The 42515-nt window shown below is 70.3% G+C and carries 32 protein-coding genes and 5 pseudogenes; 19 read left to right on the top strand and 18 right to left on the bottom strand.

Annotated elements, in window-relative coordinates; translation table 11 throughout:
• Positions 1-54: 54 nt before the first annotated feature.
• On the bottom strand, positions 55-657 hold the full coding sequence (locus IEZ17_RS36410; RefSeq protein WP_189307847.1) for an ABC transporter ATP-binding protein: 603 nt from the start codon (positions 655-657) through the stop codon (positions 55-57).
• A gap of 11 nt (positions 658-668) precedes the next feature.
• Positions 669-1694: a hypothetical protein gene (locus tag IEZ17_RS36405; protein WP_189307845.1), complete on the bottom strand. Its 1026-nt coding sequence runs from the start codon at positions 1692-1694 to the stop codon at positions 669-671.
• A gap of 81 nt (positions 1695-1775) precedes the next feature.
• Between IEZ17_RS36405 and IEZ17_RS36400 the strand changes: the two genes are divergently transcribed.
• From IEZ17_RS36400 to IEZ17_RS36370, 7 genes and pseudogenes are all read left to right on the top strand, one after another.
• The gene (locus IEZ17_RS36400; protein WP_189307843.1) at positions 1776-2087 is read left to right on the top strand and encodes a PadR family transcriptional regulator; all 312 of its coding nucleotides are present in this window, start codon (positions 1776-1778) and stop codon (positions 2085-2087) included.
• Positions 2084-2848, top strand: a complete 765-nt coding sequence (locus IEZ17_RS36395; protein WP_189307841.1) for a hypothetical protein — start codon at positions 2084-2086, stop codon at positions 2846-2848. The genes IEZ17_RS36400 and IEZ17_RS36395 overlap by 4 nt, the downstream gene beginning before the upstream one ends.
• Positions 2849-2938: 90 nt before the next feature.
• Positions 2939-3292, top strand: coding sequence for a glycosyltransferase (locus IEZ17_RS36390; protein ID WP_189307839.1), 354 nt, complete (start codon positions 2939-2941; stop codon positions 3290-3292).
• 116 nt (positions 3293-3408) lie between these two features.
• Positions 3409-3849 (top strand): hypothetical protein, encoded by a 441-nt coding sequence (locus tag IEZ17_RS36385; RefSeq protein WP_189307837.1) that lies wholly within the window; start codon positions 3409-3411, stop codon positions 3847-3849.
• 219 nt (positions 3850-4068) lie between these two features.
• Positions 4069-4920: pseudogene (locus IEZ17_RS45070) on the top strand (transposase family protein); the annotation flags it as partial.
• 609 nt (positions 4921-5529) lie between these two features.
• Positions 5530-6057 carry a GNAT family N-acetyltransferase gene (locus IEZ17_RS36375; RefSeq protein ID WP_189307851.1) on the top strand — a complete coding sequence of 176 codons (528 nt, stop codon included), beginning with the start codon at positions 5530-5532 and terminating at the stop codon, positions 6055-6057.
• Positions 6058-6632: 575 nt separating this feature from the next.
• Positions 6633-7451, top strand: a complete 819-nt coding sequence (locus IEZ17_RS36370) for a methyltransferase domain-containing protein (protein WP_189307835.1) — start codon at positions 6633-6635, stop codon at positions 7449-7451.
• A gap of 504 nt (positions 7452-7955) precedes the next feature.
• Here the strand turns inward: IEZ17_RS36370 and IEZ17_RS36365 are convergent.
• Positions 7956-9521 (bottom strand): hypothetical protein, encoded by a 1566-nt coding sequence (locus tag IEZ17_RS36365; protein ID WP_189307833.1) that lies wholly within the window; start codon positions 9519-9521, stop codon positions 7956-7958.
• Between the two features lie 233 nt (positions 9522-9754).
• Between IEZ17_RS36365 and IEZ17_RS36360 the strand changes: the two are divergent.
• Together IEZ17_RS36360 and IEZ17_RS36355 are read left to right on the top strand one after the other, a co-directional pair.
• Positions 9755-9853: pseudogene (locus tag IEZ17_RS36360) on the top strand (IS5/IS1182 family transposase); the annotation flags it as partial.
• 1298 nt (positions 9854-11151) lie between these two features.
• Positions 11152-11790, top strand: a complete 639-nt coding sequence (locus IEZ17_RS36355; RefSeq protein ID WP_189307831.1) for a GNAT family N-acetyltransferase — start codon at positions 11152-11154, stop codon at positions 11788-11790.
• A 384-nt stretch (positions 11791-12174) separates the two neighbouring features.
• Here IEZ17_RS36355 and IEZ17_RS36350 read toward each other — a convergent pair whose 3' ends face one another.
• Entirely contained in the window at positions 12175-12705 is a 531-nt protein-coding gene (locus IEZ17_RS36350) for a DinB family protein (protein ID WP_189307829.1), read from the bottom strand.
• A 576-nt stretch (positions 12706-13281) separates the two neighbouring features.
• Here IEZ17_RS36350 and add point away from each other — a divergent pair.
• The 3 genes from add to IEZ17_RS36335 all read left to right on the top strand — a co-directional run bounded on the left by add (position 13282) and on the right by IEZ17_RS36335 (position 15668).
• Positions 13282-14292 carry an adenosine deaminase gene (gene add, locus IEZ17_RS36345; protein WP_189307827.1) on the top strand — a complete coding sequence of 337 codons (1011 nt, stop codon included), beginning with the start codon at positions 13282-13284 and terminating at the stop codon, positions 14290-14292.
• Positions 14293-14490: 198 nt separating this feature from the next.
• The gene (locus tag IEZ17_RS36340; RefSeq protein ID WP_189307825.1) at positions 14491-15243 is read left to right on the top strand and encodes a GntR family transcriptional regulator; all 753 of its coding nucleotides are present in this window, start codon (positions 14491-14493) and stop codon (positions 15241-15243) included.
• A 194-nt stretch (positions 15244-15437) separates the two neighbouring features.
• Positions 15438-15668, top strand: a complete 231-nt coding sequence (locus IEZ17_RS36335) for a hypothetical protein (RefSeq protein ID WP_189307823.1) — start codon at positions 15438-15440, stop codon at positions 15666-15668.
• A gap of 18 nt (positions 15669-15686) precedes the next feature.
• On the opposite strand, the pseudogene IEZ17_RS43375 reads toward IEZ17_RS36335, so the two are convergent.
• A pseudogene (locus IEZ17_RS43375) lies at positions 15687-15923 on the bottom strand (IS5/IS1182 family transposase); the annotation flags it as partial.
• Positions 15924-16473: 550 nt separating this feature from the next.
• Here IEZ17_RS43375 and IEZ17_RS36325 point away from each other — a divergent pair.
• The gene (locus tag IEZ17_RS36325; RefSeq protein ID WP_229852986.1) at positions 16474-17073 is read left to right on the top strand and encodes a hypothetical protein; all 600 of its coding nucleotides are present in this window, start codon (positions 16474-16476) and stop codon (positions 17071-17073) included.
• A gap of 366 nt (positions 17074-17439) precedes the next feature.
• Positions 17440-20244: an AfsR/SARP family transcriptional regulator gene (locus IEZ17_RS36320; protein WP_189307819.1), complete on the top strand. Its 2805-nt coding sequence runs from the start codon at positions 17440-17442 to the stop codon at positions 20242-20244.
• 598 nt (positions 20245-20842) lie between these two features.
• Here IEZ17_RS36320 and IEZ17_RS36315 read toward each other — a convergent pair.
• From IEZ17_RS36315 to IEZ17_RS36265, 11 genes are all read right to left on the bottom strand, one after another.
• Entirely contained in the window at positions 20843-22219 is a 1377-nt protein-coding gene (locus IEZ17_RS36315) for an ATP-grasp domain-containing protein (RefSeq protein WP_189307818.1), read from the bottom strand.
• A gap of 44 nt (positions 22220-22263) precedes the next feature.
• Positions 22264-24099 (bottom strand): non-ribosomal peptide synthetase, encoded by a 1836-nt coding sequence (locus IEZ17_RS36310; protein ID WP_189307816.1) that lies wholly within the window; start codon positions 24097-24099, stop codon positions 22264-22266.
• Positions 24100-24138: 39 nt separating this feature from the next.
• Positions 24139-25488: a condensation domain-containing protein gene (locus IEZ17_RS36305; protein ID WP_189307814.1), complete on the bottom strand. Its 1350-nt coding sequence runs from the start codon at positions 25486-25488 to the stop codon at positions 24139-24141.
• A gap of 72 nt (positions 25489-25560) precedes the next feature.
• Positions 25561-27306, bottom strand: coding sequence for an acyl-CoA dehydrogenase family protein (locus tag IEZ17_RS36300; protein ID WP_189307812.1), 1746 nt, complete (start codon positions 27304-27306; stop codon positions 25561-25563).
• Between the two features lie 8 nt (positions 27307-27314).
• The gene (locus IEZ17_RS36295) at positions 27315-28109 is read right to left on the bottom strand and encodes a thioesterase II family protein (RefSeq protein ID WP_189307810.1); all 795 of its coding nucleotides are present in this window, start codon (positions 28107-28109) and stop codon (positions 27315-27317) included.
• On the bottom strand, positions 28102-29394 hold the full coding sequence (locus IEZ17_RS36290) for an MFS transporter (protein ID WP_189307808.1): 1293 nt from the start codon (positions 29392-29394) through the stop codon (positions 28102-28104). Before IEZ17_RS36290 ends, IEZ17_RS36295 begins: the two co-directional genes overlap by 8 nt.
• Positions 29391-29594 carry an MbtH family protein gene (locus tag IEZ17_RS36285; RefSeq protein WP_189307806.1) on the bottom strand — a complete coding sequence of 68 codons (204 nt, stop codon included), beginning with the start codon at positions 29592-29594 and terminating at the stop codon, positions 29391-29393. The genes IEZ17_RS36290 and IEZ17_RS36285 overlap by 4 nt, the downstream gene beginning before the upstream one ends.
• Positions 29595-29630: 36 nt before the next feature.
• The gene (locus IEZ17_RS36280; protein ID WP_189307804.1) at positions 29631-32558 is read right to left on the bottom strand and encodes a type I polyketide synthase; all 2928 of its coding nucleotides are present in this window, start codon (positions 32556-32558) and stop codon (positions 29631-29633) included.
• Positions 32555-34450, bottom strand: coding sequence for a non-ribosomal peptide synthetase (locus IEZ17_RS36275; protein ID WP_189307802.1), 1896 nt, complete (start codon positions 34448-34450; stop codon positions 32555-32557). Before IEZ17_RS36275 ends, IEZ17_RS36280 begins: the two co-directional genes overlap by 4 nt.
• A gap of 720 nt (positions 34451-35170) precedes the next feature.
• Positions 35171-35824: a maleylpyruvate isomerase N-terminal domain-containing protein gene (locus IEZ17_RS36270; RefSeq protein WP_189307800.1), complete on the bottom strand. Its 654-nt coding sequence runs from the start codon at positions 35822-35824 to the stop codon at positions 35171-35173.
• A 95-nt stretch (positions 35825-35919) separates the two neighbouring features.
• Positions 35920-36144, bottom strand: coding sequence for a nuclear transport factor 2 family protein (locus IEZ17_RS36265; protein ID WP_189307798.1), 225 nt, complete (start codon positions 36142-36144; stop codon positions 35920-35922).
• Between the two features lie 771 nt (positions 36145-36915).
• Here IEZ17_RS36265 and IEZ17_RS36260 point away from each other — a divergent pair.
• The 4 genes from IEZ17_RS36260 to IEZ17_RS36245 all read left to right on the top strand — a co-directional run bounded on the left by IEZ17_RS36260 (position 36916) and on the right by IEZ17_RS36245 (position 41669).
• The gene (locus tag IEZ17_RS36260; RefSeq protein ID WP_189307797.1) at positions 36916-37452 is read left to right on the top strand and encodes a DUF4232 domain-containing protein; all 537 of its coding nucleotides are present in this window, start codon (positions 36916-36918) and stop codon (positions 37450-37452) included.
• A gap of 507 nt (positions 37453-37959) precedes the next feature.
• Positions 37960-39159: a polysaccharide deacetylase family protein gene (locus IEZ17_RS36255; RefSeq protein ID WP_189307795.1), complete on the top strand. Its 1200-nt coding sequence runs from the start codon at positions 37960-37962 to the stop codon at positions 39157-39159.
• A 344-nt stretch (positions 39160-39503) separates the two neighbouring features.
• On the top strand, positions 39504-41093 hold the full coding sequence (locus IEZ17_RS36250; RefSeq protein WP_189307793.1) for a serine/threonine-protein kinase: 1590 nt from the start codon (positions 39504-39506) through the stop codon (positions 41091-41093).
• Positions 41094-41318: 225 nt separating this feature from the next.
• Positions 41319-41669 (top strand): hypothetical protein, encoded by a 351-nt coding sequence (locus tag IEZ17_RS36245; protein WP_189307791.1) that lies wholly within the window; start codon positions 41319-41321, stop codon positions 41667-41669.
• 15 nt (positions 41670-41684) lie between these two features.
• Here the strand turns inward: IEZ17_RS36245 and IEZ17_RS36240 are convergent.
• Positions 41685-41812 (bottom strand): annotated as a pseudogene (locus IEZ17_RS36240) (IS5/IS1182 family transposase); the annotation flags it as partial.
• Positions 41813-41847: 35 nt separating this feature from the next.
• On the opposite strand from IEZ17_RS36240, the gene IEZ17_RS36235 reads away from it, so the two are divergent.
• A complete protein-coding gene (locus IEZ17_RS36235; protein WP_229852985.1) occupies positions 41848-42171 on the top strand; it encodes a hypothetical protein in 324 nt (107 codons plus the stop codon).
• An 11-nt stretch (positions 42172-42182) separates the two neighbouring features.
• Here IEZ17_RS36235 and IEZ17_RS36230 read toward each other — a convergent pair.
• Positions 42183-42464, bottom strand: a pseudogene (locus tag IEZ17_RS36230) (transposase); the annotation flags it as partial.
• Positions 42465-42515: the final 51 nt, after the last annotated feature.

Genomic DNA, 42515 nt, shown 5'->3' with positions numbered 1-42515 from the left:
CCTGCCCCACCTGCCACCGCGACATACCCACACCCGCACCAACCTGACCAAGCACTACTGGTGGCTGGAGACGAGCACAGCGGCCCCTCGTCGGGCCAGCTCCCCCAGGTACTCGCGCAGGGCCCGGACCTCGCCGGGGTCCAGTCCGTTGGCCGGCTCGTCCAGGATCAGCACGTCCGGCTTGCGCATCAGGGCCTGGGCCAGCATCAGCCGCTGCTTCATCCCCATCGAATAGCCCTTGACCTTGCGGTCGAGCGCCTCGCCGAGCCCAGCGAGGTCCAGGGCGTTGCCCAAGGCGGGAGGCGGCCATGCCTGTCGTGTCGCCGACCACAGGAGCCGCAGGTTGGCCCGGCCGGTGAGGTGCGGCACGAACGCCGGGCCGTCGATGAGCACGCCAACTCCGCGCAGTACGTCCGCGCCCAGGCCGACCGGCTCGCCCAGGATGCTCGCGCCGCCGGTGTCCGGGGACGACAGGCCGACCAGCATCCGCATCGTGGAGGTCTTGCCCGCCCCGTTCGGGCCGAGCAGCGCGCAGATCTGGCCGGCTTCCACGGCGAAGCTGAGCCCGCTGACGGACTGCCTGCGTCCGTACCGTTTGGACAGCTCGCGGGCGCAGATCGCAGGTGTTGCCTGTTCCTGCGGTGTGAACAGGTGCATTGTCACGCCTTTCACCGGTGCTTGTCCGGTCGTCGAAGGTGAGTGGCGGCCGCGCCGAAGCGGCGGCGCAAGCCAAAGGAGTCGTACGGGAAGCAGGCGAGCAGGAGCGCGGCTGTGACCAGAGAGGTGGCCAGACCCGCGCCGAGTGTGAGGGCGACCAAAGCCGGCACGGACGTCAGCGATCCCGTCCCGAACATCGGCCACAGTGCGTCGCGGAACGCCGTCGCCACACTGATCGCGACGCATCCGGCGACGACCGATACCTCGGCGATACGGCGGGGCCGGGTACGCGCCGACCGGGCGATGAATCCCGCGACCGCGTTGCTGATCACGCAGAACGCGAGGTTGGAGGTCGCTGCGACGACCAGAAACCAGGCGATGAGCAGCGGATCCGTCCAGCGTTCGCCGATGGCCTGCGCACTGGTGATGGCCGCCCCGGCCAGCGTGCTCAGCGCGACGAACACCGTCATCGCGCGACGGCGCACCCAGACCGCTGCGTCCGGACCGACCCAGCGCCGCAGTACGGGAATCCGTCGGCAGAGGAAGACGGCGTCGCCGAGCCAGTCATGCCGCCATGGGTCGGCCGAGCCGTGCCCTCGGCGGCCTCGCACGAGCAACACCGCCACCGCCACGGTGAGTACGGAATTGACGACCAGCCCGCCGATCAGCACCGTTGGCCATGTCCCCGAGGATGAGGCAAGCGTCCTGGCGATGACCGCGGCCCACTCGGACACCACGGTGAGCCCGACCAGCGTGACCATCGCCCCCGCCGCACGCACCGTCTGCCGCGCCCGGTCCGCGCCGCCCGGCGTCCGCCACACGAGCAGCCGTAACGCGATCACCAGCGCGAGCATCGGCACCGCAAACTGAGCCAGGGACACCACCACGTCGTACGGGTCGTCCTGCCACGGGCTGGCAGCCCTGACCGTCTTGTCCTGGTTCTCCAGCACCGTCAACGCCTCGAACACACCGGCCGCGCCGATGCTCGCCCACACCACGGCCGAGGAAGCCCGGCCGTTCTCCATCACGTGTTCCATGGCCCGTCATAGTACGCATCTCGTACTACGTGACAAGTAGTATCGCGGCTCGTAGTATGTGGATCGGAGGGAAGGAGGCTCATGCACAGCAACGACGCCCAGATGCTCGTGCTCACCGTCCTCGCGGACAGGCCGCTGCACGGATACGCCATCAACACCGCGATCGAAGAGCTCACCGGCCGCAGACTCGGCCCCGGCAGTCTCTACGGCGCGCTGTCCCGACTGGAGGGGCGCCGGCTGATCCAGCCTGCGGACGAGGCGGCCGACCCCCAGGAACGCCACCGCACCATGCAGATCACCGACGCCGGCCGCGACCAACTGCGCGCCGAACTTCAGCAGATGGCCCGGATCTCCGCCGCCGGCCTGCGCGCGCTCGGGGTCAACCCGGCATGAACGCGGCCACGCTCCTGACCCGGCTCTACCCACCGGCCGTGCGCGAGCGATGGGGCGAGGACATCCGTCACGAGGTGTCCGCCTCCGGAATCCGGTCCTGGCCCGACACCCTCGCGGGGGCCGCGCGCCTCTGGCTGCACCCCGGCGACTGGCCCGAGACGTGCACCGGGCAGACCCGCCGTGTGGTGACCGTCGCCCTCTTCGCGCTCACCGCGGCCACCGGACTGCTGCTGCGCTCGGCCGAACCCTCCACCACCCTCACGGCCGACATCCACCACCCCGCCACCAGCCTCTGGCTCGCCCCGCTCCTGCTCGGCATCGGTCTCGCCGCACCACTTCCCCCGCTGAGCGGCGCAGCGCTCCGCAGCATGACCGCCGCGGCGGTCCGCACCCTGGCCGCTCCGACCGCCGCGGTCGTCGCCCTGTGCCTGACGGCATGGAGCGGCATGGCCGAACACCTCACCGGCTTCGCCGACACAGCCGCGGTCACCTCCTACTGGCTCACGCTCGGATTCGTCGCACTCCGCCTATGCGTCCTCGTCGCCCGCATCGCCCGAACCGCCGCCCTGCCGACCACACGCCGGCTGTCCACGGCCCTGCTGCACATCGGGACCGGACTGACCCTCGCCGCGAGCCAGAACCTCCTCGCCATGGTCCGGACCGCTCCTCATCCAGGGTCCCTGGCCGAGAGCACGGCACTGGGCCTCCTGGCCGCCACGGCCATCAGCACCGGCCACGACCTACGGCAGAAGAGGGCGTAGGCCCCAGCCATCGGAGTGCGATCAGCACTCCGCGACCGCCGAGCGCCGGTACCGCTGAACCGTTCCCGACCCCTGACCCAGGAGTTGCCGATGACCGCCGTGTTCCCGAAGGTCGTTGTCGTCGTGCCGACCTACAACGAGCGGGACAACCTGCCCGTCCTGGCCGGCCTGCTCGCGGACCTGCCGGTGCCGAACCTTCATCTGCTCGTGGTCGACGACAGCTCACCCGACGGCACCGGCGAGGTCGCCGACAATCTCGCCGCCGAGTCACCGGACGCCGTCGGCGTGCTGCACCGCACCGCCAAAGACGGACTCGGCCGCGCCTACCTCGCCGGGATGACCCGTGCACTGAGCGGTGTGCATCGTGAAGTCGCAGGTCACGGGTCTGGTGTGAATGACGAGTTGGGTACTCGCGCCGGTCGGCGGCCGATGACCATGGCGTAGATCATCGGGCAGGCCCGGCTCCGGCGGGATGCCGGGTTCGGCTGCGCCCACCACCGACCCCCGTCTACGATCCGTCAGCAGGTCGGCAGGCCAGGAGAACGCGGGAGGGTGCGGGGATGCGGGAGCGGCAGTGGATCACCGCCCGCCGGAGCGAACTGGACACCCTTGCTGGGCAGTTGACCAAGCAGCTTCAGGAGGTCCAGGCCGAGCGGGACGAACTGGTGATCGCGGAGCGGGTGCTGAACCGCCTGGCCGAGCAGGCCGACGCCGAGGCTGTCGCTCCGGTATCGGTGAAGGTAGCCGGGCGGGCGGTCCTGCTCATTCCGCACCGTGGTGACGTGGGGGACGAGGGCGCGCTGCCCGGTGATTACCGCGAGATCCTGGCGATCGTGCGGGAGGCCGACGGCCCGGTGCAGGTCAGGATGGTCGGTGAGCGGCTGGGCCTGGACGCCTCGGTGCGCGGCAAGCTGGAGCCTTTGCGGGCGAAGATGACCAAGCTCGCCGACCGCGGCTGGCTGCACAAGCGAGGCGACGGGCGGTTCACCGCACGTCCATGACCGTGCGGGGTGGGGCGTAACTGGCGGGCCCCCGGCGGCAGTTGAGTTTGGTGTGAAGAAAAACAACCATCTCGTCGAGGGCCCTGACGGCCTTGTCCAACCGCCCGCCTGCCGCTGTCGAGCGCGACCCTGAACTACCTCGCCGGCCTGATACGCGCTCACCTGAAGAAGACCGGCTCGCGGTGGCGGGCCCTGCCCGCCGGGAAGATCGCCGGCATCGTGCTGGCGGTGCTGCGCTGTGACCGGCGGCCCGGCGATCTGGCCGGCGGGAACGGGGTGCACCGCACCACCGTGAGCCGGTGGGTGCGCGAGGCCGTCGGCCTGCTGGCTGCCCGCGCCCCGCGCCTGGACCGCGCGTTGAAGAAGATCGCCCGAAAGGGCGGCGGGATCGTCCTGCTGGACGGTTCCCTGAGCCGTACCCGCCGGCGCACCGGGGCGGAGAACCGGCCGAACTACTCGGGCAAGCACAAATGCCATGGCTTGCTTGTGATCGCGCTCACCGACGACCGCGGCCGACTGGTGTGGATCTCCGCGGTGGCCCGGCAGGAGTCAGCGCTCGATGAGCGGCGCGGTGGCGGGCGGCAGCGTCAGGCGGGGGCCGGGCCGAAGTACGACCTGGTCTTCACCGACCGCTTGCTCGTCACCCTGGTCCACCTTCGCACCGGGCTTCCCCACTCCGCGCTCGCCGCGCTATACGCTACCGCCCGCTACACGGTCTCCCGAGCCATCGGCGAGATCCGCCCGCTGCTGGCGGCGCGCGGTTTCGCGGTCCCCGACCGCCCCGGTGTTCGGCTGCGCACTCTGGCCGACGTGTTCGCCTACGCCGACGCCGAGGGGACCCGGCTGCGGATCGACGGAGCCGAGACCCAGGTCCGCCGGCCCAAGACCAACCGGCCCGGACGGCGGGCCTTCGTCTCCGGTAAGAGGAAGCAGAACACCATCAAGACAACCACCATCAGCGACGGTCAGGGACGTCTCCTGTGGTCGGGTGCGGACCGCCCGGGCCGGATGCACGACCAGACCGCGATGCGTACCGAGGGCATCGCTGAGCAACTCCGGCTTCGCTCGAAGGTGACAGCCGAGGTCGACGAGGGCTACGGGGGCTGGCGAACGAGTCTCCCGACCAGGTCAGCGCCCCGCCGGAGAAGCCGAAGAATGACGCGCCGCTCGGCGAGCAGTACGCCTGGAGGGAGAGGCGACGGCGGCAGTCCTCGGATCGGATCTGCGTCGAGCACGCCAACGCCGAGCTGCGGCAGTGGCGCCCGCTCCAGCGCTACACCGGCCGACGCGAGGACTACGCCGAGGCCCATCGTGCGATCGCTTCATTGGTCTCGGACCGCTCCGCACGTCGGCCGACCAGCCGCAAACCGAGCGCCGAACTGGTGCTCGCCAGGCAGGCAGCCTGCTGATCATCCACCAGCCGACCCGTCAGGCCAGCACGTCCGGATCTCAATCGCGGACCGAGTCGTAAGGCCCCCAGTCACCGCCCGAACGAACGACCCGAGAATCGCATCGACACGACAACGACCAAGACCAAGTGGGCCACCGCGCCTCATCACATCCCATCCAACGCCGAGTCACGCCTCGGCCCTCCGCATCGATCGCGGCCGTCCGGTGCGTGCCGCACCGCAGTGGCATCCTCACGGGACCCCAGGGACAATTCACGGAGTGCGTGATCGAATGTGGTTGCCGACGGGACTACGTCTACGTACGTGGGAGTCATCCGACGCCCCCGCCGTGCTGGAGGCGTTCACAGAACCAGTGATGGAACGACAAGCCGACGCACCCATCACCACGTCCGCAGATGCCGAGCAATGGATCGAGCGACGAAAGAATCAGTGGATCCAAGAAGTGGCCTACGGCTTCGCCGTCACCGACAGTACAAACATGGCACTCGGCGGTGTCACAGTCAGCGGCCTCGCCCCCCGGCACGCCACCGGATGGATCTCCTACTGGACCACTTGCGCTGCCCGCGGCAAGGGCGTGGCATCCCACGGCTGCCGGGCGTTGTCCGATTGGTGCTTCGCCGACCTGGGACTCTTCCGGCTGGAACTGGGACACCGCACCGACAACCCTGCGTCCTGCCGGACAGCTCTCATAGCGGGCTTCACACCGGAAGGTCTGCAACGGCAAAAGCTCGCCTACGACGGCGTTCGATATGACGTCGAGACGCACGCACGACTTGCGACTGACCCGCAGCCGCCCTGAGCCGACATACCGCGTCACACAGATCGAAGGAGCCATTGACCAATGGGCGAGCACCTGCGGAGTTGCACCGACAGGGGCGCGGGGAGGAGCGCCGATATCGACGTTCTTCGTCGTCACACGGAGTGTTCGGCTCGGGACCGTCCCGGTTGCGCTGAGCTGACATCGAGGGGGCGGACGTCTCGGTGAGGGCCGGGCCCAGCGCCGCGACAGTTGGCGGCCCGGGTGAAGGCCATGTCAGCCGGAACAAGGTGATCTAGCGTCAAATGTACGGGAAGCCGAGCCGGTTTCGCGCTCCTCCGCAAGCGAGTGCGGCGGGCGTCGTAGCGATGGAGCCGCCTGTGTACTCGGACGCGGACGCAGCAACTGCCGGCGCGCACTGACAGATCCACATCCTGCCGGCGCATGGGGGACAGGGAATCGACAGCCGACTGCACGCGGTATTCGTTCAGTTCCAGCGCGCGGCAGCTCTGCCCACGGGCAGGTCGAGGCCAATCATGCCGGGATGGTGAGTGCCGTCGGACTCTGTGCCGGTCTCTGCTCCGCGGTTCGTGGATCGCCCCTGTTATTTTCGGGCGGTGACGGACTACGAAGCGGATCAGAGGCATGGCAAGGGATATCTGCTCGACAACCAGCAGGCCGAGGCCGGCGAGCGGTTTGCGGCGTTGGCGGAGTTGTTCGATCCGGTGACGTTCCGGCGGCTGCGGGCCCTGGGGGTTGCGGACGGGTGGAGCTGCTGGGAGGTCGGGGCGGGCGGCCCGAGCGTGCCTGGATGGCTGGCCGAGCGGGTGGGGGAGAAGGGCCGGGTGTTGGCCACCGATCTCGATACGTCGTGGATGCCGCAGGCCGGGGCGCCGTACGAGGTGGTTCGCCACGATGTGGGCGCCGACGAGGCGCCGGAGGGGCCGTTCGACCTCGTGCACGCGCGGCTCGTCCTGGTTCATGTGCCGCAGCGCGAGGCCGCGCTGCGGGCCATGGTGCGGGCTCTGCGGCCGGGCGGGTGGCTGCTGGTGGAGGATGCCGATCCGGCGCTCCAGCCGCTGGCCTGCCCGGATGAGTACGGCCCTGAGCAGGAGCTCGCCAACCGGATTCGGCGCGGCTTTCGAGCGCTGCTCGCGGAGCGGGGCGCGCAGCTCGCCTTCGGGCGGACGCTCCCTCGGTTGCTGCGTACGGCAGGGCTGGTCGATGTCGAGGCCGAGGCGTACTTCCCGATCACTTCTCCGGTCGGGAGTGCGTTGGAAGCCGCGACCGTACGGCAGATCAGCGATCGGTTGATCGAGGGCGGGCTGGCGACGGCCGAGGAGATCGAGGAGCATCTGGCGCACATCGGGGCCGGGCACCTCGACACCGCGACGGCGCCGTTGATCTCCGCTTGGGGGCGGAAGCCGTCGGAGTAGACCGCCCGGGATCCAGATCGTTTTGAGGGCATCTGGTGGCGGACTGTTGTGTGTTCGCCGAGCTGGAGTTGATCTCAGGTGTCGGCGAGGTCGACCCAGATCCAGGGTTCGTGGTGCCAGGGGCGTACTTCACCGACAACCGGCCGGCCTCCCGTCGGCGCGCCTCCAACGGCTGACGCCGGAGCCGAAACCCATGCCGGTAGAGGCCGGGGCAGCCGCCCGCACTCGGACGACTGCCCCGGTCACCCCTCGCCTGGCTGGTCGCCTTCAGGGAAACGACAGTTGGCTCTCCCCTTGCAGGGCGGGTCGGCACGGCACTCGTATCCGGCGCCTCCGGACACTCGGCGTACGAAGGCAGCAGATCACTGCGTCCGGCCCCAGCTGTCACAACGGCGCAAGCCCTGACCGCCGTGCTGCCGTACGGCCGGTGCGCCGTGCAGTTGCCGGGATGTGGCCGGGATGTGGCCGGGCAGGGAATCTGTATCGGCACGCAGTCAGGTTGGCTCAGCGGTTGAGGAGGATGACGGCCGCGGAGTAGGGGGCGAGGCTTGTCGGGGCCGCACCGCGGTGGGTCGTGGGAGTGGAGTCGCCCCGCTGCCAGGTGAGGGTGCGGTCGGTGTGGTAGCCGGCCGGCAGGGAGAGGTGGAAGGACTGGGTCTGCTTCGGGTCCTTGTTGACCACGACGACGGCCAGCGTGCCGTCCGCGCGACGGACCGCGTGGGTGGTGAGGGTGCCGCTGCCACCGGTCGTGGTCGTGGCGAGGGTGGCGCCTCCGCCCTTGAGGGCGGTGGTCAGCATCCGCAGGGTGTTGTAGGGCGCGAACGGCGTGCCGACCGGCGGCTCGCAGTGCTTCTTCTTCGGCTGGTCCCACGGGCACTTCCCCGAGGACAGCAGCCCGAGATCGCCCCAGCCGCCGTCCTTCGTGGAACTCGGGCCGTTGTACAGAGCCCACCAGTCAACGTCCGAGACGCCGCTCTCCAGCAGCGACAGGTTGCTGTCCAGCAGATAGAGCGCGCCCACCGCGTTGTCCTGCTGCTGCGTCGGGAAGACGCCGGAGTTGCTCTCACCCGCGACGATGTCGATGTGGTGGCGCGGTCCCGAAGCCTGGTCCAGACTCGCCCGCAGCGCCTTCAGGACGGGCGCTGTACGTGCGGTGTCGGCGAGCACCGACGCGTCGTCGAACTTCCCGCTGAACGTGGGGTGGTACCAGTGGATGTCGACGAAGTCGACCGCCTTCGCAAGGCCCGGCGTGTTCAGAACCGCGTCGTCCCACTCCTTCAGCTTGCTCTTTCCCGGATCATGTGCCGTCGCCGGGTCGTTGGGAAAGAACTCGATGCCGACGCGGATGCTCGGATCGACGGCCTTCATCGCCTTCGCGTAGGCGATGGAGTTGCGGGCGTAGGCGGTCGGCGACTTGTCGGTGTGCGCGTCCGGCTCCTTGGGCGCGGGGTATTTGGGGTTGCTGAACCAGCCGTTGAGGTACGTCTCCTCGCCGACGACCCAGTCGTGCACGTCGTAGTGGTGGGTGCGGTTGGCGTACCGGACCCAGGCGGCGGCCTCACGCGGGTCACCGGGCTTGGGGTGCTCCGTGGTGCTCGGGTGGGCCTTGGTGTCGGTCGGGCCGGTGCCGTAGTTGACGTGCACCAGCATGCCGGCGTGTGCGTCCTGGGCGGTCTTTGCGAACTGGTCGAAGGTGAACGTCGGGTCGAGGTCCTCGTACCCCCCGTTGTTCTTGCCGTTCGGGTCGGGGCTCAGCCAGCCGCCGTTCTGGAAGTGGTACAGGTCGCCGGGCCCGCCGGCGTTGAACGACAGCGTGCTGATGCCTGCCTTGCGGATGAGCTCCGGGGTGTCCGGCCGGGTGAGGTACGGGTTCCAGAACGGCGTGTTCACTCCGATTGCGTGCGACGAGAGGGTGTTGGTCACGCGGTTCGTGACCTTGATGTCCGCAGCCGACGTGGGTCCGGACGGCTCGGCTACGAGCGCTGTGGCGCTGGGCGCAGCGGCTGTCCCGGCGAGTACGGCCGTGGCGGCGGCCAGGGCGAAGACGCGGCTGCGGTTGCGTGGTGACACGGTGTGCGGACCTTTCACTTGATGTCGGATCACCAAGTGGTGAACCGACATCAATCTGCCAAGAAGTCCGTGCAGTCGGCAGAACCGTCTGTCACTGATCCGCACTGACGAATGTCACAGGGGCGGATGCGCTCATTCCCCATCGTGCCCGCAGAGGAAGTCATCTCAGCTCGCTGCCTCCACAGAGTGCCGTTCGTGTGGGGATCGTTGAGGGGGTACCGGAGGTGCCGTCGCTGCCTCGGGGCGGTGGTCGGCGCCGGCGTGGTGACCGTGAAGTGCTCGCGGCGACCGTGTTCGTGGCCACATGGGCTTGCACCTGGCAGCAGATCCCGTCAGCTTCGAAACCCGTACGCTGGCTTGGGTACTGGAGCGTCCAGCCCAGTTCGCGTTTGGCCTTCTTGCTGGAGATCCCGCGAGCCCGCGTCATCGTATCCACCGCAGCGTCACCGGCTTTGGGCCGCGGCAGCCAACGCGCTCTGCGTGCCTCCCATGTCCGGTAGGCCAGTTCGGCGACTACGGTCGTCACCTGCTGTTTCTCGTCGAGCTCGATCCGATCCACTCGGCCGCGGGCGGCTTGTTGCCGCACGGTGGCGATCAGCTCATCCGGGTTTTGCGGCCACGGGGCCATCCCGCTGTCGGCCAGGACAGCGGCGCTCGCCCGGCCCTGCCCGGCGATAGGGGCGTAGATCACGGCAGGGAGGCTCGCGACCACGGCTTCGGTCAGGGACATCCCACCAGCGTTGTGCACAAGCACGTCTGCTGCCACGGCCAGGACCGCCATGTCGGTGCGCCAACCGAATGCCACGACGCCCGGGAGCGCGGCGCACCGGCGGCGCAGTTGGCGGTTGTGGCCGCACACGGCAACGGGCACCATGCCGCGGGCCGTGCTCAGCGCTCGCGCGGTGTCCGGCACGTCGAACCCCGGCGAGCCGGAGGTCACCAGGGCGAGGACCTGGTCGTTCCGAACACCCAGCTCAGCGTGCATTTTGGCCCGCGCCGCGGCTGCGACCGGGGCGGCAAAGTCGGGGGAGGCCAACGGACCGCCGACCTGCATGGGGACGCCGAATCGGGCGCGGCCTTGCGTTGCGGTGGTCTCCGTCACGTCAGGTGTGAGTCCAAGCCGCTGTGGACCCAGCTTCGGTGGGCATAGGGGTCGATCAGGTATCCGAACGCCGGGACGGCGAGCTCCTCGGTTTCCCGAAGCATCCCTACCGTCTGGCACGCGTCGGGGAATGTGGTGACGACTGCGTCGAAGCCGACTGTCCAGCGGGCGACTTGAGGCATAGTCCGCGATCCGTGCGACCTCGTGCGCTCATCGCGCGAGGGATGACAGCCGCTCGGACGGCCATCGAACTCGAACGCCGGGTCGACATCATCCGGCCGGGATGGGCCGCGAACTGCTGGCGAACCTGCCTGCCCCGTTCGCCCCTTGGGACGAGACAGCACACCCGCCCGTGACATGCCCCGACATCCGGCAACAGGAGGCATGGCCGAACCGCCGCCCCCGCCGACCGTCCGCGGCCGGAGCCGACCTGACCTGACGGCGCTGAATTCGCGCGACATGACGTCATGGCTCTGCAACGCTGGCCTCCTGGTACGGATGATCTGCGCGGACATGGAGTGGTGATCAGTGGGTTTCACGCTGGAGGGCCCGGTTCTCGAAGGAAAGCTGGTGCGGCTGGAGCCCCTGAGCCGGCGTCATGCCGCAGGCCTGGCCGTGTCCGCGGAAGAGGACCGGAGCGCATACCGCTTCACCTGGGTGCCGCGGGCGGCCGAGGCCGAGAAGTACATAGACACGCAGCTCGCTCGTGCCGCTGCCGGGAAGCTGGCTCCGTACGCCCAGGTGGAGAAGTCATCCGGACGTGTCGTGGGGGCCACCGCTTACTGCAGTCCGCGTCCCTGGCCGACCGGGGACAGGCTCTTCGCGATCGAGGTCGGGTACACCTGGCTGACGGCGTCGGCCCAGGGCACTGGGCTGAACGCCGAAGCCAAATACCTGTTGTTTCGGCATGCGTTCGAGAACTGGGCCGTGGCGCGCGTCGACTTGAAGACTGACGCACGCAACAGCCGGTCGCGGGCGGCGATCGAGGCGGTAGGGGCGCGGTTCGAGGGCGTGTTGCGCAACTGGTCCCGGTCGCGGGCGCAGGGCGAGGACGGCCTTCTCCGTGACTCCGCGATCTTCTCCATCACCGCGGCGGAGTGGCCCGAGTGCCGCTCGAAACTGGAGCGGCGCCTGGCTCAGGTCCCGACGTATTCGCCGAGCAGTTGAGGACGGTACTGCGAGCGGTCGTCGAGGCGGTGCCGGCGGCCCGGGAGCAGGCGGTGCTTCGGCCGGCAGGCTCGCGCGGGCGCTCCACGTCGGCGGGAGTGACGCCGAGCAAGCGCTCGTCACACGAAGGCGCTGCGCGGATGACCTCACCGTTGACGGCGTCCACGACTCGATCGCCCGAAACCGTCTGCTCTGCGGCGTCATGTGTCGAAATGGCGTGAGTGCGAGCCGTGAGGGTGCTCCGGACATGGTCCGCGTCCTCGCGCCTCGCTTGCGGACGGCGACGGTACGAAGCTGCGCGCGGTACGGAGGTGGCGGTTGCGCCAGTGGCTCGGCTCGCGTTGCTGACCGGGTGATCGAGAGCCGGTGGGACGCAGACTCCGGCTACTCGCCGGTCACGCCGTCGGCAAGCTCCCGGGCGATGTCGAGGTGCCCGACATGTCGCGCGTACTCCTGGAGCAGATGGAACAGAACCCAGATCAGCGTTGGCCGCTCCTCCTCGGGCGGGATTCGGCCCCCGAGAGTGGCCATCCGGTCCTCCAGCCGCGCGTCGGCGACGATCGCCCGGGATCGCTCGCACTGGGCACGGAAGAACCCCGTTACCTCCTCGACGGTCTCTCCGGCCTTGACACGCCACCTGCCGCCACGGGCTTCCATGTCGCCCCACGGCTGTTCGACCTGCTGGCCGGCGAAGCCCCACTCCAGCCAGCGCAGCTCCACATAGGCCAGATGCTTCAACAGTTCCAGCGGCGCCCAACCGGATGGCAGCCGGCTGCTCCGCAGCTCCGCGTCCGTCAGGCCGTCCAGCTTGCGCAGCGCGGCGGCACGGTAGAAATCGAGATAGCCCGCCAACAACTCGGCCGGGCTGGTGAGCGTGACCTCGGGTTCCGCCGGGGGTTCGACTTCAGCAGTCATGACAGGTGATGTTAGACAGGGCCCCCACAGGCACGCCACCCACTCACAGCAGAGCACCCAGCCCGTCGATGAGCCAATCAACGATGCGAGCCGAGCCACTGGTCGGCCGTCAGTGGCATGGCCTCACCGAGGCCGGGTTCGACGGACAGGCCGCGTTCGTCGTAGGGCAGGTTGCGGGAACGCTTCTTTGGGCAGGGCGAGATGGTCCGCGATGTGCGGGTCGCGCGTGCCGGCCCGGCAGCGGTGTGGGCAGGCCGACGCGGGTGCGGAAGCGTTGGCGCTGGTCGGCATCGAGCGCGTCGAGCATGGCCTGGAGGCCTGCCCGGCCGCGGCTTTTCTCCCTCACACGCCAGCCGTTGAACATGCCGGGGTCGGCAGGCCACGCAGCCCACGCAGGCAACTCGGCGATCGATCGCAGTCGCCTGGACAGCCGACCGCCGAGCCGAGGCCGGGTCCGATTGCCTCGCAACCGCCGTGTGTGCTCGCCGAATCTGTCTGGTCAACCAGACGGATTTATTTGTATGGTTGACCATGCAGATCAGAGGTGACGGTCAGTCACTCGTGACGGGAGGGCCCATGAGCGTCGACGACTGGATCCAGCGGCTGCCCAAGGTGGAGCTGCACTTGCATCTGGAGGGTTCGCTGCGGCCCTCGACTTTGCTCGCGCTCGCGGAACGTCATGGCGTCGACCTGGGGGCGGCGAGCGCGGAGCAGCTGATCGATCTGTACAGGTTCGACGGCTTCGACGACTTCGGCCGGCTGTTCATGAAGGGACTGGACGTCCTGCGCGGCGCCGAGGACTTCGCGGACGCCACCGCCGCGCTCGCCGCCGAACTGGCAACGCAGAACGTGCGATATGCAGAGGTGACCACCACGCCGATGGCCCATCACCTCCGCGGTATCGCGATGGAGGAGTACACCGCCGGGCTCGATGAGGGGCGTCGGCGCGCCCGGGCCGAGTACGGGGTGGAGATCGGCTGGATCTGCGATGTCCTCCGCAATGCGGAGGCGCCCGACTCGCAGTTCACCGTCGACTTCCTGCTGGGCCGGGACGCTCCCGAGGGTGCGGTCGGATTGGGGCTGGGCGGAGTGGAGGACGGGTTTCCGCCGGAGCCCTTCGCCTCCTCATTCCTCAGGGCCAAGGCGAACGGGCTGGCTTCGCTCCCGCACGCCGGCGAGACCGTCGGCCCCGAAAGCATCTGGGGCGCGATCCGGGCGCTGCGGGCCGATCGGATCGGGCACGGCATCCGGTGCCTGGACGACCCGGCCCTCGTCGACCACCTCGGCGAACGGCAGATCCCGTTGGAGGTGGCACCGACGTCCAATGTCGCCCTCCAGCTGGTGAAGGACGTGCAGAGCCACATGCTGAGCGAGCTGGCTCGCGCAGGGCTGGCGGTCACCCTGAACACCGACGACCCGGCCTACTTCCAAACCACCCTCAACGACGAACTGCGCGTGGCCCACGACCTGCACGGCTTCACCCGCCAGGCACTGCTGGACGCCCAGACCACCGCGCTGCGGGCCTGCTACGCCCCCGCCGCGACAAAGACCGCCATCGCCCGTGAACTCGATGGAGTCCGACCGTAAACGCCCTCGACCCCGGGTGTTGACCACGCCGCCGTCTCCGGCGGTCTGCCGCGACCTGCGGGGTGACGGGGCGCGCGATACTGATCGCCGGATGACCGGATCCCACCGACCGGATCGCCGGCACCGTCCCGCCCGGCGATGCACTGACACATCGCCGCATCGGATGCGGTGGGATGCGGGGACAAGGAGACACCCGATATGGCCCGCCCGCCCGGGCACGACCGCCCGCTGTACGTGCGCACCGCGATGTCGCTCAAGAGCCGCATCCTGGCCGGGCATTACGTCCCCGGCCAGCGCCTGCCCAGCGAGGACGAGCTCGCCGCGACCATGAGGGCGAGCCGCAGCACCGTCCGTCAGGCGTTGAGCGAGCTGCGCGATACCGGCTATGTCACCAGTCGCCGCGGATCTGGCAGCTACGTCGCCGACCCGCTGCCGATCGAGGCACTGTCCCCCCAGTCGGGACCGGTGTACACCGGTTTCCTCGACGACCTGGACAACGAGGCCCACCACGTCCGCGAACGCGACCGCGTCCAGGACACCCTTCGCGCCGATCAGTGGCTGGGCGCGCGTCTGAAGGTCCCGGTGGACTCCCCTCTGGTCCGCTACCGTGCCACCCGGCTCCGCCATGGCGTGCCCTACGGTGTCGCGACCGACATCGTCCCCCTGTCCGTGGCCGAGCGCATCACACCGGAGGTGCTCGCCGCCGGCCCGACCATCGTGGATGCTTTGACACTGGCGCAAAGCCGGGTCGCCGAGAGCCTTCAGCGCCTCGAACCCGGCGTCTTGGACGCAGCCGACGCCGAACGCTGCGGTGCCTCCCCGGGCGACCCGGCGCTGGAGATCACCGGCGTCGCCTACGACTCCACTCACACGCCGATCGACGCCTACACCCTCACGATCACCGCCGGCTACGGCATCGGCCTGCACCTGACCCGCACCACCCTGGACTGAGGAGTCTCCGACGGGCCTGCTGCTTGGCCGCTGGGCTTGCCCCGTGGCTCGTCGGCTTGTTGCTGGGCCGGCTGGTGTCGATCGAGATTGACCGTTTCGGCGGCACCAGGCGAGTGATAGTGGCGATTCACCCGTGTCTCCAGGGCCGGACAGTCGTAGTCAGTTTCCAACGACTGCCAAATGAAGGGAACTTCATGCGACGCATCGCTACGGTTGCCGTCAGCGCCGCCGCACTCCTCGCTCTCAGCGCCTCTGCCGCCAACGCCGAAGACGACGCAGCAAGGGCTGACCCAGGCAAGAGTCTGACCAATGCGATCGACAAGTTGTTCGACCCTGGCACTCCCGGTGGCAAGGTGGATCAGGCCGTGGGCTCGACCGCGAGTGGGTTGGGGGATGGGATCAAGGGGCTGCTCAGCTCAAGCTGACGACGGTCCGGCGGGTTGTCAGCGGAGCCGCATCCGGATTGCGGCGAGGGTGACCGTTCCGTGAACGACGTGCGCCCTCTTGCCGTATCGGGTCGCCATGGCTCGGCAACTCTTGAGCGCGTTGACGCCCTGCTGGTCCTTGTGCTCGCGGATCGTGTGCCGGATCTGCCGCCGCCGCGGGTGCTGTCGGTTCCGCCGAGAGATGTACCCCTTGTCGCCACGCAGGTGATCCGGGCGTGCCCGTCTTCCACTTCCCCACGGGCTGTCCCGTAGATCATTTACGGGACAGCCCTTGGAGGACCACTCCGATCTTCCGCGGGAACAGCGCCTTCTCCGTCCGAGGAGGACCGCACCGCGAAGCTCCCCGACGGCTTCCACAATCGTGCGCCACATGGAGTGCATCGTCGCACGAGACCTGAGCGAGAGTGCCGAAGCTGCCTCTCGGTGGACCGATGGCACACGCTCGAACTCCTGGGCGGGTAAGTCGGCTCGCTCGTATCGGCATCGGTGATCGTCGGCCACTGTGCTCCGCGTGACTGGTACGCCGCCGAGGCAGCCGTCTGCCGGTGGTTCGTCGACGGCGCGCACGGGGAACGTCTCGCGTCGGCGGAGCCGGGACTGAGCGATCTCGCTCCCGCCCCCGGAGCCGACGCCGACCGCATCGAAGTCCTCCGCCGAAGGCTCCTCGGCCTCATGCACCGCATTCGTGAATCCTTGCATTGAGCGATCGTTCAAGGAACGTTGACCGACGTTCACTAGCGTTTCTGGCGCATCCGTCTTCGATCAACGGCTAGGTGGAGTAGGCATGGTGTTCCGCGCGCGAGGCAAGGGCAGGATTTCTTCCTTATGCGCCCGGGCGAACACGCCCCGGCGGCGGGCCGCGGTCATGGCCGGGGTGTTCGCGAGTGTGTCCGTGATGGCGCTGGGGACGGCCTCCGCCGTGTCGCAGGATTCGGGGGAGTCGACGACGGCCGCTGTGCAGGCGGCTCCGGCGACCGACTCGGCGCGCGAGCACTGGGAGCCGCTGACGCACCGGAGCCGGGGCGCCGGGGATCCGGGGACGGAGCCAGGCCGGATCAACACCGACTTCCTGATCAGTGAAGTGTCGCCGGCGCAGTTCCGCGGCTGGTGGTACCAGTCCCACGTCAAGGGGGTCGACGTGACGTGGGTGGCGCCCTCGGGGCGGGATCCGTACGACGGTTGGGACTGGATCGAGATCGTGGACGGCAGCGGCAAGCGTGTGACGTGGGACTGGGTCTGCGGCAACGCCCACTGCGGCGCGTTCGGCTCGACACTGATCGGCGCGAACCTGAAGAAGGGCGAGGAGTACAAGGCCCTCTACTGGAGCGACGGGGGCCGGGTCACCCATGGGCGGCTGCGGGCCGAGTTCGAGTTCCGGGCCTGACATGGGAGGCCGGGACGAGGTGACGCGGGGGACTGAACGCGGCCCGGTCGGGCGGCGGTTGGTCAGTGCGGCGGTTGTGGTTTCGTGGAGCTGACCGCGCTGGACCTGGCCCGCCGGATCTACGCCATCAAGCCGATGGGGAAGCGCTGACATACCGAAGCCGGTCACCACCCCGGCACGCCTCGCCGCGCACGCCCCCGGCGCTGTCGACGCACGGGACAGGCGATCGTTCCGGTCCTTCTCGTGCGGCGTGTGGCAGGCCCGGTCCTGGACGGAGTCGACGTGGCGGAATCACGAACCTGTCTGTCGGCCCGGAAGCCAATATGACACCGGGAAGATGACCGGTGAGGAGAGAACGGAGCCCCTGTGCAGATCCTTCTGCTGGGTCCGGTTGAAGTCAGGGCGCCGGACGGCTCGGCGCTCCATGTCGGTGGTGCCCGGCGGCGGGCTGTGCTGGCCACCCTCGCCATGGATGTCAACCGGGTCGTCTCGGTCCAGCGGCTGCTGGACACGGTGTGGGACCAGGCTCCGCCGCCCAGCGCCAGGACCGTTCTACAGGGCCATGTGGCAAGCCTGCGCGGCATGTTCGACGACAGCGTCCAGCTCATCACCCGCGAACCCGGATACATGTTGCAGGCGGACCCCGCCCAGATCGACGTCCACCACCAGCGAGAGCTGCTGGCCAGGGCCGACGCGGCCGAGGACCGGACCGCCGTGCGGCTGCTGCGCCAGGCTCTCGGCTGCTGGCGCGGGCCGGCCCTCGCCGACTGCGGATCGACCGTCCTGCGAGAGGGCTCGGCGCACCGGCTGGAGAGCACCCGACTGCGGGCGCTGGAGCAGCTGGCCGAGCGGCTGCTCCGGATCGGCCACGCCGAGCTGGTCACGGCAGAGCTGGCGGAGGCGCTGGAGGCCCATCCGCTGCGGGAGTCCCTGGTCCGGCTGATGATGCTCTGTCTGCACCAGGAGGGCAGGCAGGCGGAGGCCCTCGCGACCTACCACGCGCTGCGGGCCCGGATCGCCGAGGAGGCCGGGGTGGACCCCGGGGCCGATGTGCAGGCAACCTTCGCCCAGCTGCTCCGGCCGGCGGATCCGCCGGCCGGGTCGGCCGGTCGGCCGGCTCGGGTGTGGCCGCCCACCGTGCCGCAGCAACCGGAGCAGAAGCAGTGCCGGCTTGCGGTGCAGCTGCCGCGCGAACCCGGCGGGTTCATGGGGCGAAACCACGAGCTGGCCTGGCTCTCGGAACACTGCGGTACTCCGGACACCGGCCACGGCGACGGCCTGCTGCTGGTAACCGGCCCGGCGGGGGTCGGCAAGACCGCTCTGCTGCTGCGCTGGGCACACCGGTTCGCCACTGACTTCGACGGCGGCCGGCTCTGGGTCGACCTGCGAGGCTGCGACGAGACGGAACCGCTGGCCCCCGGGGAGGCGCTGGCCTGCCTGCTCCGGGCGCTCGGTGTGCCCGAGTCGGCCATCCCGGTCGCGCCGGAGGAGCGGGCGGCGCTCTACCGGAGCAGGCTCGCGGGCCGGCGGACCCTGGTCGTCCTGGACAATGCCGCCGACGCCGCCCAGGTCCGTCCGCTGCTGCCGGCGGTGCCCGGCTGCGTCACCGTGGTGACCAGCCGGCGGCGCCTGTGTGAGCTGGTGGCGCAGGAGGGCGCGGCAGTACTGCCGCTGGGCGTGCTCTCGGCCGACGAGGGATTCGACGTCCTTGCCCGGGTTGCCGGCCGGCCTCGGCTGGATGCCGAGCCGGCGGCGAGCCGGCGGGTCGTCGAGTTGTGCGAGGGGCTGCCGCTGGCGTTGCGGATCGCGGGGGCGCGGCTGGCCACCCGGCCGCACTGGACCGTTGCCGGCCTGGCCGGGGAACTGGCCGACGAGTGTTCACGGTTGGCCACGCTCTCCGTCCAGGGTCAGCTGAGTGTCGAGGCGGCCCTGGAACTCAGCTGCCGCACGCTGCCCGAGCCGGCCGCGCACCTTTTCCGGCTGCTCGGGGCGTACCCCGGCCGGCATATCGACGCCCACACGGCGGCTGCGGTGGCCGCTTGCGACGTACGGTCGGTGCGCTCGGCGCTCGGCGCCCTCGACTCCGCCCACCTCTTTCAGGAGACGGCTCCGGGCAGCTACACGCGGCACGACCTGGTCCGCCTCTACGCGCGGCAGGCCGCCGAGGAACTGGAGCCCGCCGTCCTGGAGGCGGCCCACGAGCGGCTGTTGGACTACTACCTGGCCGCGACGGCCGCCGCCACCGCCCTGGCCCGGCCGACGGCCCCGGCGCATCGTCCGGCTCGCCCGGGGCCCGGCGGTGTGCCGCCGTTCGCGGATCCGGCCCACGCGTTGACGTGGTTCCGGCGCGAGGAGCCGGCGATCCGCGACCTGGTGGTCCTCAGCGCCGACTGGGGGCGTGTGGCGCACGGCTGCCGGCTGGCCGAGAACGCGGGCTTCCTCTACTACGACGACGGCGGTCGGCTGCGCGAGTGGGAACAGATCACCGGGCGGGCCCTGGCGGCTGCCGACGCCGAGGGCATCGGCGACGACTGGCCGCGGCTCCACTCCGACCACGGCGCGGCGCTGCACGAGCAGGGCCGTCACGCCGAGGCGGTTCGCCGGCACCGGCACGCCTGTCGGCTGGCGGACCGGGCGGGCGAACCGGTGCTGCGCCAGCTGACCCGCAATCGGCTGGCCAACAGCCTGCTCGCGGCCGGCGCGCCCGAGCAGGCGGCCGGCGAGCTCGAGTCGGCGCTGGCCGCCGCCCGGGAGCTGGACGACGGACGGCTGGTCGCCCAGGCCCTCAACAACCTGGCCAACGCCTTCCTCGAACTCGGCCGTCCGGAACCGGCGATGAACCACGCCAAGAAGTCGCTGGAACTGCTGCTCGGCCGCAGCAGCGACCCGTTCCTGGTCGTCACCACCCAGACGTACGCCGAGGCCCTGTACGGGATGGGCCGCGTCGACGAGGCGCTCTCCGAGAGCCGTCGGGCTCTGGAGCTCGGACGCACCCAGGGGAATCTGCGGGTCGAGACCTACTGCGCCGACTTCGTCGGCAAGGTCCTCTACGCGCAGGGGCGCCGTGGCGAGGCCCGCGACAACTGGCAGCGTGCGCTGGACCTGTCCCGGCAGCAGGGGCGTCCGGTGGATGGGCTGCAAGCTCGGATCGCGGCGTGCAGCGGGAGCTGAACGCCGGGCACCGGGGTGTCGGCGAGGTGTCCTGGGCGAGCGGGGCCAGCAGCAGCAAGGCTGCGGCCTCCTGCACGATCAGGTGGGTGAGCGGGGACCGGCTGGTCACCACGGTGCCGCACCTTGGGCCGGCCGGTAGCAGCGGGCGGATGTCACCGCCCTGGCGCACGTTGTCCAGCACCACCAGGAGCCGTCGTCTGAGGGTGAGTCGGGTGAACAGGGCGGACCTCTCCCTCGCGTCGGCCGGGAGTTCGGCGCCCGCGAAGCCGAGCGTGCCCAGGAACTCGCCCAGGATGCCGCCGAGTTCCCGCACCGTCCACACGCCGAAGCCGTTGAGGTCGGCGAACAACCGGCCGTCGGGATACTGCTCGGCCACCCGGTGGGCCCAGTGGACGACCAGCGCGGTCTTCCCGACCCGGGCCGGACCGGCCACCACCAGGGTGGGCTCGCCGCGGTGGGACGTGCGGACCTGGTCGAGCCGGCGGCACTCGTCCACTCGTCCGGCGAATTCCCCGACGGCACGCGGGAAGCGGATCGTCACTCGGGCTCCGTTCGACGACTCGGGGCCCGACGGGCACACTCGGTGGGCCCATGATGTTCAACGGCAGGTTCTCGCGGGCGGCAGTTCGTACAGTGCCGTACCGGCGTGCGCGCCGTTGGCCACGTTCACCACGCCGGTGTCGGCGTCGGCGCGGGTGCCGCGCGCCAGCACGCCGGCGAAGCCGCGCGCCATGGTGAACACGCCCCAGACGGTCACCCACGGTTGCAGCCGGCCGTTCTCGTCGGGGAAGAGTTCGGTGACCGGGCGGATCCGGCGCTGAAGCACGTACGGGCTGCCGAGCGCGGCGTCGAGGTGTTCGGCCCAGCTCTCCGGGGTCACCGACTCGTCCCAGCCCAGCACCACACCGCTGCCGCCGTGCAGCACCGTCGGCTTCAGCACGAGGTCGTGCCGGTGCGCCAGGGCGTAGTCGATCAGCTCGACCGCTTCTCCGGTCTCCAGGGTCACCTTGCCGGGCCGGACGATCCGGGTCCAGGGCAGGATGCGGTCCAGGCCCGCCAGTTCCTCGGCGCTGAACAGGTGTCGGTTCTGCTCGTCCGACAGCATCGCGAGCGCGGTCTTGCTGGCGAAGAGTTCCGCGTCCAGCGGCACGAACAGCTTCACCTGGCCGGCCGAGGCCGCGTCGAGGACCTGGTCCATCAGCGCGGGGGCCTCGGGGGATTCGAGCAGGTCCTCGACGAGGAAGATCCGATGGATGATGTCGACGGCCCGGTCGCCGAGCCAGACCCGGCCGTCACGGTAGTCGAACTGGCCGATGTGGCAGGGGTGCGCGTCGACGCCCAGGCTCTGGAGATGGGCGCAGAACTCCTCCAGGAAGGCGCCCCAGCCGCTCTGGTAGCTGCTCGGCCAGTCCGCCAGCGCGATGACCGGCCGGGACTGCGGGACCAACCCCGTCTCGGCGTACATGGTGTGCAGGAGTTCGCTCACGGTGTCGACGTAGCCGAGGCGGTGCCGGTCGGCGAAGTCGGCCAGGAGCGGGTGCTCAAGGAGAGCTCGGGCCATCACGCCGTTGTCCATGCCGCCGAGCGCGCTGGTCATGTTGGCCTCCAGCAGCTTGAATCCGCTCTCGTCGACGCACAGGTCCGCGCGGGCCATCCGGGTCATACCGGTGCCCCGGCTGCGGAGGATCGCGCGGACCTGGACCTCGGTCAGGCCGACTGCCCGGGCGAACGCGCCGAGGTCGCCGTCGAAGAGTCTGTCCGGCAGGCTGAGCAGCGCCGTGCGGAACGTCTCCAGGTCCGCCATCAGCCGCTCGCGCTCCTCGTGTCCGAGGAAGAGCGGGCGGGACAGAAAGCCGCCGCGGTAGTGGCTGGCGAGCAAGGTGTCGTCTTGCTGACGTCCCCTCAATTCCACTGCGCTGGTGGGCTGTTCGCATAGTCGCGTCAGGTACTGCTCGGTCAGGGTGGATCGGTCCATCGGGAGGTCCTCTCGGGGCGTGCGAGTGGTCGTCGCGGGAGCGCTCAGCTGTGTGCTGACGCGGCCCGGCGGGAGACGACCAGGGTGGCCAGAGCCGCCAGGTCGGGCTGCCGCATGACCTCGGCTGCCTTGACGCGGATCCGGTAGGTGCTCTCGATCAGCGCGAGCAGGCGCGCGACGGCCAGCGAAGTACCGCCCGAATCGGAGAAGTTGTCGGCGGCGCTGAGGCCGGGCTGGTCGAGCAGCTGCCGGCAGGCAGCGAGCAGGAAGGCCTCGGTGTCGCCGGCTTGCGGGGTCTGCCGGACCTCGGGGCCGGTGGTCGCGGCCCGGCCTGCCTGCTGGGCGAGCAGCGCCCGGTCGACCTTGCCGTTGGCGTTCAGCGGGAAGCGGTCGACGAAGCGCACGACGGCCGGCACTGCCTGCTTCAGCAGCCGGGCCCGGGCGGCGGCCACCACCGCGTCCTCGTCGGCTCGCGCGCCCTCGGCGAGCAGCAGGAAGGCGGCCAGCCGCAGCGCGCCGCCGGCACCGCGGAACGGCACCACGACGGCGTGCCGCACCGACTCGTGCGCCTCCAGTGCGGCCTCGACCTCGGCCGGCTCGATCCGTGCGCCGCTGATCTTGACCTGGTCGTCCATCCGGCCGAGGAACTCGAAGAGTCCGTCAGCGCGCAGCACCGCCCTGTCACCGGTCCGGTAGACCCGGTCCACGTACGACTGCCCCTCGGGAGCCGGTACGAACCGCTCGGACGTCCGCTCCGGGTCCACATAGCCGAGCGCCAGGCCGGCACCGCCGATCCGGACCTCGCCGGCCTCTCCTCTGGGCAGGATCCGGCCGTCCTCGTCGGTGATGAAGACGGTGTAGGCGGTGAGCGGCTTTCCGATAGGCACGAGGGCGGACGGGTCGTCGCTCTCCGGCCGCAGGCGGTGGGTGGTGGTGAGTACGGTGGCCTCGGCGGGGCCGTATACGTTGTGCACGACCGCGGTGCACTCCGCCGGGGGCCGTACCCGCATCCGGTCACCGCCTACCAGGATGTGGCGCAGGGCCAGGCCGGCGGGCCACGGCTGGGCGAAGGCGAGCTCGGCGAGCGGGGTCGGCAGCAGGCAGTGGGTCAGGCCCGACTCCTGCCACCACTGGAAGAGTTCGGCTATCGAACCGCGGGCGTCCTCCGGCGCGACGTGCAGGGCGGCGCCCGAGGACAGGGCCTCCCACAGCTCCTTGAGGTGTGCGTCGAAGGTGGTGCCGACAAAGAGGCCGACCCGGGACTCGGGGCCGATGTCGAGCCGGTCGCAGGTCCATCGGACCAGGTTCGCCATCGCCTCCTGCGGCAGCAGTGCGATCTTGGGTTTGCCGGTGCTGCCCGAGGTGCTGACGGCGCAGAACGCGTCGCTCGGCCGTCCCCGGGCCGGGCCGTTGCGCAGCCCCAGGCCGAGCCCGTCCACCTCGCCGGCCCGCTCGATGCGCCAGTCGGGCAGCGGCGGGGTGGCGCCGTCGGTGAGCAGGCAGTTGATCCCGGCGTCCTCGGTGATCGACTGCACCCGGGCCGCCCCCGGTTGCGCGCCGAGCGAGAGGTAGACCGCGCCGATCCTGGCCAGCGCGACCGCCGCGGCGACCAGCAGCGGAGAGCGCTCCAGGCAGACTCCGACCAGCGCGCCCGGGGCGACCCGGCCGTCGAGGGCCTCGGTGATCCGGGCGGCGGCGCGGTCGAGTTCGCGGTAGCTCCAGGTGACCGGGCCGGACACCACCGCCGGAGCGTCGGGCTGCTTGGCCAGCCAGCTGTCGAACCAGTCGAGCGGCCCCGCGCCCGGTGCGGGGGCGGGGGCCGGGTCCCCGCCCCAGACGATGCTGAGCGGCCGGCGGTCGGTGGGGTTCTGGATGGTCATGTCGTGTCGTCTCCTCGGCTGTGGGTCGGGATGGTGGGTTCAGCGGTGGGCGGCGGCCAGGTCTCCGAGGCCGGCCTCGGAGTCGGCGAGGTATGCCTCCAGCAGTGCCGCCAACTGCCGCTGTAGTGCGGCGATCTGCGGGATGTCGTAGAGGTCCGTGGCGAAGTCCCAGATCAGCAGCGCGCCTCCGGGGCCCGAGCGGGCGTTGACCGTCCGGCGGGAATCGGGGATCAGGACCACGTCGAGATCGAAGCGGGAGGTGCCGGTGTTGAACGCCTCGTGGATGGACACCTCGACGTCCAGCCCCTCGACATGCGGCATCGGCGCGTCGTGCGCGCTGAACATGACCCGGAACAGCGGATTGTCCAGGCCGGCGGTCGAGTGTGCGCCGAGCGCGCGGGCCAGGTCCTGGACCGGAACGCCCTGGTGCGGCAGTGAGCGGATCAACACCTCGGTGACATCGTCCACCGCGTCCAGCGCGCTGTCCTCTGGCCGAAGCCGGATGCGCAGCGGGATGGTGTTGACGAACATCCCGACCGTTTCGTCGAAACCGGGCGGGCGGTTGCCCACGGCGCTGCCGATGACCAGGTCGTCCCGGCCGCTCTGGCGGCGCAGCAGTTCCGCGAAGAGGGTGAGCAGGATCGAGAACGGTGTGTGGCCGTTGCGCCGGGCGGCGGACCGCAGACGCTCGGCCAGTGCGGGCTCCAGCAGCTGCCGCAGCTGGTCGCCGTGCGGGATGTCGCGGACCCGTCCTGGGGCGACCAGGCCGGGCAGCGGCAGGTCGAAGGCCGCGCCGTCCAGAGCGGTCCGCCAGTAGGCCACGGCCTCGTCCTGGTGGCCGGGCAGCTCCTCGGCGGCCACCGACTGCCGGACGTGGTCGACATAGGAGCGGGGCTTGGGCAGTTCGGCCGGGATGCCCTGGGCCAGCGCGCGGTAGGTGGTGAACAGGTCGCGCAGGACCAGACCGAAGGACCAGCCGTCGTGGACCAGGTGGTGCTCGGTCTGGAGCAGCCGGTGGTGGTCCTCGGAAAGCCGGATCAGGGTCCACCGCACCATGGGCGCCTCGGCGGTGTCGAACGGCTCGTCGTGCTGTGCGCGCCACAGTTCCTCGAAGGCCGCGTCCTGGTTCTCGGTACGGGTCAGGTCCAGGGTGCGGTAGCGCAGTGCGCACGCGTCGTTCACCCGCTGCTTCGGTGGGAAGTCCTCGGGGTCGAGTTCGAGGCGGAACGCCTCGTGGCGGGCCAGCACGGTGGCGAGGCTCTGCCGCAGGGCCGGCTCGTCCAGCGGGCCGCGCAGGTCGAGGGCGGCGGTGAAGTTGTAGGCGCGGCTGTCGGGGAAGAGCTCCTCGTGCAGCCAGACGATCTCCTGGGAACGGGAGAGGTTGAACATCGGTGCGGCCCTTTCCGGGTCGGTGTCGTGCGGTACCCGGGGCCGATGGCGGAGCCGGCCCCGGGTACCTGCTCAGCGGGCGGGCGGGGTGGCGGTGATGGTGTCGCGGAGCAGGAATTCGAGGCCGTCACCGTGCAGCCACTGCGCGCAGGTCCTGGCGTGCTCGGGTCCGTCGGTGTCGGCCAGTCGCCGCTGGGCGTCCGCCATCCGGTGGCGGGCCTCGGCGCAGAACACGTCGGCGAGCTCCTGGGCGGGGCCGGTGCCGTCGGGGTGCAGCCGGGCGGCCCGGGCCAACACCACGGACATGCTGAACAGTTCGGCGGAGAGCTGGTTGAGCAGAATCAACGTGCGCTCCTGCGCGAACAGCACCTCGGGGTCGGCGTAGCGGGCCACCAGTTGGCGGCTTCGGCGGGCGAACTGCACGGCCTGGTCGGCCACGTAGCGCAGGTGGTCGCGGTTGCGCGGGGAGAGCGACGCGTCCGTTGCGGTGAGGTCGGTCGCGGCATCGGCGATGGCCTGCGGCTCGGGGTAGTGCCGCGAGAGCAGGTGCCGGGCCGCCCAGTGGTCGACCAGGAAGTCCACCCCGCCGGCCACCCGCAGGGCGCGTGCGTCGCGGAAGAACCGCTCCACCGGAAGCGGTTGGGCGCCGCGCCGGGCCTTGCTCCCCGCCGTCTCGAAGCCCTCCGCGGCCAGCAGGGAGAGTGTGCGGTCGACGATGCGCCAGCTCGTCATCGAGTTGATGTTCTTGGCCACCGTCTGTTCCGGGTCCAGGTCGATCCCCGGGTGGCGCTCCTCGGCCAGCAGGCACCACTCCACCACGCTTTCCATCGCGAAGGTCTCGGCGAGGTTCGCCGCGACGATGCGCTGGATCTCGTCGTACTGCTCCAACCCGCGCCCGGCGACCGAACGCCGCCGGACGAACTCCCGGGACCAGTGCAGGCAGAGCCGGCCGATCGCCAGGGCCGGAGCCGAGATGGGGTACATCCGGCCCCGGACGCTGATGGTGTGGAGCTCGGGGGAGAGGCGCCACTCGTCCTGTGCGCTCAGGCCGTCGAGGGTGAAGACCCTGCTGTGCGGGACGAAGACCCGGTCGAAGGTGAGGGCCGCGTTGGGCAGGCCCTTCAGGCCCAGGTATTCGTGCCAGGACCTGACCGAGAAGCCGGGGTCCGAGGTGTCGACGAAGAACAGCCGGATGTACTCCCGGCCGTTTTCGTGCACGGTCGCCGAGACCCGCAGCAGCCCGGCGATCGGACCGTTCTGGATGAACACTTTCTCGCCGCTGATCAGGAACCCGGTGCCGTCCTCGGTGGGCACCGCCGTGGTGGCCCGGGTCCGGTTGATCGCACCGGTGGGCTCGGTGTCGGCGTCGCCGGAGATCGCACCGGCCGCGAGCAGCCGTTCGAGCTCGGACTTCAGCTCGCCGTCGGCCAGGATCGGCAGGTAGGCGCCCGCGCCCAGCCCGAGGTGGACGGACATGGCGTAACAGGCGGTCACCGACCAGCTGGCCGCGGCCTGGATCATGCGGAAGGCGTTGTGGGCGGACAGGCCCAGACCGCCGCGCTCGGGCGTGTCCTGGAGCCGGAAGTAGCCGCGGGCGACGCAGGCTTCGTGGAAGCCGTCGGGGAGCTTCGCGGTGCGGTCCACCTCGGTGGGGTCGACGCTCTCCCGGAGGAAGTGCATCAGCTCGGCGACGGCGGCGTCGCCGTGGGCGCGGTCCTCGTCCGACTGGACGGGGAAGGGGCTGATCAGATCCCAGCGCAGGCGTCCCAGGTGCAGCTCGGCGAGGAAGCCCGCCGGGGTGGTGGAGTCGTGAGCCATGTCTGCCTTCAAAGGTCGTGGGGGAACGCGTCGGCGGGCGACGCGGCACGGTGGCGGTCGGCCAGTGCGGTCTGGATCAGTGCGAGCAGGGCGGCGCGCTGCTCGCGGAGGTAGAAGTGGCCGCCGGGCAGCAGATTCAGGGCGAACGGCCCCCGGCAGTGGCCCCGCCAGGCGGTGAGATCCTCGGCGGTGAGCCGGTCCTCGGTGCCGCCGAAGACGCGCAGCGGCACCTCCAGCGGCGTATCGGAGGCGTGTCGGTAGCTGTCGACCAGCTCGAAGTCGGAGCGGTGCGAGGCCATCACGATCGCGAGCAGCTCCGGGTCCTCGGCCACCTCGTCGGGAAGTGAGCCGTACTGTCCCTGGATGGCGGCGAACAGCGCCCGGTCGCCGAGCTGGTGGATCGGCGGAAGTCCGCGGGGCAGGTGAGGGGCCGGGCAGGCGGAGAGCAGCAGGTGCTCGGGGCCCGGCAGGCCGCGCTCCCGCAGGGCGCGCGCGGTCTCGTACGCCAGCAGGGCGCCGAGGCTGTGGCCGAAGAAGGCGAACGGTCCCTGGAATTCGGCCTGTTCGACCAGATCCTGAATCAGTGGACCGACCCGGGTGTACTGCGGGTCGTCGAGCCGCGAGCCACGGCCCGGCAGTTGGACGCCCCATACCTCGATGTCGGACAGGTCGTCGCCCCAGCGGACGAACTCGGAGGCCGACCCGCCGCTGTGGGCGAAGCAGTACAGCCTCATGGGCGCCGCGGGGCACTTGCGGCGGTTGACCAGCCAGCGGGGAGCGCTGTGCTCCACGATGTCAGGCATGGAGGGCCTCCTGTTCGTTGGGACAGGCGGTTCCCGTGGCACCGGGCATCGCCCGCAGTGAGCGCACAGCGGAGAACAGCAGCGGCAGCCCGGCCAGGACGCTGCCCGCACCGGCGAGCCAGAGGACGCCGCGCAGTCCGAGCGGCCCGACCAGCGCTCCGCCGAGGAAGGTCCCGATCGGAATGACGCCCCAGACCACGAAGCGCAGGGTTGCGGTCATCCGCCCGCGCATCGAGGCGGGGGTGACGGATTGCCGCAGGCTGATCTGGTTGACGTTGAAGACCGAGGCGCACAGCCCGGCCAGGGCCATCGCGACCGCCAGTACGGGCAGCGCGGTGGCCGGGGTGGCCAGTGGCAGCAGCAGGATCGTGCCGCCCAGCCCGAAGGTCGCCCCGGTGAGGGACGGGCCGACGCCCCAGCGCCGCACGACCCTGCGGTTGGCGAGCGAGCCGAGCAGCACGCCCGCGTTCGCGACGGCGAGTGCCGCGCCCAGTCCGGCCGGGGGGAGCCGCAGCTCACGGACCCCGTAGAGCACCAGGATCGCCTGGACCATCCCGAACAGGCCGAACAGGTTGGTGATCCCCGCACTCAGCGCTATCGGGCGCAGCAGCGGATGCCGGAAGACGTACCGGAGGCCGTCCTTGACCTCCGCCACCAGTCCCGGCCGGGCCGGGTCGCGAACCGGGCGTTCCTCCCTCACCCGCACGAGGAGGAGCAGCAGTGCCGACCAGGCGTAACCGAGCGCGTTGGCGAGTACGGCGACCGGGGCGGTCAGCAGCTGGACCAGAAACCCGCCGGCGCTGGGGCCGGCGAGTTGGCCGGCGGTCTGGGAGAGCTGGAGTTTGGTGTTGGCCTCGATCAGCCGCTCCTCACCGACCAGCGTCGGCAGGAAGGACTGTGCGGCCAGGTCGAAGAAGACCGTCATGACCCCGACTGCGAAGGCGACGGGATACAGCAGCCAGAGCCGCAGGACGCCGCAGAGCGCGGCCACCGGCACGGCCAGCAGGACCGCGAAGCGGACCAGGTCCGCGGTGATCATGACGGGCCGTCGGCGCATCCGGTCCACCCAGGCCCCGGCCGGCAGTCCGATCAGCAGGAACGGCAGGTACTGTACGGCGGCCAGCAGGCCCAACTCGAACGGGCTGGCCTTCAGTACCGCCACGGCTGCCAACGGCAGGGCGAGTTCGGAGATCTGGGCGCCGAGCACGCTGACCGCCTGGGCACCCCACAGCCGCCGGAATCCCTGGTGGCGCAACAGTCCGGGCTGCGGGACCGGCTGTGTCATCGGGCGGCCCGCTCACGCACGCTCTTCGGCCGCAGATCGCTCCACAGCTGGTCGATCAGGGCGAGGCAGTGCGCCTTGCTGCCCGATCCGCCCGCCCGCTCCCAGCCGGCGGGCAGTGTCCGGCCCGCCGGCCAGACGGAGTACTGCTCCTCGCTGTTGCGAACCACCTCGTACGTCCGGTCGCCGGTGTCCTCGAACATGGTTGTCCTCTCGAATCGGTGTCGGGTGGCGGCTGTTCAGGCCGGCTGCTGGGCGTCGAGCAGCCGGGCCAGCCGGCGCGGAGTCGGGGCGGTGAAGACCTGCTTGACGGTGATCCGCGCACCGAATGCCGCGCGGACGGCGGAGGCGAGCTGGACGGCGATCAGCGAGTCCCCGCCCAGCTCGAAGAAGTCGGCCTGCGCCGCGACCTCCTCCAGCCCGAGCAACTGGCCGAAAATCTGCGCGAGTTGTTCTTCGGTGCCGCCCGTTCGCACGGGCTCGGGGACGTCCGGCGAAGGCCGGTCGGTGACCGTCGGTGCGGGGCCGTCGGACGGCAGCGGCGAGTACCGCTGCGGGCTGAACGGGTAGGTCGGCAGCGGAGTCCGGCCCGGCCGGTGGCCTTCGTGCAGCCGCGCCCAGTCGAGTTCGACGCCGGCCGTCCAGAGCCGGCCGGCGGCGGCCAGCGAGGTGCGCAGGGCGGACTCCTCGTCGGCCGGGTGCGGCAGGCTGGGCAGCGCCAGGTGGCGCTCGGTGCGGGCCGGATGCCGACGGGCGAGCGTCGTCAGGGTGCGGCCGGGACCGACCTCTAGCAGGATCCGGTCGGGATCGGCGAGCAGCGTGGCCAGGGTGTCGCCGAAGCGCACCGCCCGGCGCATGTGGGCGGTCCAGAACTCGGCACCCGGGGCCTGATCCGTGGAGACCCAACCGCCGGTGGTGTCGCAGACCCAGGGGATGGACGGCGCCTTGACGTCGAGTTCCGCGACCAGGGCGGCGAACCGGGCGAGGATCGGTTCCACCAGCGCGCTGTGCCCCGCGGCGGCGATGTGCAGCCGGCGCGCGTCGATGCCATCTGCCGTCAGCCGGGCGAACAGTGCGTCGACCGCGGCCTGCGGCCCCGACAGCACACACTGGTTCGGTCCGTTGACCGCCGCCAACTCCAGGCCGTCACAGAGCAGTTCGGTGGCCTCATGCTCGGCCAGCGGAACGGCGAGCATCGCCCCGGCGGGCAGGGTCTGCAACAGCCTGCCGCGCTCGGCGACCAGCCGCAGCGCGTCGGGCAGCGAGAACACACCGGCCAGGCAGGCGGCGACGAAGGCACCGAGGCTGTGTCCGGCGACGGCGGACGGCCGCACGCCGCGCCGCTGCCACATCCGGGCGAGGGCGTACTCCACCGCGAACACGGCCGGCTGGGCCACGCCCATGTCCCGCAGAGCCTCGGCGGCAGCTGCGCACTGCCGCTCGCCGTCGGGGTACAGGACCGTCCTCAGGTCCAGGCCGAGCGTGGGCGCCAGCAGTGCGCGGCACGCGTCGACCTCGTCGCGGAAGACCGGGTCACTCTCGTACAGCTCGCGACCCATGCCCACGTGCTGTCCACCCTGCCCGGGGAAGAGGAACGCCACCGGGCGCTCGCCGCAGGCCGGGGGGTGGTCGGCGGCGCCGGTCAGCGCCTCGACCGCCCCGGCGTGGTCGGTGACCACGGCGAACCGGCGGTGCTCGAAGGCACGGCGCCCGGTCTGCAACGTCCAGGCGGTGTCGGCCAGTTCCCGTCCGGCGTCGGTCGTGGCCGCGACCTGCCGCTGAAGGTGCTCGGCAAGCCGGGTGGCGGCCCGGTCCAACTCCTCGGCGGTCCGGGCCGACAGCACCAGCAGATGGTCTCCCGGCGCGGTGCCGGCGGACAGGCGGGCGGGCGGTTCTTCCAGGATGGCGTGCGCGTTGGTTCCGCCGATGCCGAACGAGCTGACCCCGGCCCGCCGAGGGCCGTCCGGGCGCCATTCGTACAGCCCGGTGTTCACGACGAACGGGCTGTCCTCGAAGGGGATCTCGGGGTTGGGCGAGGTGTAGTGCAGGCTGGGCGGGATCAGCCCGTGTCCGACGGCCAGCACCGCCTTGATGAAGCCCGCCACCCCCGCGGCGGCATCGGTGTGACCGATGTTGGTCTTCACCGACCCGATCCGGCAGAAGCCGCGCCGGTCGGTGCCGTACCGGAATGCCTTGGTCAGGGCCGCCAGTTCGACCGGGTCGCCCAGCGGCGTGCCGGTCCCGTGCGCCTCGACGTAGCCGATGCTGTCCGGCTCGACCTCGGCCACCAGGTGGGCCGCGCGGATGGCCTCGGCCTGGCCGGCCACCCCCGGGGCGGTGAAACCCACCTTGTCCATGCCGTCGTTGTTCACTGCCGTGCCACGCAGCACGGCACGGATGCGGTCGCCGTCCTCCAGCGCGTCACAGAGCCGTTTGAGGACCACGATGCCGACGCCGTTCGCCGCCACCGTCCCGTGCGCCTGGGCGTCGAAGGCCCGGCAGCGGCCGTCGGGCGAGATGACACCGCCCTCGGAGTACTCGGGCAGGCGGGCCGGGACGTTGACGCTGGCTCCGCCGGCCAGGGCCAGGTCGCACTCACCGGCGAGCAGCGCCTGCGCGGCGACATGAACGGCGACCAGGGAGGTCGAGCAGGCGGTCTGCACCGTCACGGCAGGCCCGGTGAGCCCGAGCCGGTGGGCGACCCGCGACGTCAGGAAGTCGATACCGGTGGCCAGCCGCAGCTGCCATTCGCTGACCGGGCCCAGCCGGTCGCGGTGGGCCAGCAGCGTGTCCAGGTAACCGGTCTGGCTGCTGCCGGCGTACACGCCGATCGGGCCGGGGCAGGACCGGGCGTCGTACCCGGCGTCCTCCAGCGCCTCCCAGGCACAGGTCAGGAAGAGCCGCTGCTGCGGGTCCAGGATCAGCGCCTCGCGCGGCGAGTAGCCGAAGAACGCGGCGTCGAATTCGTCAGCGCCCTCCAGCACGCCGAGCGCGGGAACGTACTCGGAGGCCGACGGGTCGCCCGGGAAGCGGGTGACCGACTCGCGGCCCTTCGTCAAGTTGTCCCAGAACTCTCCGAGGTCGCGGGCTCCCGGGTACCGACCGGCCATGCCGACCACGGCGAGCAAGGGGCTGTCCGGATCCACCGGCTGTCCGGCCGCGGTCATCGGACGCCCCCGGCACTCCCGCGGGCCCGACGCTGCGCAAGCCGGGAGCGCCCGCTGCGGCGTTCGCCGCTGCGCTCGTCGGCGGCCGACTCGGACCCTTCCTCCTCGCGCAGATGGGCGGCGAGCCTGCGGATGGTCGGATGGGCGAACAGCGCGACGCCGGGCACCTGGCGCCCCAGCAACCCGGTCAGCTTCCGCTGCACCTGAACCAGGAGCAGCGAGTGCCCGCCGATCTCGAAGAAGCTGTCGTCGAGCCCCACGTGATCGACCCGCAGCGTCTGGCGCCAGACAGCCGCGATCTGCTCCTCCAGACCGGATGGCACCACGTTCTGCGGTCCCGCCACGGCGGGGCCCGGTACCGGGAGCGCGTCGTGGTCGATCTTGCCGTTGGCGGTCAACGGCAGTTCGTCGAGCACGACGAACGAAGCCGGAACCATCGCGGCGGGCAGGCTCTTGGCCAAGTGCCCGCGCAGCTGCGCCGGCTCGGCTTCGGCGGCGACCACGTACCCGATCAGCCGCTTGCCGTCCGCCTCGTCGTCCACGGCCCGGACGTGTGCCTGGCGCACCGCCGGGTGGGTGCACAGGGCCGCGCTGATCTCTGCCGGCTCGACCCGCTGGCCGCGGATCTTCACCTGGTCGTCGGCCCGGCCCACGAAGGCCAGGGCCCCGTCGGGCCGACAGATCGCGAGGTCACCGGTGCGGTAGAGCCGTGCACCGGGCGTAACGCCGAACGGGTCCGGGACGAAGCGGTCGGCGGTCAGGCCCGGCCGGCCGAGGTAGCCGCGGGCCAGCAGGACCCCGCCGAGATACAGCTCGCCGGGGCTGCCCACCGGGACCGGCTCCAGCTCGGCGTCGAGCACGTACGCTTGCACTCCGGCCAACGGCCGCCCGATCGGCAGCGTGTCACCGTCGGGCAGCGACTGGCCGGTGAACGCCTGGACCGTCGCGGTGATGGTGGTCTCCGTAAGACCGTACGCGTTGAGCACCGGCACGTCGGAGTGGCGCCGCCAGCCGGCCAGGGTGCGGGTGTGGGCGGTGTCGCTGCCCACGACCAGCAGTCGCAGCGCCTCGGGTACGGCCCGGGGCTGGGCGTCGAGATCACGGACCCACTGGTCCCAGTACGGGGTGGGCAAGTTGGCCACGGTGACCCCCGCGCGGCGCAAGTACTCCTCCAACTCCGCAGGCGGCGGTACCGGGTCGGGAGCCACCGAGACCCGGGCGCCGGCCAGCAGGGTGGGATACAGCTCCTCACCGACGACGTCGAAGCCCGGGCCGGCGAACTGCAACACCCGGTCGGCCTCGGTGAGTTCAAAGGCAGCGGAGACGGCGGCTGCGTGGTGGGCCAGTGAGGAGTGGGTGATGGCCACCGGCTTCGGGCGTCCGGTCGAGCCCGACGTGAAGATCAGGTAGGCGAGATCGCCGGGCTCGACGGCCACCGCCGGGTTCTCCGCAGACCGCCCGGCCAGTTCGGGAGCGGCCGGGTCGAGCGCCTCCAGTCCGTCCCCGGTGTCGGGCCCGATCAACAAAGCGGCTCCGGAGCTGGCCAGTTGGTAGGCACGGCGCTCGGCCGGCAGCGCCGGGTCGAGCGGCAGATAGGCGGCGCCCGACTTGAGCACGGCCAGCATCGCCGTCACCAGCTCGCGCCCGCGCGGCAGGCTCACCGCGACCACACTCTCGGCGACCGCGCCACGCTCCACCAGCAGTCCGGCCAGCCGGTTGGCAGCGGTGTCGAGCTCTGCGTACGTCATGCACGTGCCGCGGTCACTGAGCGCCACGGCATCAGGGCTGGTCCGCACCCGCTCCTCGAACAGCTGCGGCACGCAGACTGCTGCCCCGAGGCGTGCTGCGTCCAGCACAGCCGCAGACCTGCTCTCGACGTGTACGGGTGTCATCCTGCCCTCCACGAGTCGGCGATGCGGTCCGCAGACCGCCTGCGACTCCCGAGCCTGTCCGAGGGCACCAACGGCCGACCATCGCCCGACCAGCGCCGTTCGCTAGCGAGCCGCTAGTGGTGCCGTGCCCCAGCTCGGAGCCAGGCCCCGCGGGGTGCTGCGGGGCAACTCTCAGCGGCGTGTGGAGGGGCGCTCGGGTGGGCAGGGAAGGCCCCGCTCGGCATGACGGTTCACCGGCATCGTGGCAAGGCGCGGTTGCCAAGAGGTCGGCGAGACTTCGGCGTGAGCGTCCAGGCACCTGCCGAGCCCGTCCGCCGGTGCCGCCGGTGCCACCGTGTGGGTCGGGGTCCGTCCGGAAAGCGCCGCTCGCGGACGAGGCCCTCTTGACCGTCAGCAAGTCCTCGGGCGAAGCGCCGCGATTCGGACGGCAGCAGCATCGGCAGGACCAAGTACGCCGCCCACAACGGCTCCACCTACTACTTCGGCCGGTGGTCCACGCTCACGAACCCGGTGAACAACAACGCCGACTTCCCATACGACGACACCTACGCCGACATCCGGTGACGACCACACCCGCCACGCCATGGGGCGCTGCCCGCCCCCAGGAAGGGCGAGGAGCGCGTCTGCCGCAGCACTGTGCGAGCTTCGCCCGCAGCTCACCGGCACGGTTTGCCATGTCCGGTCCTGTCGACCATCAAGTTGCGCCTTGGCCGGCTCGGATCAGCTGCGATCGTGCGGTGCGCCGTACCAGCGCCAGTCCGTCCTCCGAGGGCAGTCGGGCAGCTCAATGCGTCCGGTAGCCCATAGCAGGGTCGACCACGGATCTGCCGTGATCGTCACATCGGGGAAGAGCCGTGCCAGGACTCGCTCGCACAAGTCCTGCGGAGGTTCACAGGCGAGGCGCAGGGCTTGGGCGATGTCGTGAGTGTGGACGAGGGTCTCGACGATACCCATCGCGGCGAAGCCCTCCGGGTCGGAGGCGCCGAAGACATGAGGAGCCAGAACATCGGGGGCCGTGGTGTCGACGGCGGTAGCGAGGAGTCCGCCGCATGCCTCCACCATCGTCAAAAGCCCCTCGGGCCCTGCGTCACGGTCCGCGAAAACCACATTCGCCGGCCCTTGAGGACGATCCCTGGAAATACGCAGCGGCACACGAGGCGAGTCCATGGGCCGGGCCAGCCCGAACCGCAGTGCATAGGTGAGCAGGTCGTCGGCGAGATGCTCCAGCGTCTCCCGACACGTCCACTCCAAGCTGCCCGCACGGGCCTGCAAACGTGTGGCGGGAATTCCCTGAAGGAGGCTGATGCAGTGGTCTACTGCCTGTCGCACATGGCTGCCACACACCAGTGCCTGCGGGTTTCCATCCTGCGCCATCTCCGGATCGTACAGGGCAGGGTGGACGCCCCCTCACACGGTCCACACCGCAGGGAGGCTCGGCCCGGCTCACGGACACATCCGAGAGCCGCCGGTCATTCCTCCAACGCGCGGGCGATGGGGAGTGTGTCGCTGGTCTGCTGGAGCCGCACGATCCTGCCGTCCCGCAGCGTGAAGAAGTGGGCGAAACGTGAGGTGACATCCCGTCCGTTGCGCGTTATCCGTCCTCTCCCTGACGGATCGGCGACGATGAGCACCGGTCGGCGACCGACGCGGATCACGATACGCCCTGTGTCGGCGCGCAGCAGCCGGCTCTCCACTGACCGACTGACGGTTCGTCACTGGTGCTCCCTCCAGAATTCGTTGCCTGAGCTGGCTGGTTCTGTTGTTCGCGAGCGAGTTGGAGTCGGTGTTCGGGCAGGTGGCAGGGTGGTTCTCGAAGAGATGGAGCGTGGGCAGGGAGCTCCGCGCCGGCCGCATGTTGTTCGCGGAATGCCCGGCAGCGGAGTCATCTGTCCGTTGCAGGCCCCGCCGGTCCGCTGTGAGAGCGCCTGCGCGGGATGCTGGGCCGGGCTGGTGATCGCGGCGGTGAGGGCCGGTGCGCCTGCGGCCCGGGCGGTGCGTCTGTTCATGCTGCCGTGCGTTCGCTGCATCGATGAATCGCGGCAGTGCGCTGAAGTGCTCTGCCAGCGTGGAGATTTTGGCGTTTCGATGGTCGGTGGGTGACCAAGCCGTCGTGAACGGCCCCACGCTTCCCTCCAGTTCGGGTTCTGCCGAGGGACACAACGACCGGCCAAAATGCTCAAGCGGCAGATGCTCGGCCGAGCGCTGCCTGCCGGTGCCGTCGAATGCGTTCCCAGTTGTCCGTGGCTGACCGCCTCCACTGGTGCGGCAGTGGTGCGAGACGGACAGATGCCATGACGGCCGGGGGAGAGGTATGGGCTGGTGGCTCATTGGCTGCGCTATTAGCGGTGCGTTAGTGCCTTATTAGCGGTCCGGCAGCGCCTCGTATCACGTTGGAGGCGCAACGGACCGACCGTGCGCACGCCGTCCCGAGACGGGTGCTCGCTACCAGACGAAGGGGAGACTCCATGTTCTCGCTCACGTCCAAGACCCTCCGCCGTGGCCGCCGGGTCGCCGCCGGATCACTGATCGCTGTGACGGCGCTCACGCTCACGGCCGGCGTGGCCCAGGCCCAGACCTCGACGAAGACCGCCTCGGACCGCTGCACCGCGGACAACCTGTCGGTGCGCCTGGGCCGCACGGACATCGGCGCGGGCAACATCCGCATACCGCTGGTCTTCACCAACAAGGGCAAGAAGACCTGTTCGCTGCGCGGCTTCCCCGGGGTCTCTCTGACGCTCAAGGAGGGCACGCCTGTCGGCAAGCCCGCCACCCGCTCGGGCTCCGTGGGCAGCGCCGTCCGTCTGAAGCCGGGACAGAGTGCGCACGCCGTGCTGCACACGGTCAACGACGGGGTCTCGGACACGCCGTGCTGGTCCAAGGCGCAGCTGGTCCGTGTCTACGCGCCCGGCTCCAAGGAGGCGATGACTGCCGGAACCGACGGGTTGCGGGTGTGCGGCGGGCGGTTCGATGTGACCACGCTGAAGCCTGGGGCCGCGGACTGACAGCCGTCACCGTCAGGCAGGCGCCGTCGGGGCGCTGTGGCCAGTCGGTGGGACGCAACTCCCGGTGATCACGTGTCCGGGGGCGGCCGGTGGGTCGAGGGCTTGTGACACCTCGCCGGACACACGGTGTCATCGACGGCCCATACGAGGCGGGTGCCCAGGAGCGCCACCCGCCGACGGACGGGTCAGGGGCGGCGCCTCGCCCCGTCCCGGCTCGCCGGTCGGTCTGATCGGGCCTGCCGTGCGCCTGACCGGCAGCGCCGCCCTCCACGAGGGGACCCCGTGCGATCGCAGTAGGTAATCGAAGTGCTGCGTCGCGTGGGGTCGCAAGGGCTTCAGGCCTCGCCGAGAGTAGCGGAGTGTCAACCCCTCGCGACCCTCCGTCGGGAAAACTCCTTCCTGGGTCTTAAACGGAACTGCAACTTCCGTTTGCCCGTCTCTCTGGCTGCCCCACTTTCCGGACGCCGCACCGACCAGCACTTCGAGCCATTGCAAACGGGGACCGTGATGCGTGAATTCAGCCGCCGACAGATATTCGGAGTCGGGATAGGCGCGGCGGCGGCGCTCTCGGTCGCCGGCTGCTCGTCCTCCGGGCCGTCGGTCTCCGGCAAGGTCGGCACCGAACCCGGACCGACGCCGCAAGCCGAGCCGATGGGCGACGGCTCGACCGCGCACACCGGGAACCAGCCGAACCAGCGGCCCGCGCCGGAGAAGCTGGAGCCGGGCCAGAAGCCGCCGCAGTTCGTGGTCTTCTCCTGGGACGGGGCGGGCGAGGTGGGCAACGGCCTCTTCTCGCGGTTCCGCAAGCTCGCCCGCGACCACAACGCCTCGATGACCTTCTTCCTCTCCGGGCTTTACCTACTGCCCGAGTCGAAGAAGCGCCTGTACCGGCCGCCGAACAACCCCGTCGGCGCTTCCGCCATCCGCTACCTCTCCGACGACCACATCAAGGAGACACTGAAGAACGTGCGCGCCGCCTGGCTGGAGGGCCACGAGATGGGCACGCACTTCAACGGCCACTTCTGCGACGGTCCAGGCTCGGTCGCGCACTGGACTCCCGCCCAGTGGGACTCCGAGATAGCTCAGGCCATGGACTTCGTCACCAAGTGGCGGACCAACACCGGCTACACCGACCTCGACCCGCTGCCCTTCGACTACGGCAAGGAGCTCGTCGGCAGCCGTACCCCTTGCCTGCTCGGTCAGGACAACCTGCTTCCCACGGCACGCAAGCGCGGCTGGCGATACGACGCCAGCTCACCGGGCGGGATCCAGGTCTGGCCTACCAAGAAGCACGGCATCTGGGACTTCCCGCTCCAGAAAATTCCGTTCCCCGGCCACTCCTTCGAAGTCCTCTCGATGGACTACAACATCCTGTTCAACCAGTCGAGGAAATCCACCAAGGCTCCGCCCGCCAACTACCCTGGCTGGCGCAAGCAGGCCACGGAGGCGTACATCGCCGGTTTCCAGCGCGCCTACGAGACCAACCGTGCGCCGTTCTTCATCGGTAACCACTTCGAGCAGTGGAACGGCGGCATCTACATGGACGCCGTCGAAGAGGCCTTCAAGCACATCGCCGACGACAAGCGCAAGGACGTCCGGCTGGTCTCCTTCCGCCAGCTCTGCGACTGGCTGGACGCCCAGGACCCGCAAGTCCTCTCCGACCTGCGCCGACTCGGGGTAGGTCGGCGGTTCACCCGACGTGGCTGACGGCACCGTCAAGGGGCCAAGACGGCGGAAGCCGACCGGTACGCGATCAACACCCGCGAGCGGTCGGGACCCGTATCGCGCCCGCCGCGCCCCCACAGGCAGTCCGCTGCCCGGCCGAGGTCTCGGCGTGGTCTCAGTGACCCATCCCGGCAGCAGCGTCCGCCACAGCGGGAACAGAGCTGCACCTCGGCGACCGGCACACGGTCGAGGACTGCGACGGGGTGGGCGGCGCGGGCGACGGTGCGGACATGTCGTCGTCGGCGGCGTCGGCCCGCATAGCCGTTCAAAGGGGCAGCTATGGTGACAAGAAGAAGCGAACGGGCCGAAGCTGGCGGAGGCAGGCTGTGACGGACGAGGGGCGGCTCGTCGCCGGGCGCTATCGGCTCATCGAGCAGATCGGCCGTGGCGGCATGGGCACGGTGTGGCGCGTGCAGGACGAAGTCCTGGGCCGCCAGGTCGCGCTCAAGCGGCTCCACTCGCAGCCGCACCTGTCCGATAGCGAGCTCGCCACCCTCTACGAGCGCATGCGCCGTGAGGCGCGCAGCGCCGCCCGCGTCGTACATCCCAATGTGGTCGTGGTCCACGACGTCGTGGGCGACGGCGGTCAACCCTGCATCGTCATGGAGTACGTTCCGGCGGTCACACTCGGCGATCTCCTCAAGGAGAAGCGGACCATTCCCCCCGAAGAGGCGGCCCGCATCGGCCTGGGGATGACCACCGCGCTGCGGGCCGCACACGCCGCCGGAGTGCTGCACCGCGACGTCAAGCCCGGCAACGTCTTGCTCGGCGCCGAGGGCCGGGTGGTGCTCACCGACTTCGGCATTGCGATGACCGCCGACGTCTCGACCCTCACCCAGACCGGCGAGCTGGTCGGCTCCATCCAGTACATGGCGCCGGAACGGATACGGGGCCAGAAGCCCGGACCGGCATCGGACCTGTGGGCGCTGGGCGCGACGCTGTACCAGGCGGTGGAGGGCCGCCCGCCGTTCCACCGGCCCACCGCGATGGAGACCGCGTACGCCATCGCCGTCGACCCACTGGAGCCCATGGAGCAGGCCGGGCCGCTGGCGCCGCTCATCGACGCCCTGCTGTCCAAGGATCCGGACGAGCGGCCGTCGGCGGAGCAGACCGAGCGGGCCTTGCGGGCCGCTCGGTCCAGTGGATCGCCTGCAACGGCTGGACCGACCGGGTCGACGACGGTGCCTCCGGAGCCCGCTGCAATCCCGTCCGCCGGCCAGGACAGCGAGTCCCCGACCCGGCCCTCCGACGGCGAGACGGTGACGGCCGGACCTGCTCGAACCGGTGGCGGCCGGGAACGGCGCCGGGACAGCAAGCGCCGCGTCCTCGTCATGACCACTGTTGCCGTGACGGCAGGGGCCGCGGCCATCGCGGGCACGATCTACGCGACATCGGTCCCTGGCACCGGCACACCCGACACCGGCGGCGCCCGGAAGACCCCCGGTGCTGCTGCACCGCCGTACACGCCACCGCCCGTACCCAAGGGCTTCCACCAGGTCAGCGAGATCGGCGCCTCCTTCCCCGTGCCGGACGGCTGGAAGGCCATCAAGCGGACGGGTGAATTGGTCACATTCGCCGACAAGTCCGGCCGCGGCGGCCTCACGGTCAAGATGGTGGAACCCGCAGGTTCCACCCCCATGGCGCACTTCATGGATATGGAAGCCAACACGAAGGTCAACTATTCCGTGTACCGGAGGCTGCGCATGCAGCAGACCACGTTCCGGGAACAGCCGGCCGTGGTATGGGAGTTCACCTTCAAGGGGAAGGCGCGCGTGTACCGGGCCATCGAGCAGGGCTTCGGCCGGGCGGGCGGCCGGGAGTACGACATCAACCTCTCGGCACCGGAAGCGCAGTGGGACACCTACCGTCCCATCTTCGATACCTGCCGGGACGGATTCACAACAACCAGGAAGTGATTATTCGTCGCGCCTACAGGGCCCGGACCAGGCCCTTGCTACGAGCGCCACGCGTCTGAGGAAGAGCGGAGGGAACGAGGGAAACTGAAGGAAGGGAGAGCAGAAAGGGGCCCGGCACCCGGGCCCGCCCCCCACCATCTGCCCCGTTCCCCGTTCCCCCGTTCCCCGTTGGCTGTTAGGCCTGTTCGGCGGATCATGTTGGGGCAGGCCCGATAGGTTGGCCGCATGTCTTCTGTACTTGTTGTTGGTTACGACCCGCAAGCGATACCCGGTGTCGACGGGGAGGCTCTTCGTGCGTCTCTCGACGCGGAGCTGGCGCGTTTCGGCGAGCACGGCATCGACGCGGCCATGACGCTGGTCATGCTCGACGAATCGGCCGAGTCCGCCCTCGTTGCATCGCTGACCAAGCACCCGTGGGATGTTGTGGTCGTCGGCGGCGGGATCCGCAAGACCGAGCCGCTGCTTCCGCTGTTCGAGCTCGTCGTGAACCTGATCCGCCGCCATGCGCCCCAGGCTGCCATCGCCTTCAATACCAGTGGTGGGGACAGCGTTGAGGCGGCACAGCGGTGGCTGTGAATTCCGACCGTCCGATCGCCTCCTGAGCCACAGTCGGATCGCGGCAACGGTGACGGGCCGCGGAAGATGTAGGTCCGCTTGTCGCGCCTTGCGGCCACGAGCCGGAAGCTTTTCAGGGTATTGATCGTTCGCTCAACCTCGTTGCCGAGACCAAAGCCGTACTGCGCTCGCCGCTGCTATGTGGCTGCGCGAAGAGAAGCTGAAAGCCGGGGTCGGCTTCAACACGGCCGTCACTCAGCTCATCGACTACCTTCGGGAAACACAGCTGAGTGACGACGGCGCCGGCGGCAACGAGCTGGCGGGCCGGATGCAGGAAGCCCGGTCGGCCCTCTACCTACTGTGCGCCGACGACACCGTCGATCTCGCCAATGCTCTCGCGCGTCGGGTTTGGAGCTCCCGGCCCAGCGAGGGCAGAGACGACCGTAGGGCCGAGCACAAGGAGACGTCGGATCTGCTTCGCCGCTTCACCCATCAGCTCCGGCAAGAGATCGCCAGGACGTAGTCTCAGTTGGTTCATCGGGCGGACCAGAGGAAGGTGCCTGCGATGTGGAGTCCGGCCAGGTAGATGGTCGCGGTCTTCTCGTAGCGGGTGGCGAGGCCACGCCATTGCTTCAGGCGGTTGAAGCAGCGTTCGACGGTGTTGCGCTGCTTGTATGTCTCCCCGTCGAAGGCCGGTGGCCTGCCGCCCCGGCTCCCTCGACGCAGCCGGTGGCCGCGTTGGTCCGCCGGAACGGGAATCACCGCGCGGATGCCGCGCTTGCGCAGATGGTCGCGGATCGCGCGGGAAGAGTACGCCTAATGGGACGTGAAGGGCGGTGAGCGAGCCCGGTTCCTCACCCTCCCGGG

This window comes from Streptomyces albospinus (genome assembly GCF_014648695.1).
Lineage (GTDB): Bacteria > Actinomycetota > Actinomycetes > Streptomycetales > Streptomycetaceae > Streptomyces > Streptomyces albospinus.
The sequence above is the reverse complement of the archived record's forward strand: the minus strand, read 5'-3'. Positions and strand labels throughout refer to the sequence as shown.

What these genes read in the sequence shown, in the direction of transcription:
- IEZ17_RS36390 (WP_189307839.1), top strand. Translation starts at nt 2,939, where the DNA reads ATGACCGCCGTGTTCCCGAAGGTCGTTGTCGTCGTGCCGACCTACAAC.
- IEZ17_RS36275 (WP_189307802.1), bottom strand. Translation starts at nt 34,450, where the DNA reads ATGACACCCGTACACGTCGAGAGCAGGTCTGCGGCTGTGCTGGACGCA.
- IEZ17_RS36260 (WP_189307797.1), top strand. Translation starts at nt 36,916, where the DNA reads ATGTTCTCGCTCACGTCCAAGACCCTCCGCCGTGGCCGCCGGGTCGCC.
- IEZ17_RS36315 (WP_189307818.1), bottom strand. Translation starts at nt 22,219, where the DNA reads ATGGACCGATCCACCCTGACCGAGCAGTACCTGACGCGACTATGCGAA.
- IEZ17_RS36385 (WP_189307837.1), top strand. Translation starts at nt 3,409, where the DNA reads ATGCGGGAGCGGCAGTGGATCACCGCCCGCCGGAGCGAACTGGACACC.
- IEZ17_RS36235 (WP_229852985.1), top strand. Translation starts at nt 41,848, where the DNA reads ATGTGGCTGCGCGAAGAGAAGCTGAAAGCCGGGGTCGGCTTCAACACG.
- IEZ17_RS36270 (WP_189307800.1), bottom strand. Translation starts at nt 35,824, where the DNA reads ATGGCGCAGGATGGAAACCCGCAGGCACTGGTGTGTGGCAGCCATGTG.
- IEZ17_RS36395 (WP_189307841.1), top strand. Translation starts at nt 2,084, where the DNA reads ATGAACGCGGCCACGCTCCTGACCCGGCTCTACCCACCGGCCGTGCGC.
- IEZ17_RS36340 (WP_189307825.1), top strand. Translation starts at nt 14,491, where the DNA reads ATGGCCCGCCCGCCCGGGCACGACCGCCCGCTGTACGTGCGCACCGCG.
- IEZ17_RS36405 (WP_189307845.1), bottom strand. Translation starts at nt 1,694, where the DNA reads ATGGAACACGTGATGGAGAACGGCCGGGCTTCCTCGGCCGTGGTGTGG.
- IEZ17_RS36285 (WP_189307806.1), bottom strand. Translation starts at nt 29,594, where the DNA reads ATGTTCGAGGACACCGGCGACCGGACGTACGAGGTGGTTCGCAACAGC.
- IEZ17_RS36350 (WP_189307829.1), bottom strand. Translation starts at nt 12,705, where the DNA reads ATGACTGCTGAAGTCGAACCCCCGGCGGAACCCGAGGTCACGCTCACC.
- IEZ17_RS36295 (WP_189307810.1), bottom strand. Translation starts at nt 28,109, where the DNA reads ATGCCTGACATCGTGGAGCACAGCGCTCCCCGCTGGCTGGTCAACCGC.
- IEZ17_RS36410 (WP_189307847.1), bottom strand. Translation starts at nt 657, where the DNA reads ATGCACCTGTTCACACCGCAGGAACAGGCAACACCTGCGATCTGCGCC.
- IEZ17_RS36255 (WP_189307795.1), top strand. Translation starts at nt 37,960, where the DNA reads ATGCGTGAATTCAGCCGCCGACAGATATTCGGAGTCGGGATAGGCGCG.
- IEZ17_RS36310 (WP_189307816.1), bottom strand. Translation starts at nt 24,099, where the DNA reads ATGACCATCCAGAACCCCACCGACCGCCGGCCGCTCAGCATCGTCTGG.
- IEZ17_RS36300 (WP_189307812.1), bottom strand. Translation starts at nt 27,306, where the DNA reads ATGGCTCACGACTCCACCACCCCGGCGGGCTTCCTCGCCGAGCTGCAC.
- IEZ17_RS36400 (WP_189307843.1), top strand. Translation starts at nt 1,776, where the DNA reads ATGCACAGCAACGACGCCCAGATGCTCGTGCTCACCGTCCTCGCGGAC.
- IEZ17_RS36325 (WP_229852986.1), top strand. Translation starts at nt 16,474, where the DNA reads ATGGTGTTCCGCGCGCGAGGCAAGGGCAGGATTTCTTCCTTATGCGCC.
- IEZ17_RS36375 (WP_189307851.1), top strand. Translation starts at nt 5,530, where the DNA reads ATGTGGTTGCCGACGGGACTACGTCTACGTACGTGGGAGTCATCCGAC.
- IEZ17_RS36280 (WP_189307804.1), bottom strand. Translation starts at nt 32,558, where the DNA reads ATGACCGCGGCCGGACAGCCGGTGGATCCGGACAGCCCCTTGCTCGCC.
- IEZ17_RS36290 (WP_189307808.1), bottom strand. Translation starts at nt 29,394, where the DNA reads ATGACACAGCCGGTCCCGCAGCCCGGACTGTTGCGCCACCAGGGATTC.
- IEZ17_RS36335 (WP_189307823.1), top strand. Translation starts at nt 15,438, where the DNA reads ATGCGACGCATCGCTACGGTTGCCGTCAGCGCCGCCGCACTCCTCGCT.
- IEZ17_RS36305 (WP_189307814.1), bottom strand. Translation starts at nt 25,488, where the DNA reads ATGTTCAACCTCTCCCGTTCCCAGGAGATCGTCTGGCTGCACGAGGAG.
- IEZ17_RS36245 (WP_189307791.1), top strand. Translation starts at nt 41,319, where the DNA reads ATGTCTTCTGTACTTGTTGTTGGTTACGACCCGCAAGCGATACCCGGT.
- add (WP_189307827.1), top strand. Translation starts at nt 13,282, where the DNA reads ATGAGCGTCGACGACTGGATCCAGCGGCTGCCCAAGGTGGAGCTGCAC.